This is a genomic window from Bradyrhizobium sp. (assembly GCF_035309285.1).
GTDB lineage: Bacteria > Pseudomonadota > Alphaproteobacteria > Rhizobiales > Xanthobacteraceae > Bradyrhizobium.
In genome coordinates, this window is the sequence record NZ_DATGFH010000044.1 from 56,362 (window position 1) to 103,839 (window position 47,478).

The following is a 47,478-nucleotide window of genomic DNA, read 5'->3' on the forward strand; positions in this document are numbered from 1 at the left end:
CATCGAGCGCAGCGTGGCGATCCCCGGCTATATTTCGGGGAAGTGATCCGACATGTTCGCCAACTTCGATTTCGATGTCATTCGCAGGTCGCTGCCTTATCTGTTTTTCGAAGGCATGCGTTTCACGCTGACGCTCACGGCACTGTCGGCGCTCGGCGGCCTCGTCTTCGGCACGCTGATCGCGCTGATGCGGCTTTCAGGCTACAGGATGCTCGGTCGGATCGCCGGGCTCTATGTCGACTTCATCCGCTCGCTGCCGCTGGTGCTCGTGATCTTCTGGTTCTACTTCCTGGTGCCCTATATCGGACAGTGGCTGACCGGCGCGTCCCAACCGATCAAGGTCGGCGCGTTCGCCTCCTCGCTGGTCACCTTCATCATCTTCGAGGCGGCGTATTTTTCCGAGATCATGCGCGCAGGCATCCAGTCGATCTCGCGGGGCCAGCCCGCCGCGGCGCAGGCACTGGGCCTGACCTACGGCCAGACCATGCGCTACGTCGTGCTGCCGCAGGCGTTCCGCAACATGCTGCCGGTGCTGCTCACCCAGACCATCGTGCTGTTCCAGGACACCTCGCTGGTCTACGTGGTGTCGATCCCCGACTTTCTCGGCGCGGCCAGCATCGTGGCGCAGCGCGACGGACGCCTGGTCGAGATGTATCTGTTCGCGGCGCTGGTCTACTTCGTGATCAGCTCCTGCGCTTCGTTCGCCGTGCGGCAATTGCAGTCGCGCATTGCCATCATACGCTAGCGGGAGTTCCATGATCGAGATCAGCCACGTCAGCAAGTGGTACGGCGCGACCTTCCAGGCGCTGAAGGATTGCACCACCTCCGTTGCCAAGGGCGAGGTCGTGGTGGTGTGCGGCCCGTCAGGCTCGGGGAAATCGACGCTGATCAAATGCGTCAATGCGCTCGAGCCGTTTCAGAAGGGGGACATTTCCATCGAGGGCATCAAGGTCAATGATCCCAAGACCAACTTGCCGAAACTGCGCGCGCGCGTCGGCATGGTGTTCCAGCATTTCGAGCTGTTTCCGCATCTGCGCATCATCGACAACCTCTGCCTCGCGCAGGAAAAGGTGCTCGGCCGCTCGCACGATGCGGCGATGGCCAAGGGCAGCAAGCTCCTGGAACGCGTCGGACTCAAGGAGCATGCCAAAAAATATCCGGCGCAATTGTCCGGCGGACAGCAGCAACGCGTGGCGATTGCGCGCGCGCTCGCGATGGACCCGATTGCCATGCTGTTCGACGAGCCGACGTCCGCGCTTGATCCGGAGATGATCAGTGAGGTGCTGGACGTGATGGTCGATCTCGCGCGTGAGGGCATGACCATGATGGTCGTGACGCACGAGATGGGCTTTGCCAGCAAGGTCGCCAACCGCGTCATCTTCATGGATCAGGGTGAGATCGTGGAGGATGCCAACAAGACCGATTTCTTCGCCAAGCCGCGCAGCGACCGCGCGCAAAAATTCCTGTCCAAGATTTTGCCGCACTAGCTCTGTGGTCATTCCGGGGCCATCGCTTCGCGATGTCCCGGAATGACGACGTTGGGGTTTATCGGCCTCGGCGAATGGCTTATATGGTGCGCCCCTATCGCTTCGCGGCTCGCCGACAAGGAGATGACCTTTGGACTCCATTGCTTACGTCAACGGCTCGTTCGTGCCCCTTTCGGAGGCCAAGGTCTCGATCCTCGATCGCGGCTTTCTGTTCGCCGACGGCATTTACGAGGTTTCCGCCGTGCTTGACGGCAAGCTGGTCGACAACGCCTCGCACCTGGCGCGGCTGGAGCGGTCGGTCGGCGAGATTTCGCTGCCGCTGCCCGAAAACATCGACCGTATCATCGAGATCCAGAAGGAACTGGTTGCGCGCAACAAGCTCGAGAACGGCCTCGTCTATCTCGAGGTCACGCGCGGCGCCGACAAGGGGCGCGACTTCGCTTTCCCGAAGGGTGTGAAGCCGACGCTCATCATGTTCACCTCGGTCAAGGACATCGTGAACGCGGAATCCGCCAGGAAGGGTATTGCCGTCATCACGGTGCCCGATATCCGCTGGACGCGGCGCGACATCAAGAGCGTGGCGCTGCTCGCGCAGGTGCTGGGAAAGCAGGCGGCCGCCGAGGCCGGCGCGGGCGAAGCCTGGATGATCGAGGACGGCAAGGTGACCGAGGGCGGCTCGTCGTCGGCGTTCATCCTGACCCAGGACGACGTCATCGTGACGCGTCAGAACGGCAGCGAGATCCTGCCGGGCTGCACCCGCAAGGCCGTGGTGAAGCTCGCCGAAGAACGCCAGCTCCGGGTCGAGGAGCGGGCGTTCTCGGTGGATGAGGCGCTGAAGGCCAAGGAGGCCTTCATCACTAGCGCGTCGCTGTTCGTGCAGCCGGTGGTGAGCATCGACGGCAAGACGGTGGCCGACGGCAAGCCGGGGCCAATGGCCACGCGCCTTCGCGAAATCTATGTCGATTTCGCGAGAGCGACCGCGACCTGATCAGGCCGCGGTTGCGGCGCTGACCTTCACCGGCGGCACGGAGCGGAAGGAGATCGCAAGCCGGTTCCAGGCATTGATGGTGGCGATCAGCATGGTGAGGTTGACGGTCTCGGATTCCGAGAAATGCGCTCGGACTTCGTTGTAGACGTCGTCCGGTGCATGCGTCTCGGAGATCAGCGTCACCGCCTCGGTCCAGGCCAGCGCGGCGCGCTCGCGGTCGGTGTAGACCGGCGACTCGCGCCAGGCGTTGAGCAGGTAAAGCCGCTGCTCGGTCTCGCCGCGCTTGCGGGCGTCCTGGGTGTGCATGTTGATGCAGAAGGCGCAGCCGTTGATCTGCGAGGCACGGGTCTTGACCAGCTCGATCAGCGACTGCTCCAGTCCGGAGGACTGGATCTGGGCCTCCAGCGCGGTCAGGGCCTTGATGGTGTCGGGCGCGGCCTGGAAGAAGTTCATGCGGGGCTTCATAGTCATTCTCCTCTGTGGTTGGGGTCGAAAGTGATTAGTGGGCGCCGCCAGCCTCAAGATGATCGGGCTTCTTGAGCAGAAGCGTCGCGATCAGGGCAACGATCAGCGCCACGCCGAGCAGATAGAAGGTGTCGCTGAAGGCCAGGATGAAGGCCTGTTTCTGGATGATCTTGCCGATCGCGACATAGGCGCGGTGGGTGGCATCGACGCGGTCGATCACGCCATGGTTCATGAAATAATGGGTGAGCTGGTCGAGCCGGGTGCGGGTCGCCTGTTCGAATATCGTGACCTGCTGCGAGAGCACGTTGGAGTGATACTGCTCGCGCTTGGTGAGCAGCGTCTGCAGCGCCGCAATGCCGATGGCGCCGCCGAGATTGCGCATCATGTTGAACAGTCCCGATGCCGTGCCGGCATTCTCGGCCTCGATACCGGCGGTTGCGACCGCCGACAGTGGCGCAAAGCAAAGCGCCTGGCCGATGGCGCGGACCACGTTGGGCCAAAAGAGCTGATCACTGGCGTAGTCGTTGGTCATGGTGATGTTCATGAAGTTGGAAGCGGCGAACAGCGCAAAGCCGATCCCGATCACGAGGCGCGGGTCGATGCGCTGCATCAGGCGCGGCACGAGCGGGATCAGCACGAGCTGCGGCAGGCCGGTCCAGGCCAGCACCATGCCGATCTGCTCGGAATTGTAGCCCTGGATGCGGGACAGATAGACCGGCAGGATGTAGACCGAACCGTACAACGCGACACCGAGCAGGAAGTTCGCGAGCACGCCGAAGCCGAAATTGCGGCGGAACAGGATGCGCAGGTTGAGCAGCGGCTTCTTCGCGGTCAGCTCGATCGCGACGAACAGCGTGAGCCCGATGGCGGCGATCACCGCCAGGCGCACGATGAAAGGCGAGCCGAACCAGTCGTCCTTGTTGCCTTCCTCGAGCACAGTCTGCAGCGCGGCGAGGCCGATCGCCATGGTGATGATGCCCGGCCAATCGCCATCGCGCAGCAGTCCGAGCTGCATCGGTTTCGCCTCAAGCGAGAAATACAGCATCGCGATCATGAGCGCGCCGGGCACGAGGTTGACGTAGAAAATGTATTCCCAGCCGAAATTCTCGGTGAGATAGCCGCCGATGGTCGGGCCGATCGCGGGAGCAAAGGTGGCGGAGATCGCAAACATTGCAAGCCCGATCGGCTGCTTGGCCTTCGGCAGCAGCGTGATGATCAGCGTGAACGCCATCGGGATCAGCACGCCGCCGGTAAAGCCCTGTACGGCGCGCAGCACGATCATCTGCGGCAGGTCGTGCGCCAGTCCGCAGGCCGCAGAGAACACCAGGAACAGGAAGGCGTTGATGAGGAGATAGATGCGGATCGAGAACACCCTGGCGAGCCAGCCGCTCAGCGGGATCACCACGATCTCCGCGATCAGATAGGAGGTCGAGATCCAGCCGCCGTCATCGAAGCCGGCGCCGATCGCGCCCTGGATGTCGGCAAGCGAGGCATTGACGATCTGGATGTTGAGCACGGCCATGAAGGCGCCGAGCGTGGCGCCGATCACCGCGATCCAGGTCTTGGCCGACACTGTCGGGGCGGCGGGTGCAGTAGCCGGCGCGGGTCGATCGGCGGGAGCAGCCGCAGTTTGATCGAGGGTGGCTTCAAGTGTGGTCATGTCCGTCTCCTCTCGATTTCCCGGAGATCATGCATTGATCAGCCGCTTTCGATAATCGGTCAAAAAGCGAAAGCATTATCCAGCAGAACTTGAAAATGCCTGCTGGACCGACTGCGGCCCCGTGCTGCCGTCCGGGTACCCACCCAGCCCCCTGGTGGGAACCGGGTCGCATCGTTTCGCGTCAGCCCGGCTACTGAGCGGTCCAGCCGCCATCGACAGGGATCGCCGTGCCCGTGATCTGGTCTGCCGCAGACGAACAGAGGAAGGCGACGGTGCCGCCTAGCTGCGCCGGCAAGACGAAATCCAGGGATGGTTGCTTCTCGGCCAAAAGCGCCCTGAGGGCCTCCTTTTGGCTGATGCTTCTCTGCGCGGCGATGTCGTTGATCTGCTTCTCGACCAGGGGCGTTCGCACCCAGCCGGGGCAAATGGCGTTGCAGGTCACGCCGCTGCCGGCGGTCTCCAGACCCACCACTTTTGTCAGGCCCACGAGACCATGCTTGGCCGCGACGTAGGCGGCCTTGTGCGTTGAGGCGACGAGGCCGTGGGTTGAGGCGATGTTGATGATGCGTCCCCACCGCTGCTTCTTCATCTGGGGCACAGCCGTCGCGATGCCGTGAAAGGCAGCCGAGAGATTGATCTCGAGGATTGCATTCCACTTGGCGGCAGGGAATTCATCCACCGGCGCGGTGAACTGGATGCCGGCGTTGTTCACCAGGATGTCGAGCCGCCCGAATGTCTCGACCGTCGTGGTGATCAATCCGCGTACCGCGTCGCCCCTTGACATATCGGTGGCATCATAGACGGCGCGCACGCCACGCTCTCGCTCGATCCCGCTGCGGATCGTTTCGATCTCGCCGGCGTCGCCGAGGCCGTTCAACACCAGATCGGCGCCCAGCCTGGCCAGTTCCTCCGCGATGCCCAGCCCAATACCGCTGGTCGATCCGGTGACGATTGCTACCTTGCCCTTCAACATGGGACATTCCTTTCGAGGTTTGGTTCGCAGTGATTCAGCCGCGAGGCTTGCCGCCGCGCGAGGCGACGCGCTTGTTGGACTTTCGCTCGGCGACAACCGCCGACTTGGTATCGACGGTCGGTTCGGCCGACATGCCCGGACGCAGCAGGCCGATCAGATTCTGGTCGTCGAGCACGATCTTCACCGGCACGCGCTGCACGATCTTGGTGAAGTTGCCGGTCGCGTTGTCGGGGGGCAGCAGCGCGAATTCCAGGCCGCTCGCGGGCGACAGGCTGTCGACATGGCCCTTGAGCCGGGTCGAGTGGAAGCTGTCGACGCGAAGCTCCACCGGCTGGCCGCTGCGGACATGGGTGAGCTGGGTCTCCTTGAAATTGGCGACCACATAGACTTGATCGAGCGGCACCACCGCCATCAGCTGCGTTCCGGCCTGCACGTACTGGCCGACGCGAAGCGTGCGCGCGCCAACCGTGCCGTCGACCGGCGCCGTGATCTGCGTGTAGGACAGGCTCAGCGCCGCCTGCTGCTCGACCGCGCGGGCGTGATCGAGCTGCGCGACAGCTTGCGCACGCTGGGTCGAGAGCACTTCGACCTTCTTGTTGGCCGCGATCAATCCCGCCTTGCCCTGCTGCAGCTGTGCCGTCTGTGAGCGCAAAGCCGCATCGGTTTGCTGGGCGCGTTGAATCGTGCCTGCACCCGACTTCATGAGTTCGTCGTAGCGAGCGCGCTCCTGCTGGGCGAACTTCAGATTGGCTTCGGTCGCGTCGACCTCGGCCGCCTGCTGCTCGATCAGCGGCTCCTGCAATTCGATTTGCGCGTTGAGGTTCTTCACGGCGGCTTCGGAGGCCGCAACGTCGGCCTTGGCCTGGTTCAGCGCGGTCTTGAAGTCGCGGTCGTCGATCCGTGCCAGGAGCTGACCAGCCTTCACCGGCTCGTTGTCGGCGACCAGAACTTCGGCGATGTAACCCGAAACCTTTGGCGCGACGATCGTGGAGTCGGCTTTGACATAGGCGTCGTCGGTCGTTTCCAGGTAGCGGCCGGTAGTGAGATAGTAGTGGCCGAACGCGGCGGCTCCGGCGACACCGAGCGCTGCGAGGAACGCCAGCGCCGCTCGCCGGATCGCCTGGCGCGACGGGGTCAGGTTGATCTTCGATTTCTGGTCAGCAGCATAGGACAGGGTCGGCATGGCGTTCTCCGAAGTTTTAGGTGGCGCCGAAGCTCACTCGGGGCGATGGATGTCATGGGTGACGATGCCGACCTCGGGAGCCGGCGGGTCGAGGCGACGGGGTTTGGTCAGCGTGCGGCGGATGTCATCCAGCCCGCTCTGCCAGTGCGCGCGCATCGCGCTCAGGCCGAACTCGTAGTCCTTCGACTGGCCTTCGTAGATCTTGGACTGATAGATCAGGTGGATGATGTTGTGGGAGCGATAGCGGGCCAGGTCCGCGATGGCACGGATTTCCGGATCCTGCCTTGCGCTTTCCGGCAATCTTTCGATTGTCCGCTGCAACGCCCGACGCATCTTCTGCATCCGCAGGGCGTGATCCGTGACGGCGCGCGTGCGGCTCGAATACTGGATGTCCTTCTGCCGGCTGGACACCTCCATCATGTCGTAGGGAACGCGGCCCCTGGCTGACCAGAGATCAATCTGGAACGTCAGCGTGTCGCGTGGCTCGCCGGACAGCACGCGAGAGAGAGGCGTGTTCGAGACTACGCCGCCATCCCAATAGTGCTCGCCATCGATATCGACCGAAGGGAATCCCGGTGGCAGGGCGCCGGACGCCATGAAGTGCTTTGGTCCCAGCCGGCGTTCGGCGGTGTCAAAATAGGTGAGATTGCCGGTGCGGACGTTGACCGCGCCGACGCTGACCCGCACCTCGCCCGAGTTCAGGCGTTCGAAGTCGACGAGTCGCTCCAGCGTCTTGCTCAATGGCGAGGTATCGTAGAAGCTCGTCGCCGCATCACCCGAAAAAGGCGACCAGAGCGGTGACGGGAAGCGTGGCTTGAAGAAGCCGGGTTGCCCCTGGAACAAGGCCCTCATCGCGGCGAATGCGTTGTGCAGCGAGCGCAGGTCGAATGCGAATGGCAAGGCATCGCCCAGCCCTTCGCCGGCAGGCCATCCCACCGGACAGGCGCAGATGCTTTCCCAGAACTCGCGCAGCCGTTCGACGCGCGCGGCCTCGGGCGAGCCGGCGATGATGGCGGCGTTTAGCGCGCCGATCGAAATGCCGGCCAGCCAGTTCGGCCGGATACCGGCCTCGTGCAGGCCCTCATAGACTCCGGCCTGATAGGCGCCGAGCGCTCCGCCGCCCTGCAGCACCAGCGCGACGACGTCGTACGGCAGCGTCCTGGTTTCCCGCAGCACAGGACTTGTCTGCTCGCGCATCACGTTCAACATTGCCAAAACTCCTTGCATTGCTGCTGATCCGATCAGCCTGCATTCGCTTCGATCAAGATTCCGGATCCGGCCTCGCGTCGTCGTGCGGTCCCGGGGCACAAATAGTCGTGCACCACGGTGCCAAGCCCGAGGGTCAGGTCGGCAACGAGGTGCTTGGCGGACAGCACTTGCAGGACCGGCAGCTCGGCGACCGGCGCCAGCGCATGCGAGTACAGGTCGAGCGCAGCCGGCCCGGTCCATGCGCACTTCACGGTGATGCCTTCGAGGTGGAAGCGTACCAGCTCGCAGATGCGCGCCGTGCCGTCGACATGCGGAATGATCTTGAGCAGGAAATTCGGCGCGGCGAGCTTCCTTGCTTCGGCCGCAGCGTCGAGGGCGCGGTGCTTGTAGCCCATGGTGCCGGTCGCGATGCGAACCGAGCCATAGTTCAGGGTGCCGACCAGCGTGTCGATTTCGACGGCGAGCTTCGGTTGCGCCAGCTTCTTCGGAAAGCCCCACAGCTCGCGCCCGCCTGCAATCGGCGGATGATCATTGAGGAACATCTGATGGGTGAAGCCGCCGGCCTGGCCCTGATACGACACCGGGATGACCTGGCCGCTTTCGGTGTAGTCGCCGAAGCCGGTGGAGTCCGGCATGCGGATGAATTCGTAGTTCACCACCGGTTCGGTCACCTCGAGCGGTGCCGGCACGATCCGGCGCAGCGCGTCGGGATCCGTCCGGTACTGGATAATGAAGTACTCGCGGTTGATGAAGCGGTAGGGACCGGGTGGAAAAGCCGGGTTCGTCAGCGGCATCGCGAACGCGGTCGTTCGCACGGTGTCGTGTTTCATCGTCGTGAGCTCCAAATCGGTTGATGGTCAGCGGGCCGCGCCCTGCGCGAGCAGCGCGGCCCGGGGTCGGTTGACTCAGTTACAGCTCAGAGACGTGTTCTGGATCGGCCGACGCGAGTGCGGCGGCGCGCTCTGCGCGCGGCGGATAGATCCAAACGGTGTTGATCTGCTGCTTGGTGCTCTTCGCCTCCGCGCCTACCAAGTCCAGTTTCCGCTCCCAACCGCGCGTGAAGATCGCGCCCGCCTCTCCGAGGTCGAGACAGGTGGCGTATGCCTCCTGGTGGTATGGCTTGGTCGGCACTCCCAGCAGCTCGGCGGCGGCATTGTTGCCGGCAAACGCGCCCATCCGCGTGGCGTGCTGGCACGACATCAGCGCGTAGTTGCCGAGATCATCGCATGCTGCGCGAGCGGCATCGCCGGTGGCGAAGACGCCGGGGACCGATGCCACGCGCAAGTCGCGATCGACAAGAAGTCGGCCCAAATTGTCGCGCTCTGCGGGGATCTGCGCGGTGAGTGGCGCGGCGCGCATGCCAGCCGCCCAGACCACGGTCTCGGCTTCGATGCGTTCGCCGGAAGTCAACGTGACACCGGATTTGTCGAGGGCTGCGACGCCGGTACCGAGCCGGGTTTCCACACCGAGCTTGCGCATGGCTTCTTCAATGACGGGGCGAGGACCCGCGCCCATGTCGGGAGCAATCGCGCCGTTCCGATCGACGATGATGACGCGCGGTTGGGCATCCTTGCCGAGGATCGTGCGAAGTCGCGCGGGCATCTCGGTTGCCGCCTCGATGCCGGTGAACCCGCCACCGGCGACGACGACCGTATCGCGCCCGTTCACCGCCGGCCGGCCAGGCTGTGCAGATGCCGGTCGAGGGCAATCGCATCATCGAGCTGGTCGACGCTGAAGCCATGTTCGGCGAGGCCCGGAATATTCGGTCGGAACAGTCGGCTGCCGGTGGCCACGACCAATCGATCGTAGGAGAGGCGCTGCTTTGCGCCTGTGGCAGCAACGATTTCGACGACATGCGATTGGACGTCGATCGTCTCGGCTCTGCCTTGCGCGTAGACCACATCGATGGCCTCGAGGACATCCGAGAGAGGTGCCGTCAGCGTTTCAGGCTTCGCTTCGTAGAGGCGCGGACGGACCACCAGTGTGGGCTCGGGCGCGATCAGCGCGATCTCGAGCTCCTCGGGCGAAGCGCCCTGGATGTCGCGGAGGCGGGCGGCGGAAAGTGCAGCATACATGCCGGCAAAGCCGGCGCCGATGATGACAAGTCGCATGTGATTGACTCCTGTGGTTTGATTTTCTCGGACGTGCGCGCGTCACCGCCGCCGCTTCCACGGCAAGCTTCTTGCGATCGGCGATGGCGCGAAGAGGTGAAGCGAAATCGTCAGTGCTTAGGGAGCGGAACAGCTCGGCATTGACGGTGCCCGCGGCCGCCAGCCGTGGCGGAAGAAAATCGGCCGGATGGCGTTCGGGCTCCAGTCGGCGTAGGGAAGCTGAGTGCCATCGTTGGTCATGATGGACATCGCCGGATCGGTCCTTTGGACGGACTGCGGTGGAATTTCCACCTCCTCGCCGGTTGCCGAGGTGAAGCGAACGGCGAGTGAAAGTCCGTACACGAGCGCGGTCGCGATCACTCTACTTCGCGGTCTGATCGCAATTTGGCTGACGAAGTTTTTCCAGATCATCGTTTGTCTCCGTCGGTTGAGGTGTGGGCATGGTGATGATCTAGCGGATCGGAGCTGCAGCTGCGCCAGAGCGATTGCGCTACCTGCAGCGCGATTGCTGCTAACGCACGCGTCTGCGCCAATCGCTCGGCGTCTCGCCGGTCAGCTTTTTGAAGGCGGCAGCGAAGGCCGTTTGAGAGGCGTAGCCAAGCTCCGCCGCGACCGACACGATCGATACATCAGTGTCGCGCAGCATGTTCATGGCCTGCTCGAGCCGGTATTGGCGCAGCCAGGCATGAGGTGAAAGTCCTGTGCTTTCCCTGAAGGCACGGCAGAAATGGAAGCGCGACAAGCCCGCGTCCGAAGCGAGCGCAGCAAGCGAAACGTCCGCATCGCTGTCCGACTGCAGGCGTTCGACGGCGCGACGCAGCGCCGTCGGCGACAGGCCACCGATGGCCGGCTGGAACGTCGTCACCGAGCCGGCATGCGCAGCCAGGAGCCGCGTGGCCAGCAGATCGGTCAGCTGATGTCTGAACAGGGTGTCCAGGGCCGCATTGCCTTCCAGGGCATCCGCCGCACTCATCAGCAGTCGGGATGTAACGGCGTCGGGATGCCCCGTTCGTTCCAGGAGATTGCCTGGTCCGGCGCCATCGGCTTCGCTTGCAACGCGCTCGAGTGTCGTCTGCGGAAGATAGAGCTGGACGACGTTGATAAGTCCGGGAATATCCCATCGCGCGCTTGAGCCAGCCGGAATGATCGTCACCACGCCCGAACGCGCCGTTCCTATCGCAACTGATTTTCCACTGCGCCGCTCCAGCCGCTGAACCCCTGTGGGGTAGGTCATGACGACGTGATCGGTCATGGGCTCGACGATGTCGTGCAGAGCTCCGTGTTTCCAATGGGCGATCGTGCCGCTGGACGGGTCTGAAGCCATGCGTAGCGGCGCTGTCTTGAGGACACGCGCCATTTCCACATCGGCAGGACGCGGCTCGCGGATCGGCAAGTCGTCCGAGTGCGCCTCGGGCGCGGCTGGAGGATTCGCATGTAAAGAATCGCGCAAAATGAGCTTGCTCATGGCGGTATGCTCGCTTTTGGGAGGTCGTGCACTCGCGCCGCCGGGCGTGACTTGCGGGCTGGGCGAAGCCGATGCTTCGTATCTGCCCATCGTTAATGCCGGTAAGCGCCGCGAGATTTCGGTGCACGTTCTAGGCGCGTAGACCTACGGGGTCTTTCCCAATGCGGTGGCGTTTTGCCTGATTCTGCTTCGAGCTCCACGGGGGTGAATCTTGTGAGGGGTGGCCTGCGGACTTTTGGTCAGCATGGCTGAACGATGTGTTTCGCGCGGTCGCATGCCGAGCGTTGAAATCACTGTGAAAATCGCCTTGCCACAAGGCTGTCACAATGGCTGCCCACCTCGCTGCGGACCTAGACCACTGCGCGCCGATCCCGGATAATGGCGGCGATCGCGCAGGCGACGCGATGAGCCGCCCGGTCCAACTCTTCAAGATGAGATCAACCGACATGGCACAGGCGGGCAGCTTCGGACAGAGGGTCGGGCAGTACTTGCACCTCAGAGATGCGCCGACCTCGCTGATCACGCGTTCAATGCGCGGCGTCGATCTCGCGGTCACCGAAACGCAGAATGATAACCCCGTGCAGGGTCTTTCCGGCTCGCTGGCCGACGAGGCCTATCTCGTCAGCCTGAAGCTTCACAATTATCCGGACTGCGAGCTCTGGGAGCACGGCAGGTGTGTCACGAAGGCGGATGTCAGGGCCGGTACGACGTGGCTGTACGACCTCAGGCACGATCCGCGCTATGTCATCGACAAGCCGTTCCATTCTCTCCAGTTTTATCTTCCGCGTTCGGCGCTCGATCGCATCGCCGCAGAAACCAGCGCGCCGCGCGTCAGGGACCTCGATTGTCGATTCGGCTTCGGCCATGACGACGATGTCATGCGTCATATCGGTGCGTCGCTGCTACAAGGGCTGCGTCGGCCGGACGAGCCAAACCAGCTTTTCATTGATCACATGATGCTTGCGTTCAGCGCGCACGTTGCGCAGGCCTATGGTGGACTGCAGCGCGTCACCAAATCGGCTCGCGGCGGTCTTGCCCCCTGGCAGGTGAAGCGAGCCTGTGAAAAGCTCGACTCTGATCTGGGCGGGAGACTCTCGTTGCAACAGATCGCGGCTGAATTCGGCCTCTCGGTCAGCCATTTCTCACGCGCATTTCGAGTCTCCACCGGATTGCCGCCGCATCAGTGGCTGCTCCACCAGCGAGTGAAAGCGGCCAAAGAGTTGATGACCGTGCGCGAGCTGCCGCTGGCCGAAATCGCGATATCCGCCGGGTTCGCCAATCAAAGCCACTTTACAAGGGTGTTCTCCGGCTTCATTGGGGTCAGCCCGGGAGTCTGGCGCCGCGAGGCGCTTGGTGGCCCGGAAGGCGGGGCATGACCCTGGTCGGGGCCAGGCGCCGCGTTGGATCAGCGGCGCTTGGCCAGTGAGATTGTGTAGGCGGCGTGGCGCGCCGCAAAGATCTCGTCCGGAGGATGGCCGATTCCGTCTGCGAGATTCGCCGGATCGAAGATCGATGCATCACACGCGTCGTTCGCCTCAAGACCAGTGATCACGATTGTGCCAAGCCGCACCGCTTCCCGATCGTCCTCATCCGGCCATCGGATCGTGACGTCCAGAGTGCGGTCGCCTGGACGGTCGAGCAGCGCTATCACGCTGAAGCGGATATCGCCTGTAGCGATGCGGGTTTCGAGGTCGTCGTATAGGAAGTCTGCAGACTTCGCGTCGGCCTCATCCTCGGTCGGCGCAACGTCTCCACCGACCGGGACGACCTTGAACTTGATGAACCGCGTCTCGCCTCGCGAGTTCGTCGCGGGAAAGGCGTGTACGGCCCAGTAGGTCGTGCCGGCAAAACCGGCAGGCAGTGGATGCGCGGCGATGTAGCTCTCCCGATGCAGCGTTTCGGGATTGGCGGCGGAGAATGCCCTGACCTTCTCCAGATCCGGCTTTCCGTCGGGTCCCGGAATGCGCGCCTCGAGGAAAGCCAGCATCTGATCGAGCGTCCTCGCAAAGTGCATCGGCGCACTCTGCGTGAGGATGTCCGAGCGGTGGCCAACGTCTCCGAGCCTGAAGCTGAAGCCGCGCAGCGCAAGCCTGTCGGTCTCCGCCACGTCGGGATTGCCGCCGCACCCCACCGAGAAGCGCGCGAGCACGCGTGATGGTCTTGTGAAGCTGCGGGATTTCGTAATCTCCTCCGCCCGATCCGACGGGCGATACGTGCCGCGAACGCATCGGCCCTTCGCGAAGCTTGCGCGTACTTTTGGCGGATCGCCGGCGACCGCTCTCAGAGCGTCGACGATTGAGGCAGGCGTGGCTGCGGCTGGGAACTGGATCGTGGGCGTGGACACCGCAACGGTCTAGCGAAGGCGGTGCACCGTTGACCCAGAGCGATTGACGTCGTTGCAGAGCGATTGCTGCTAACCGGCGCCAATCGCTCGCTGCTTTTGCATGGCGCTTTGGCCTAACCTCCGCTCGGGCGGGCCGGATTGGCGGCGAGCTGCTTCTCCGCCTTACGTTCCGCAACGACGGTGGCCTTGGTGTTGATGGTCGGCTCGGCCGACATGCCGGGGCGGAGCAGGCCCTTCAGGCGCTGGTCGTCAAGCACGATCTTCACGGGAACACGCTGCACGATCTTGGTGAAGTTGCCGGTGGCGTTGTCGGGCGGCAGCAGCGCAAATTCGAGCCCGCTCGCCGGCGACAGGCTGTCGACATGGCCCTTCAGCCGCGTGTGGTGGAAACCATCGACATCGAGCTCGACCGGCTGGCCGTTGCGGACATGGGTGAGCTGCGTCTCCTTGAAGTTGGCGACCACATAGACTTGATCGAGCGGCACCACCGCCATGAGCTGCGTGCCGGCCTGCACATACTGGCCGACCCGGAGCGTCCGCGCGCCGACCGTGCCTTCAACTGGCGCGGTGATTTGCGTATAGGACAGGTTCAACGCCGCCTGCTCTTGCACCGCGCGAGCGTGATCGAGCTGCGCAATCGCCTTGGCGCGCTCGGTCGAGAGCACCTCGAGCTTCTTGTTGGCGGCGATCAACCCTGCCTTGCCCTGCTGCAGTTGCGCGGTCTGGGCGCGCAAGGCCGCGTCGGTCTGCTGGGCGCGCTGCACCGTGCCCGAGCCCGACTTCATCAGCTCGTCGTAGCGGGCGCGCTCTTCCTGAGCGAATGTCAGATTGGCCTCGGTCGCGTCAACTTCCGCGGCCTGCTGCTGGATCAGCGGCTCTTGCAACGCGATCTGGGCATCAAGGTTGCGCACGGCGGCTTCGGAGGCTGCGACGTCGGCCTTGGCCTGGTTCAGCGCGGTCTTGAAATCGCGGTCGTCGATGCGGGCGAGCACCTGACCGGCTTTCACGGGCTCGTTGTCGGAAACCAGCACGTCTGCGATGTAGCCGGAAACCCTGGGCGCGATGATCGTGGAGTCCGCCTTCACGTAAGCGTCGTCGGTGGTTACGAGATATCGGCCCGTGGTCAGATAGTAATGGCCGAAATCGGCGGCACTAGCGACGCCAAGCGCCAAGGCTAATGCCAGCGCTGCCCGCTGGATCGCCCGACGGGATGGGGCGAGGCCAATTTTCGTATTCTTTTCAACGGTATATGCAACGCTCGACATGACATCTTCCTCGCTTCCCGACGCGCCCCGCTGGGAGCGCTGTGTCCTGGCTGGAAGATGCGATATCCCGTGCGCTGTGATAATCCGCTAAAAAATGGAAGCATTATCCAGTTGAAGCGGATAATCGGAGGCGCGCATGGACCGGCTGACAAGCCTGACCGCATTCGTCCGGGTGGTCGATACCGGCGGATTTTCTGCCGCCGGCCGCAAGCTCAACTTGTCCACCACCATGGTGAGCAATCACGTTCAGGCGCTGGAGGAGCGGCTTGGCGCGCGCCTGCTCAACCGCACGACACGCAAAGTCAGCCTGACCGAGGTCGGCAAGGTCTATTACGAGCGCTGCACGCAGATCCTCGCCGATATCGAGCAGGCCGACGACATCGCGGGCGCATTGCAGTCGACGCCGCGCGGGACGCTGCGCATCTACACCAACACCCATCTGGTGCAGTTCCTGTCGCCGGCGGTCACCGAATTCCTGGCCGCCTATCCCGATGTGAAGGTCGATCTCGTCATCGGTGAACGCAATATCGACATGATCGACGAGAATTTCGACGTCGCGATCCGGATGGTCCCGCCGCCGGATTCAAGTCTGATCGTGCGCAGCCTTGCCACCTGGCGACACGTGCTGTGCTGCTCGCACGGTTACATCGAAAAACACGGCAAGCCCGAGCAACTCGCCGATCTCTCGGCACGCAATTGCATCCGCCACAGCAGTTATCCTCATGGCGAAGAATGGCGCTTCATCGACCGCAAGGGCGCTTCGGCGGCGGTGCGGGTCGCCGGGAACCTGACCTCCAACAGCGGCGAAACGCTGCGCCGGGCCACACTCGCGGGCGTCGGCATCTGGCTTGCGGCCGGATTTCTGGTCCGCGACGACCTTGAATCAGGCGAGTTGGTCCGGCTCCTGCCTGAATACCGCCCGGTCGAATTTTCGATGAATGCGGTCTATCCGCACCGTCACCATCTCTCGGCCAAGGTCCGGACCTTCATCGACCTCTTGGCGCGCCATTCCGCGGAGCAGCAGAAGCTGATCAATCCGTATGCGTGAGGGCTTCGCAGCCGTCTGGATCGGCATTCGGCAATGCAATATGGTCGCGGCGCAGATGGCTGCATTCGAGACATGATCGAAGGGCGCCGATGCTGCAGCAGACAGGCAAGAGCGAACAGGCTGTGACGGTGCCGACCAGGATCATCGCGCTCGACCGTGCGCGAAGCTTCATCACGCTGTTGGTGCTGCTGCACCATTCGGTGGTGAACTACACCTATTTCGGCAGTGGTGACAAGGCACGCTGGCTCGGCTTCGACCTGATCGTGCTGTTCAACGACAGTTTCTTCATGGCCTGCATGTTCCTGATCTCGGGCCTGTTCGTGCATCAGAGCCTGATGCGACGAGGAACCGCGGATTACGTTGCCAACCGCGCCTGGCGGCTAGGCGTGCCCTATCTGCTCTCGATCTTCGTCCTGATGCCGCTTGCCTACTATCCAACCTTCCTGCGCTATCATCTGCCCGGCACCACGGATTTCAATTTTTTTCATTTCTTGTGGCGCGTGTTCACCATCGGGCCCTGGCCTTCGGGACCGTCGTGGTTCATCTGGGTGCTTTTGGCCTTCGACATCGTTGCGGCGCTGCTGTGGGCGGCGCTACCGGAAGCGATCAAGGGTCTGGGCAGGTTGATCTACGCGCTGCGCTATCGGCCGGGTTTTGCTTTCCTGGCGTTCCTGACCTTCTCGACCATCGTCTATCTGCCGTCGCGGATCTGGATCGGCGACGCCGCCTGGTTCGAGCCGCGCGGTTATCCCTTGCCAATCCAGACCAGCCGCATCTTTCTCTATTCCGGCTATTTCCTGGTCGGCGTCGGCATCGGCGCCATGGATCTGAGGTCGGGCGTCTTTGCCGAGAATGGCGAGCTCGCGGCGCGCTGGAAGATCTGGCTCGCGGTCGCTCTGATGTTTTACTGCGGGATATTGGCGCTCGTTTACATCAAGCACAATTTCTTGCCGGATCCCAATTCGCAGCCGCCGTGGTTCCGCGCCGCCTATGGGCTGGCTTTCGCGCTGTTCAGCGGCGCGATGGCGTTCGCCGAGCCGGGCTTCTTCCTGCGTTATGCGAAAGCGCCTTTGCGCCTGCTCGATGCCATGCGGCCATCGGCCTACGGCATCTTCCTGATCCACTATATTTTCATTATCTGGCTGCAATATGCGGTCTACGACCCGCCGCTCTCGCCTTTCCTCAAATTCGCGATCGTGTTCACCGGCACGCTCGCCGGAAGCTGGGCGACCGTGATCGGGTTGCGGAAGATTCCCTTTGTCGCGCGGATGATTTGATGGCTGACGATCCAGGGCGGCGGCATCAAGACCGACCAGGCTCACGTGCCTGCGGGCGGCAGGTTCCCTCAGGAAAAATTCTTCGCTAGACTGCCGCGCCATGTATCTTGCCGCCTCCGAAAGCCGGGTACTGGCGCGCATCTTCGGGCTATTGTCCGAAGATCTGGGCGAACACGACGTGCGTGAGGCCGTCGGCCACCATCTGCTCGAATTGTTGCAGGCCGACTATTACGCCTCCTACGTCTGGCAGGATGCGGCCCGGCGGTTCGACCAGGCGGTGTTTCTCAACATGGACCCGAAGAACCTCGCGAACTACGAGCGCTACTATCAGTATCACGATCCCATCACGTTCAAGCTGCAGGCTCGTCGCGAGCCGACCCTGGTCACCCAGGTGATCCCCCAGCGCGATCTGATGCGAACCGAGTTCTTCAACGATTTCCTCGCCCGCGATGGCTTGCGTTGGGGCGTCAACGCCTATTCCTACGTCGGCGACCGCAACATCGGCGATGTCAGGATCTGGCGCGGCCGCCGTCGCGACAATTTCGATGCGCATACGCTCGAGCTGTTGCGATTGATCGAGCCGGCCTTCACCGGGGCGCTACTCAGGGCGCGGGGAGGGGCGGCGGCGCTGAATGAGGCCCGGCAGCCCGCGCCGCTGCTCAAGCTATCGGTGCGGGAACTTGAGATCGCGCGGATGATTGCCGACGATCTCAGCGACAAGGAGATTGCCTACCGGCTCGGCGTCGAGATCTCGACCGTTCGCACCTATCTTGGCCGCATCTTCGACAAGCTCGGCGTCCGCCGCCGCAGCGGCGTCGCGAGCCTGCTCTCAAGACATCGCTAGCTCTCAATGCGCCGACGGCGCCGGCAGGCGCCCGAACAGCTTGTCGAACGCCATGCCGATTGCGAGCAGCTTGCGGTCGCTTCCGGCAGGACCGTCGAGCTCGAGGCCAACGGGCAGCCTGCTCGATGCGCCAAGCGCCACGGGAAACTGGATGCCGGGAACGCCGGCGTTGCTGCCCGGATCGGTGTTCTGGATGAACAGCACGAAATTCGCGAGGCTGCTCGAATCCGAATTTGAGGCGATCGCCACCTTCGGCGTGGTCGGAAACGCAATGGCGTCCAATTTGTTTTTCGCAAAGGTGTCGCGGTAGAGCGCCTGCAGCGCCGGACGTGCCGTTTTGATCGCGGCGTCATAGGCTGGCTTGGCATCCGTGACCGTATTGTTCGGCCCGGGAAGCTTTCTCGGGATGACGAGGCCATCATAGGTGCCCTTCACGTCGGGGCTCGAGATTTGCTTTGCCAACTCCTCGATAGTGACGCCGGTGCCGGTGTGCTTGAGATAGGCGACCATGTCGTCATAGGCCTCATAGAGCGCGACCGGGAATCCGACCTGGCTGTTGAGCTCGCCGAGCTTCGGCATGTCGATATCGACCACAATGACGCCGGCGGCTTTGAGCTTGTCGAGGCTCGCGTGGAAGGCAGCCTCGGTATCGCCATCGAGATTGGCGAGCATGGTCTTCTCGACGCCGATGTGCAGGCGCTTCAGGCTGGCGGGTTCGATCGCGGCGCCGCCGGCAATGACGCGGTCGAGGAGGGCGACGTCGGCCATGGTGGACGCCATGGGCCCCGCAGTATCGCGGGTATGGGAGATCGGCGCGATGCCGCTTTGCGGATAGCGCCCGACAGTCGGACGCAGCGACGCGCAGCCGTTCAGCGCGCAAGGGATGCGTACCGAGCCGCCGGTGTCGGTGCCAAGGCCAGCGGTGACGATGCGCGCGCCGATCGCGGCGGCAGTGCCGGAGGAGGAGCCGCCAGCGATCTTCGTCATGTCATAGGCGTTACGGACGCCGGGCTCGGAGCCGGTCTTGAAGGCTGTGTTGTAACCGGAAATGCCGAAGGCAAGCTCATGCATGTTGGTCTTTCCGATGATGATGGCGCCGGCTTCGCGCAGCTTCGCCGCGACCGGCGCGTCCTTTTTCGGCATGTATCCCTTCAGCGCCGGCGTGCCGGCGGAAGCGGGGAGCCCGGCAACCTCGATATTGTCCTTGATGACGATGGGAACGCCACCGAGCGGCTTGCAGGCGCGTTTCCTCTTGCGGCCGGCGTCGAAGGCGGCGGCGGCCTTCATCGCACCGGCGTCATCCAGGGTAATGAAGGCATTGAGGTCGCTTCTCGCTTTGGCGCGCGCGATCGCCGCTTTGACCAGCGCCGTGCTGGTGATCCTGCCGGCGCAGATATCCGCGGCCGCCTCTCGCGCGGTCAATGTATCGAGGTCGGGGGCCGATGCGGCGCGAGACGTGGTTGAAGCAGTCCAGGCGGCAAGGCCTGCGACGGTGAGCATGAATGCACGATTGCGACGGCGCATGACACTCTCCTGATCCGACGAGGTGAAGGCGGGATGCCGGCCAAATCCTAGCAGCAGGCGAGTTCCATGCCTGTCCTCATTTCTGAGGACGGGCGCCGCGGGGAAGCCGCTACTGCTGGATCTTGATATTGGCGGATTTGGCGACCGCGCCCCAGCGCGCGATGTCGGACTTAAGGATTTGGGCGAACTCGTCGCTCGACGTGCCGACGGCGTCGACGCCGATGGCCTTCAGCCGCGCGGCGACATCGGGCCTCCTGGCGACCTTCATGAATTCGCTCTCCAGCTTTTTCACGACGCCAGCCGGCGTGGCCTTGGGGGCGAACACGCCGGTCCAGATGATGGCATCGACGTCGGCGCCGGCCTCCTTCATGGTCGGCAGATCGGGAAAATCCGCTACTCGCTTCGGTGCCGTGATAGCGAGGGCGCGAACCTTGCCGGCTTTCACCTGCGGCGACACCGGACCGGAATCGGCGATAGTCGTGGTCACCTGGCCGGATATCACAGCCAGCACCATCTCGTTGGCACTCTTGTAGGGGATCGCCAGCATCGGCGCGCCGGTCTTCTGCTTGAACAGCTCGGTGACGAGCTGGAAGGTGGCCGATGCGCTCGAATAGTTCGTCTTGTCAGGATTGGCTTTGGCAAAGGTCACGAAGTCGGCGACCGATTTGATCGACGACGATGCGTTGACGACCATGATCAGTGGAAACGAGGCAAGCTCGGAGATCGCGACGAAGTCGCGGACGGAGTCGTAAGGCAGCTTGGCGTAGACCGCCTGGTTGATCGCCATGCCGGTGGCGCCGATGAGCAGCGTGTAGCCGTCGGGGGTCGCTTTTGCGACATACCCGGTAGCGACAATCGCGCCGGCGCCGGGCCTGTTCTCGACGATCACGGGCTGGCCGAGGTCTTCGGAGAGCTTTTGCCCATAGATGCGCGCGATCACGTCGTTGCCGCCGCCGGCGGCAAAGCCGACGATGAGGTGGATCGGCCGGCTCGGATAGTTGGACGCATTGTCCTCCGCAAGCGCGGGGCTGGCGGTGAACGCAAGCAAGCAGGCGCCGATCAGTCCAACTTGCCGAAACATCGTCATCTCCTAGAGCCTCGTGACGTGAACATGCAGCACGGCGGCCTTGCCGTCGTCGAGCGCGGCAAGGCAGCGGTCGATCGCGGCAGCCAGTTCGTCCGGCTCGCGCACGCATTCGCCGTATGCGCCGAACGCTTTGGCCACGTCGGAAAAATCCCGCCGCTCGCCCTGGCGTCCCGACACCAGCCGCGACTGGAAGTGGTCGGTCTCCGCGGCGATGCCTTTCGGATAGACGCGCTGGGTCGCCGATTTCACCGCTTGCCAGCCGCCATTGTCGATGACGAGGGTGAAGATCGGGATGTCGTATTGCTGCGCCACCGCGTAGACGCTGTCGGGTGAGGAGAAATGAAAGCCGCCGTCGCCGATCACCTGCACGATGCGACGTTTTGGTCGCGCGAGCTTGAGCCCCAACGCCATGCCGCCGGAGAATCCGAGCCCGCCGCCGGCGAGCCCGACATAGCTCTGCGGTTTCGTGCGCTTCAGATGATCCTGCAGAATGGGGCCGTTGCGAATCGCCTCGTTCAGCACGACGTCGTCTTGCGATAGCTTCTCGCTCAAAGTCGCGAACACGAAGGCCGGATTGAGCGCGCCGGAGATGCCCTTGCTGGCGCTCGCGGCCGCGCGTCGCTTCGCGGCCGCTTCCCGCGCCGCGCTCCAGCTTGCGATCCGTGCGGCGACACGCTTCCGATAACCGTCGTCGGCGCGCGCCTCGACCGCGTCGAGCACCTGCTGAAGGATGATCGCGCTGTCGCCCTGGATGCGCATGTCCGTGGCAAATCCCCACATCGGGAAATCCGATTTCAAGGGATCGAGGTCGATCTGGATCCACTTCATCTCGCGCGCCCGCCTGGAATGCGGCACGAACGGCACGTCGGTATCGAGCAACAGGCCGAGATCGGCTTCTTCCAATAGCGGCAGCGGATCGATGCCGGCGTAGCAGGGCGAGTCCTGAGGGATGTTGAAATCGATCGCGCTGAATTCGGCAACGCGGATGCCGCATGCGCGCGCCAGGCGATCGAGTATTGCGACCGCTTGCGGCTTGCGACCGAGATAGCCGGCGCACGCCACAGGGTTCTCCGCGGCCATCAAGGCTTGCGCAATTGCTTCCGCCCGCGCCGGCTCGATGCCGCCTGAGCGCACGCTGCCGTAGCGCGCCGGCGGATAGGCCGGCATCTCGGCCTCGTCCCATTCCTCGGCGAGCGTCTCGCGCGGCAGCATCATGTAGACCGGCCCCGGCGGATCGCTATGGGCAAAGGCGCTGGCGCGCGCCAGCGCCTCCTTCACGACGACGCCGGAGGGGAGCGAATATTCCCATCTCACATAGGGCCGCACGATGCTCGCGATATCGAAGGGGTCCTGCACGAAATGCACATAGGTATCGCGCGAGCCCCTCAATTCGCCATGCAGCGTGTGCGGGGCGCGCCCGGCGAACAGCATCACGGGCAGGCGATAGCGAAACAGGTTCTGGATCGCCATGCAGGCATTGGCCGTGCCGGCGTCGACATGCACCAGCACCGCCTGGCTCCTGCCGGTCGCGAGCGCGTAGCCGCCGGCCATGTGCACCGCGACGACCTCATGCGGGCACAGGATGACTTCCGGGTACTTGCGGCCTTCCTTGTCCCAGCGCGCGATCTCCTCAATGATGGAGACGTGGTCGGTGCCGAGATTGGCGAAGATATAATCGACGCCGAGATCGACGAGACCCTCGAGAAAATAGTGCGCGGCGGAATGGCGGCTCATCGCTTTTCCGCAACGAACCTGTTGCGCAAGGTGCCGATGCCGGTGATCTCGATCTCGACGACATCGCCGGCTTTCAGGTCCGGCGATGCGCCGTCGGTGCCCATCCAGATCACATCGCCCGGCCATAGCGTGAAATATTTCGTCAGCTCGACGATGAAGGGAACGATGCCGAAGATCATCTCGTTGGTGTGGAAGCGGCCGGTTTCCCTGCCGTTGACCTTGATGATGGTCTCGGCCTTGTCGAGATCGACGTCGGTCTCGATCCATGGGCCCATCGGCTTGAAGGTGTCGGCGTTCTTGGCGCGCCACAACCCGCGGTCGGCCTTCTGCCAGGTGCGCTCGGACACGTCGTTGCCGATGGTATAGCCGAGCACGCAGCTCGTCGCGTCCTTCTCGGTGAGATGCTTTGCCTTCTTGCCGATGACGACCACGAGCTCGCCTTCATAGTGAATCTTCTCGGTGGCGTTCGCGGGGATCACCACGTCCTCGTCATGGGCGATCAGCGCGTTCTGCGCGCGATAGCCGATCTCCGGCCGATCAGGCACGTTCGGAACGGTGCCGGCCTTGTCGGCGGCTTCCTTGAGGTGCTTGAGATAATTCAGCCCGACGCAATAGAAGGTGCGCGGTATCACCGGCAGCTCGATCTTGACGTCCTTGAGCGCAAAGCTCTGCGAGGTGCGCTTGTGCGCGCCAAAGGGATCGCCGCTGACGGCCGTGACCTTGTCACCCTCGACAATGCCCCACGAGGTCTGCCCCGCGGCAGTGAATTTCAGCCAACGCATATTTGCCTTTCCCCTATTCCGCCGCGGCGCGCGGCTGTGTCTTCCAGGCGCCGGCCGCCGGGCGCTTCAGCCCCAAATTCTCGCGCAACGTGGTGCCGGCATAATCCTTGTGGAACAGGCCGCGGCGCTGCAATTCCGGCACGATATGGTTGACGAAATCGGCGTAGGAGCCGGGCACGTAAGTCGCGGCGACGACAAAGCCGTCGCAGCCGCGCCCGACGAACATCTCCTCGAGCTTGTCGGCAATCTCCTTCGGTCCGCCGACAATCGCGTCCTGGACCTGGCCGCGGCCGGAGAAGGTGATGAAGTCGCGCGTCGACGGGTTGGTCTTGCCCGAGGTGCGCAGCACGCCATCGCGGATGCCGAGCATGCCCTGCATGCCCTGCAATTCCTCCGTGGTGAGCGGCTCGTCGATGCCCTTGGCGCCGAAATCGAAGTTGAGCCCTTCGGCGAGCAGCGACAGCGCGTCGATCTCAAGCGGCAGCGTCTGGATCAGCGCCATCCTGTCTTCGGCTTCTGCCTTGGTCGCGCCGCAGACCGGCGTCACCAGGTTGCAGAGGAACATCTGATCGGGGTCGCGGCCGGCCTTGGCGGCTTCGTTACGGATCCCGTCATACCCCTGCTTGGCATTGGCGAGGTTGCGCGCCGCCGTGAAGATCACCTCGCCCCATCGCCCGGCAAAGCGCTGGCCGCGGCCGCTGGCGCCGGCCTGGATCACCACGGGATGGCCCTGCGGCGAGCGCGGCACCGTGAACGGCCCGCGCGACTTGAAAAACGAGCCCTTGTGGTCGAGTCGCTTCACCTTGGTCGGATCGGCAAAGCGCCCGCTCTTCTTGTCGATGATCAGCGAGCCATCTTCCCAGGAATCCCAGTGGCCGAGCACGACTTCCATGAACTCGTCGGCGCGGTCGTAGCGCAGATCATGCTCGAGATGCTCGTCCTTGCCCATGTTCTGGGCTTCGCCGTCGTTAACGGAGGTGACCACGTTCCAGGCGGCGCGGCCATTGGTCATGAGGTCAAGCGTGGCAAAGCGGCGGGCGACATCGAACGGCTCGAAATAGGTGGTGGAGCAGGTCGAGGCGAGCCCGAGCTTGCTCGTGACCATGCCCATCGTGGTCAGCACGATGATCGGGTCCATCTTCACGCAGCGAATGCCGTATTCGACGGTGTGGGCGTGGTCGCTGCCGTAGCGGTCGGGCATCGCAAGGCGATCGTCGAAGAACGCCATGTGGAATTTGCCGGCTTCAAGGATCCGCGCAATCTCCTGATAGTAGTCGGCCGACATGGAATCGTCGCGCGATTCCGGATGGCGCCAGGAGCTCGGCAGGTTGGTGCAATTCTGCGCCTGCAGGAAGCCGACCAATGCCATTTGCCGTGTCATGCTGCTCTCCCTGTCACGCAAGATCGAGTTCGCCGGCGACTCTGTACTCGCCTGCCAGCGCGCGCAGTTTCTCCCACGTCGCGTCCTCGATCTCGATACCGTTCTTGCGGCGCTCCTGCTCGCGCAGATATTCGACCTCGCCGGGATAGAACACCCCTCTTGAGCCTTCCGACGGCGGCGTCGATTTCAGATAGCGCGCGAAGTCCGCGACTTCCTTCTTGAAGTCCTTGAGCGGCCGGAACGCGGCAACGTTGAAAACCGCCATGAAGGTGCCGTCATTGTGTCGGCCGGTTGGCTCGACGCCGAAGCCCAAGCCGGTGAGCAGGCCGCACAAGACCTCGACCATCGCGGCCAGCCCGCTGCCCTTGTAGCCTTCGGTGCCGCCGAGCGGCAGCAGCGCGCCGCCCTTGCGGTATTGCGTGGGATCGGTGGTGTGCCGTCCTTCGGCGTCGATGATCCAGCCGCGCGGGATCTCCTCCTTGCGCGCAACCGCAAGCGCAATCTTGCCGGCCGCGACCGCCGAGGTTGCCATGTCGAGATAGAAGGGCGCTTCGAGGTCAGAGGGAACGGCAATCGAGATCGGGTTGGTGCCGAGCCGCGCCTCGCGGCCACCGAAGGGCGCGACATGTTTCGGCGAGCGACCGGAATCGGCGGTGGCGATCCCGATCATGCCCTCACGCATCGCCATCATCGGATAATGCGCCAGGCGTCCGACATGGCTTTGCCGGAACACCGTGCAAGCCGCGACATTGGCGGTCTTTGCCTTGTTGATCGTCAGCTCCATCGCCTTGGCATTGATATAAAAGCCAAAACCCCAATGGCCGTCGATCACAGTCGTGGTCGGCGACTCCTGCACGATGGTCCATTTCGCGCCAGGCACGATATGGCCGGCCTTGACCCGGTCGATATAGGTCGGGATCGCGATGATCCCGTGGGAATCGTGGCCGGCGAGGTTGGCGTTGACGCAGCCAGTCGCGACCGCTTTTGCCTCTTCCTCCGATGCGCCGGCGGCTTTCAGGAGCGCCGCGCCGATGCGCGTGAGACGGTCGGCCTGGACGATCGGCATGGGGTTCCTCTGGGAGCCCGCGTGGAAAGCGGGTCTTGCTTGTTGTCGTGGTGCGCTATCGTCTCAAACGGGTGGCTTCAGAGCAAGGCCAGAATGGTCCTGCCTCCATGCCGTAAGCGCTTGTCAGGGCGCACGGATTCCATCGCGCGGAATGGGTCGCAAAAACTGTCGGGGAAGCAAACTGTCAACCTTGACGCCCCCTTATCGGGACCTTGGCGAAGGGGATTTTGGCCTGACATTTACTTTGAATCGCAGTTTACGGCCGCTTCTAACGTCCATTTAGGCCTCTCGCCCGCATAGATTTCGCGGGAACGGCGCGTATTGCCACCGGGAGCCCACGACTTTGCAGGCCGAACTCGCACGGACGTTAGCTGCGCTCAGCGCAACCAACGAGGCGATTTTGTACTCGAAATCGCCGGAGGAACTGTATCGCAAGGTCTGCGAGGTCGCGTTCTCCAGTGGCGACTTCCTGGCGACCGCCGTTTTCCTGCACGAGGATGGCACCGACTTCCTGCGCCTGGCCGCCGGCTTCGGCGAAGACATCGCACGGCTTTCCAGCATCGATATCTCGGTCGTGGAAGGGACGCCGGAAGGCTCCGGCGTCTGCGGTCTGGCCTTTCGCACGAGCGACGTGATCGTCAGCAACGACTTCCTCAATGATCGGCGCTCGCTGGCCTGGCGTCGTGGTCTCGAGAAGGGCCACGTGGGCGCCGCCGCCGCGGTGCCGCTCGCTTGCGCGGGCCGCAGCGTCGGGGTGCTCCTGGTCACGCGGCGGGAGGCGGGTTCGCTTACCGACGACACCGTCTCAATGCTCAAGCGCATGTCGGCGAACATCTCCTTTGCGCTCGACAACTTCGCACACGAGGCCGCGCGTAAGGAAGGCGAGCGCGCTGTGCGCCGGCTGAACCGGATGTTCGGCGCCATCAGCGCCACCAACGAAGCGATCCTGCGCGCCAAGACCGAGCTCGATCTCTATCAGCGGGTCTGCGACGCCGCCGTGCACAGCGGCAAGTCGTTGGCGACCGTGGTGTTCCTCGCCGAGCCGGACTCGATCTGGCTGAAGCCGGTGGCCGGGACCGGCGAAAGCGTCGATCTGATCACGCGGGCGCGTTTCTCGATCGATGCCGACAACGCCTATGGGACCGGTGTCTGCGGACAGGCGTTCCGCACGCAGAAGCCGTGCATCAACAACGACATCCTCAACTCCGATCAGGGCAAGCCCTGGCGGACGGCCGGCATCGAGACCGGCGTCGTGGCCTGCGTCGCCGTCCCCCTGGTCAAGTCGGGCAAGAGTGTCGGCGTGTTGATGTTCTTTGTCGGAAAGTCGTGGGCGGCGGACAAGGAGATCGTCGCGGTGCTGGCGCGGATTGCGGAAAACGTCTCCTTCGCGCTTGATAATTTCGAACGCGCGGCCGAGAAGGCGAGGGCCGACGAGCAGAAGGAGCGCCTGTCGCGCATGTTTGCGGCGCTCTCGGCCACCAATGAAGCGATCATGCGCGCCAAATCGCGTGCCGAGCTGTTCGACCTGGTGTGCGATTCCGTCTCACGCGGAGCCAAGTTCACGTCCACCACCATCGCGTTAGCGAGGTCCGGCAGCGACGACCTCGAGATCGTGGCGGCCGCCGGTCCCGCGGCGGAAAACAGCCGCCTTGTCAAGCTATCGTCCAACCCTGCGATACCGGAGGGCCGCGGCCTCAGCGGGACCGCCTTCCGCACCCGCCAGGCCTGCGTCAGCAACGACTATTTGAGCGATCCGCGCGGCATCGCATTCCATCCCGTGGTGCGCGCCGATGGTGCAAGATCGGGCGCGGCGTTCCCGCTTGTGGTGCGGGGCGAAATCGTCGGCATCTTCCTGTTTCTTTCCGCCGAGACCGGCACGTTCACGACCGAATTCGTCGAGGTGCTGCAGCGGCTGGCGGACAATGTGTCGTTCGCGCTCGAAAATTTCGCCCGCGCCGACGAAAAGCACAAGGCGGACGAGCGCATCGAATATCTCGCCTCGCACGACAGCCTGACCGATCTGCCGAACCGCGAGATGTTCGGCGGATTGCTCCGGCACTCGATCGAGACGGCGCGCCGCGGCGCGCGGCGCTTGCGCTGCTCTTCATCGATCTCGACCGCTTCAAGGTTATCAACGATTCGCTGGGCCACGATGCCGGCGACGTGCTGCTGGTGCAGGTGGCGGCCCGCCTGCGTGCCCGCCTGCGGGCAAGCGACGTGGTGGCGCGGCTCGGCGGCGACGAGTTCGTGGTCGTCCTCGAGGACGCCAACGAGCGCGACGATGTCGAGCGCATTGCCGCCCATCTGCTCGCCGTGCTCGGCGAGCCGATGATGTTGAGCGGTCACGAGTGCCTGACCACGGCCTCGATCGGCATCGCAATGTATCCCGACCATGGCGAGGACGCGGCAACGTTGACGAAGAATGCCGACATGGCGATGTATCTCGCCAAGGAAGAGGGCAAGAACGGCTTCCGTTTCTTCAATGGGGAGATCAAGGCCCAATCGATCGACCGGCTCAGACTCGAGGCCGAGCTGCGCCGCGCGCTCGATCGCGGTCAGTTCTCGCTGCACTATCAGCCGAAGGTGGACATGGCGAGCCGGCAGATCACCGGGGTCGAGGCGCTGTTGCGCTGGACCCATCCCGAGCTCGGCCTGGTGCCGCCCGCGCAATTCATTCCACTGGCGGAGGAGATCGGGCTGATCGTTCCGATCGGTCGCTGGGTCTTGCGCGAGGCCTGCGCGCAGAACACGGTTTGGCAGCGGCTCGGCCTGCTGCCGGTCTCGATGGCGGTCAACCTGTCGCCGCGGCAATTCGCCGATGAGCATCTTGTGAATGACATCGACCTGGCGCTGGCGGAAAGCGAGATGTCGCCGGTGCTGCTGCAGCTCGAGGTGACCGAAAGCATGGTGATGCGCAACGTCGCACGCGCCGTGCGCGTGCTGGATGCGATCCAGAGCCGCGGCATCCGCTTGGCAATCGACGATTTCGGCACAGGCTATTCGTCGATGTCGCTGATGAAGCAGTTCCCGATCGATACCATCAAGATCGACCGCTCCTTCGTGCGCGACCTGCCGCATGATTCCGAGGACCGGGCCATCGCGCAGGCGATCATCAGCATGGGCAAGGCGCTCGGCATGACACTGGTCGCCGAGGGCGTCGAAACCCTCGACCAGGAGGCGTTCCTGCGCGCGCAGGGCTGCGACGAGATGCAGGGCTATCTGTTCAGCAAGCCGCTTCCGGCAAAGGAGCTGGCGTATCTGCTCAGGGCCTGGCCCGCGCTATCGTCGCCGCCGCTGCAGCCGGAAGCAGAGGACGATGCGGTGGATGTTCTGGTGCAGGCCCGAAGCCGGCTCGGCTGAGCCGCTGCTCCTCTTCGACTACCTCACGCCGTCTTCAGCGGGTGAGCCCTCTGGTGCCAGGCCCAGGCGGTTCGGATGATCGTCGCAAGGTCCGAATGTCGTGGTGAGAATTGCAGCACTACGCGCGCGGCAGTGGGATCGGCGACGAGATAGGCAGGGTCGCCGGCCCGTCGCGGCATGATCACGTGCGGCACCTGGCGGCCCGTTTCGGCCTCGATCGCCGCCAGAATCTCGCGCACCGAAAAGCCGGTGCCGGTGCCGAGGTTGAAGGCGCCACCCTCATGCCCCTGCATCAGGAGTTCCAGTGCCGCGACGTGGGCCATGGCAAGATCGGTGACGTGGACATAGTCGCGGATCGCAGTGCCGTCGGGCGTATCGTAATCGGTCCCGAACACTGCAAAATCCCTGATGTACCCCTGCATCGCCATCATCGCGCGCGGAATGAGGTGGGTCTCGTTGTCGCGCAATTCGCCGATGTCGTCGGTTTCATCCGCACCGCTGGCGTTGAAATAGCGCAGGCAGAACGCGCCTAAGCCGTAGGCGGTTCGATAATCGGCGAGGATCCGCTCGATCATCCATTTCGTCGCGCCATAGGTGTTGATCGGCGCGCATGGATGGCTTTCAGGCAACGCCTTGCTGTCGGCATGGCCGTAGACTGCGCCGGTGGACGAGAATACGAGACGGTGACAGCCTGCTTCGCGCATCGCGCCAAGCAGCGACAGCGTGCCGTTCACGTTGTTGACATAATATTTCTGCGGATCGGCCATGGACTCGCCGACCAGGCTTGCGGCAGCAAAGTGCATGACGGCGGCGATGTCATGCCGGGCGAAGACGCGCCTGAGCGCTGCGCCATCGAGAAGATCGCCGATCACCAGCGGCGCGCGCACGAAATGGCGGTGACCGGTGGAGAGATTGTCGAATACGACCACGTGGTAGCCGGCTGCATCAAGCGCGCGGCAGGCATGCGCGCCGATATAGCCCGCACCGCCCGTGACCAGAATGACGGGACGATCGCTCATGTCACCCTAGCGGCGCGTGCGATCCGTGTCGGACGGCCGGCTCCTGTTGAACAGGAGATAGAGTGCGAGCGGATTGGTGGTGAAATAACGCCAGAACAGCCGGCGCGGTTCGAGCCAGATGCGCCAGGCCCATTCCAGCCCGATCGTTTGCATCCATTGCGGCGCGCGCGCGCGGCTACCCGACAGGAAGTTGAACAACCCGCCCGAGGTCTTGATGATGCCGACGTTGGCAAGCCGCGGCGTGAATTCCTCGACAAACGCCTGCTCATAGGGAACGCCGAGCGCCACCCAGAGATAGTCGGGCGCCAGCGCATTGATCTCGTCGACCTTGGCCCGCAGCGCTTCACCCCTGAGATAGCCGTGGCAGTGCCCGACGATCTTCAAGCTCGGATGGCGCCGGCGCACCCTCGCCACCGCCGCAGCGTTTTCCGCTTCGTCGGCGCCGAACATATAGAATGTCAGCCCGGCGGCCGCCGCCTTGCGCGCGACGACGTCGAACAGGTCGGTGGTCGCGACCCGCTCCGGCAACGGCGTTTTCGACTGAGCCGCGAGACCGTGACCAGCGGCTGGCCGTCGGCATTGATGAGGTCAGCGGCGCGGAACAGCCGTTCCGTCATCGGCTCGGTCGAGCAGCGCGCCAGCACCTCGCCATTGGCCGAGGTCAGATAGAGCGGGCGGCCGACCCGGCGATGTGGGAAAGCCATCTCGATCATGAAGTTCGCAGTCTGCTCGATATCGACCACGGCGAGCCGCAACCCGCCCAGCGTGATCCGCGGGATCGCCGATGTCGCGGCGCGACCAACCGGATTTTGGCGGCGCTCAAGCATATTGCCTGTCTCGCTGCCGGTTGGGGACCGAAGGCGTCAGCTCGTTCAGGATCACGCCGGCGAGCTTGCGCTGCGCAGGTCCGAGCGACGCGATGATGTCTTCCATGGCGTCGTTGATATCGAGGCTCACCGGCAGCACTGCCACGATACCGTCGGCGATCTCGAACAGCTTGCGGTCAGCAGCGTCGCGCGGCAACGCCGGTCCATCGAGAACCACAAGATCATAGCCGCCGGCGGCGCGCGCCTGCGTGACGCTCTTGCGGGTCACTTCGACGGCCTTGGCGTCGCTGCTGCCTCGGATGCCGGGCAGGATGGAAATGCCGTTCGCGGTCTTGACTGCGCGCGACGCCTTGGTGCCGATCGAAAGCCAGCCGAGATGGCTCGGCTCGCTTTGTCCGAGGCGCGCGACCTTGCTGGAGAGCTTGTGCCGCTCGCGGTCTGCGTCGATCATGAGGACGTTTGCGCCGTCGCGCGCGGCGGCCAGCGCGAAATTGAGCGCGGCGACGCAACGATCGATGCATTCGTCGTCACTGACGACAGCAATCACTGGTGCCGTATCGGTGCTTGACCGGCGCTCGACTGCGGCGCGCATGTCGCGCAGCGCATTGAGGAAAGTTGTCAGTGGAAAGCCCGGCCGCAGTGTCGGCCACCCGAACCGCGTGACGTCGGCAGACACCGGGCCGGCGCCAAGGATGCCGCCCAGCGTGCGGATCACGTCGGAATCCTGCAGGCGCGCGATCACCGGCTTGTCCACGACGGTCGGAGCCGGTGCGCCACGCCGCGAAGCATCTGGCACAGGCGAGGACGACCGCTCCTGCGGATCGGCAGGCTGCGGCTTGTCGGTTTCGAAAAGCGGCAGGCGGTCCGCGGCGACCACCCAGCCGACCGCGCCGAGGCCGCCGAGCATCAAGCCGAGCATTGCGATCAGGCTCATGGCGGGCGGGAAGGAGCGGTGCAGCGGCACCGTGGCCTCGCCGATGACGCGGGACGCCGAGGTGTTGAGGCTTTCCTGCTCCTCGGTCTCGCGCGAGCGCTTGAGGAATGCCTGGTAGACGTCGCGGTTCGCCGCGACGTCGCGCTCGAGCTCGCGCAGGCGCACCGACGCCTGGCTGAGCTCGACGCTTTGGCGCTTCTGCTTGTCCAGCGCCTTGGTCATCGAAGCCTCGTATTCGCGGGCACGGATCAGGTCGTTCTTGGCGGACTGCTCGAAGCGGTCCACTTCCTCGTTGATGGTGCGGCGCAGATCGTCGACCTGCTTCTCCATTTGCTTCAGCGAGGGATGCAGCGGTCCGAGCTCGGCGCTCAGCTCAGCATATTTTTTGCGAGCCTCGGCGTATTGCGCGCGCAAGTTCGCGATGGTTGGCGACTGCAGCGCTTCGGGTGTAGCGCCGGCATCGGTTGCGGCATTGCGGCTCTTCTCGATCTGGTCGAAGCGGGCCTGGGCGTCCAGCGTCGCCGCATGGGCGGCCGCCAGCCGCTGGTTGGAGGAAGAGAGCTGCTGGTCGCTGAGCAGCGAGTCCTGGGTGCCGATGAAATTGTTCTGCGCCTTGTAGACCGCGAGCGCATCCTCGGCGTTGCGCAGCCGCTGCTGCAATTCCTTCAGCCGACCCGACAGCTCGCTGGTCGCCCGCCGCGCGGCGGCCGCCTGTGTGCTCTTCGAGTCCGCGAGATAGGCTTCAGCGAGCGCATTGGCGAGCATCGCGGCCTTGGCCGGATCGTGCGACCAGACGTCGATATCGACCACGAAGCTGCGTTCGGTCTTGCGGACGTTGATATGCTTGGTCAGCGCATCCAGGGTCGCGGTGTCGTCCTCCTTTGTCTCGGCGGTCGAACGCAGCTCGAGACCGAGCAGGCCGAGCAGCGACGCAAGGGGTCCCTTTGTCGCGCCGCCGAACTCGGGATCCTTATCGATCTTGGTGTCCTGAATCACCCGCCGCAGCACGCTGTTCGAGGTGATCAGTCGGGCCTGGCTTTCGACCACCATCGACAGGCCGGAAACGTCCTGGGCTCGCGGGATGAGCTCGCGATCGACAAGCTGCAATTCGCGAGGATCGATATAAAGCTCGGCGGTCGCGGTGAAGCGCGGCGTCAGACTCTTGCCAACGACGACGGCAGCACAGGCCGTGATCAGCGCGGACGCGATGATCATCAGCTTGCGCCGCCACAGCAACTCGAACAGCGCAAACAGGTCGAATCCCGAGGCCGCGCGCGTCTCCGCACGAGCGTCCGGCTTTGCCTGATTTATCGGCTGGTCATAGACAAGCATGATCCCCAGCTTCCATTCGAACCGCCGCACGCATCGGCTGAGGGGTTACTCTTCGGGTCACGCGATGCGCCGCCTCCGGCGCAGAACCAACGCAACAGGAATAATTAACCATACTCATTGATGGACTATTCACCGAAATCGCAAACAAAGCGTTTAAGTCGCCGTCCTTTCGCCTGCTGTCGTAGGCCTTTATGTCGCGGCTTTGGGCCTCTGCGCAGCGCGAAGTTAACAACATGCTACCGCCGCAAAACGGGCGCGGTCGAGCCGCTTCCCCGGCGATGGGTTCCACCGATTTCATCGTGGCCGCCAGGCTCATCGTTCAGCACTTCCGCAACATCAAGGCGACATGTTTAATCATGAGCTCACGTCTTCCACGGTGATCGCGCGATTGGCGCGGAAAGGAGATGTCGCGCAGTCCGTCCGACCGGCGTGCATGCGCAGCTACAGGACGCTGGTCCATGATGGGGCTGGCCTGTCCAAAAATGGGATCGGCAGAGCAAGGCACCGTTTGCACGGGCAAGCCGTCGCGCCCATTGATCCGCGGGACTTCAGGAATCCCGTTAGAAAACCACGCGAATTCGGGCCGCGCGGTCGTCGGCGCAAATGGTTCGGTCAGGGCTTCTGTCATGGCGCTACTGAGGCAGCAATATCGATGCCGGGGTGCGAGAAATGCGAGCCGTACCTCATCTGGTGACGTTTGTTGGTTAATTCGGAATGCATTAACCTTTCTTGAGATGGCGCCCGGCTAATGTGAGTCCGGTCCGCTGCGAACCGCGTGACATGTCTTCAGATTTCGTTAACCAGTTGGCGCGTCCGCACCCGGCCATGACCAAGACCCGCGAGGCATCTTCGAGGTAATGAGCCGGCTTCTCGCCATGTCCGAGGCCTCCGCACTGCTCGGCGTGCTTCGCCGGCAGCAGGTCATGGTGGTGCTGCGCGCCGCAACTTTCATCGGCACGCTGCTGCTCGTGTGGATCTCGCTGCGGCCGTTCCAAAGTCTCGCCGAGCTCGATCTGACGGACGCGTCGAGCGGCAACGATACGATGACTTACGCGCTGTTCGGCGGTCTCGCCGTTCTGACCGGCCTGCTGACGATCTCGGAGAACCGCAAGGGGTTCGCGACCCTGCGGTCGCCAGGTTTCCTGATCTTCGGCGGCTGGATCCTCGTGAGCGTCGTGCTGTCGACGGATATTGCTACATCCGTCAAGCGTTTTGCCCTCACCGCTGCCGCGGCGGCGGTGGCATCGATGCTGTTCTTCCTGCCGCGATCGCAATCGGAAATGGTGCGATGGTTCAGCATCGCGGTGCTGGGGCTGCTTGCGATCTGCTATCTGGGACTCGTGTTCGCGCCGAACCTGTCGATCCATCTCGCAACCGACCTGCAGGAGCCGCTCCTTGCCGGCGACTGGCGCGGTGTCTACGGACACAAGAACGTGGCAGCGGCCATGATGGCGATCATGCTGTTTCTTGGCATCTACATCGTGCGGAGCGGCCTCTATCTCGCCGGCTCCGCCACCATGGCGATGGCCGTGATCTTCCTGATCAATGCCAGGGGCAAAAGCGCGCTGGCGCTGTGCGTCGTCGTTCTGGTGCTGAGCTCCGTCACGGCTCTCATCCGGTCCTTCTGGCTTCGCGCGATCGCGCTGCTGTCGCCACTCCTGATCCTCAACATGCTGAGCGTCGGCACGGTGATGAGCGATCACCTCGCGGCGATCGCCAGGATGTTGCCGTTCGATACGAGCTTCACCGGCCGGACCGAAATCTGGGAATTTGCGCTGCAATCGCTGAGGCCGCGGTTGCCGCTCGGTTACGGTTTTGCGGCGTTCTGGGGAACGGGAGCGACCAGGTCGACGGAGGCGGGCATGGAGTGGACCGCAACCGTGGCCCACAGCCATAACGGCTATCTGGACACCGCGCTCGCCATGGGGCTGCCGGGTCTCATGCTCCTGATCGCGGTCCTGGTGATCGCGCCGCTCCGGAATTTTCAGCTTGCGGATCGCGGCGGCAACAACGGTCCGCTGACGATGGCGCTGCTGCGCATCTGGCTGTTCGGAATCTATCTGGCCGGCTTCGAAAGCTTCTATCTCGATCGCGCCGACCCGATCTGGTTCACCTTCCTGACGGCCGTGCTCGGGATGCATTATCTCGCGCGGTTTCGAACAGCGGCGTGATGTTGGCGGCCTTGTAAGGTGTTGGCGCAAGCCCAAGGGCTGCGAGACTGCGGCCGATCGACAGGCAAAGCGGATGCGACGCCGGCAGCCAATGTCCGGTCGCGAGCAGCGCCGTTGCCGCACGAAACGGCGCAATTCCGAGCGAGATGAAATTCTTCAGGAGCAGCAAGGCGGTGCCAAGGCGACCGGAATAGCGCTTCTGATCGATGGTGTAATTGATCACGCCGGTCGTGACGGACCTGCGAAGCACCCATCGCGTCTTCATCCGCTGAGCCGGCACGGTCTCGAACACTTTCGCGTCCTCGTTCCAGTGCGACTTGAAGCCGGCGAGGCGACAGCGCGTGAAGAAGTCCATGTCGCCGCCGCCGAGCAGATCGAACCGGGGATCGAGGGTCGGCTCGCCTAGCGCCTCAAGCACCCGTCTGCGGATAAGGCAATTGCCGGTGCCGTGCAAGGAGGCTGTCTCGCCCGACCGCGTGATGGTCGAATAGAACAGCGGATGCTTTTGCAGGCTCGAGGGCGTCTCGCCTTCAAAGCATCGCACGACGGGTCCGCCGACCAGATCGGCGCCGCTGGATCGCGCCGTCCCGATCATGCCCGCAAGCCAGGTCGGAGAGGCTTCCTCGTCGTCATCGATCATCAGGAAGAATTCCGCCGCAGGAAAACGTTCGCGCGCCGTCCTGAACGCCGTGTTGATCGCGCTGCAATTGCCCTGCTTGCGCTCGATGACCGAGAATCCGGAAAGCGCGTGCGAGGCGAACACCGCGTCGGCGACCCGCTCGCCCGCAAGCTCTTGCACGTCGTTCTCGACCACGACCACGGCAAAATGCTCCGCGCCGGTCTGTGCAGCGAGCGACTCCAGCGTTCTTTTCAGACCCGCCGGCCGCCGGAAAGTCGGGATGCAGACGATGGCCTTGGGGCTTGTCACGTCAGTCATGATCGAACCGGTTTCAATCTCACTCAAAGCCCTGCCAACGCGCCCAGCGTGTGGACGAGCGTCTTTGGCGTCTGCGACGGGAGTAGCGCAATCACCTCCGCCGTCTCCCTTATGGCACGTGTGTAGGCGCGGGCGCGGATGGACTGGCAGGCAAGATAGGTCTTCAGATGCGCCTCGGCCTTTCGCCGCAGCCGAACCAGATCGGCGCTGCCGACTTTGCTTGCGATCATGGCGTCCGTGAACACGCGCTCGACTGCTGCGCGATAGTGGCTGAAAGTGACGGCGCCGCTCATCATCGCGCTGCCACTGTGAACGCGATATTCCAGAATGGTCGTCCGCGGACACCAGACGATCGGACCCAGCCCCGCCAAACGACAGAACAGGTGCCAATCTTCGCAATAGCCAAGCGTCTCGTCAAAACCGCCGGTCCGGCGGAATTGCGCCTGCCGCATCAGCATGACGCCGCCGTTCACGATGAAATTGCCGGCGAGCAGGTCGCGCTGGATTTCGCCACTCGGCTTGCCCCGCCGCGGCAACAGGCTGCGGTATCCGATGCGGCGTCCGTCGGCATCGATCCGCTCATAGTCGCCGTAGACGGCGACGCAGTCGGCCGGCGCGCTCTCAAGAAGCATCTCGGTCGCGCCCGGAACGAGGCGGTCGTCGGCATCGAGGAACATCAGCCAGCTATGCTCGCGTTCCTCGGCGGGGATCAGGCGTTCGATTTCCGCAAAGCCGAGATTGCGCGCGGCCGAGACGCCTCGTCCGCCACCTTGGATCAGCGTGATCCGTTCGTCGCCAATGCGGGCGGCAATGTCGGCAGAGCCGTCCGTCGACCCATCGTCGACGACGATCACCCGTTTGACGTCAGCCTGGCCGAGTGCGCTGGCAATGGCCTCGCCAAGATAGCGGGCCGCGTTTTTCACCGGGATGACGATATTGACCCACATAGCTACCTGCATTGGTCGCTCACGCGCCGAGATGTGCCAGAGCTGAACAGCATGGACACGGGTTGATACACAACAGCAATGTCCGTGCCACAAGCGCGATATCGGCCACGCATTGCTTCAATTTGAATTAACGTAACCGGATGAAACTTGCGGTGTTGCCATTGCCGCTTTGGTATCCCGTAACCAAGTTCGTCGAGGCAGCGCCGATGAAGATCAACAGACGAGAGGTTATCGCAGGCGGTCTGGCCGCGGCGGCTTCCGCCGTGGTCCGTGGCGCGCCGCTGGCTGCGAGCGCAGGCGATCGGCGCAACGGCTATGGCGCGGCCGTGACGCTTGCAGACTTGCAGTCCGATGTCCGTCTGAAAGACGCGGTGACGCGCTATTGCACGCAGATCGTGCCGGTCTACGAACTGAAATGGCCGACGGTTCGGCCCGATGCGCATACTTTTTCTTTCGCGAAGGCCGACGGCTTGCTCGACTTCGCGCGCCAGAATGGGCTTACGATGCGCGGCCACAACCTGGTCTGGTACGCGGACTTGCCCGCGTGGACCAAAGAGATCAAGGACGCGCCGACCGCCGAGCGAACGCTTCGCGATCACATTGCAACCGTCGTCTCCTATTACCGCGGCAAGTTGACCTCGTGGGATGTCGTGAACGAAGCCATCCCGGACTTTCCGAAGCGGCCGACAGAGCGGCGCCCTTCGCTGTGGCAAAACTTGCTGGGCGATAGCTACATTCGCACGGCTTTCCGTGCCGCCGCCGATGCCGATCCCGACGTTCAGCTCGTCCTCAACGACTACGACATCGAATCGGTGGGCGAACGCTTCGCAGCCCGGCGCGCCGCGCTGCGCAACCTGGTTTCCGATCTGCTCGACACCGGCACGCCCATCAACGCTGTCGGCCTGCAGTCCCACCTGCATGGCGAGATCGAGATCGACACCGACGGGCTTGCCAGGTGCGTGGCCGAGTTTCGCTCCTGGGGCCTCGACGTCATCGTCACGGAGCTCGACGTCGATGATCGGTTCCTGCCGGCTTCCGTGACGGAGCGCGACGCAATCGTCGCCAAGCGGGTGAACGACGTGCTGAGCACCATCACATCGCAGGCTCCGCTTCGTTCGATCCTCACCTGGGGCATTTCGGACGGCTATAGCTGGATCAGTCAGATGTTTCCCCGGCCCGACCATCTGCCCAACCGGCCGTTGCCGCTCGATGCCGATTTTCAGCCGAAGCCGTTCATGGACGTCATCACCAAAGTCACCCGCGAGGCCGCCTGAGCGATGCTTCGACATGCATCCCAGTACATGATTGCGAGCGTCGTTGCCGCAGCGTTCGGCTTCATCAGCTCGGCGACGTTCACGCGGCTGCTCTCCCCCGCTGACTACGGCATTTACATCATCGGCGTCGGCATCGCCGGCTTCGTGTCGTCGATCCTCTTTACGTGGCTGCGCTTCTCGGTGATGCGTCTGCAATCGGAGGGAGGCGGGCGCGACCTGCGCGCCACCGCGTTCACCGGCTACGGCATGTCTGTCGCCGCGGCCCCTCTGCTGCTCTTCGTGATACCGTACCTCGCTCATCGCGGCTGGCAGGAGGTCGCTTGTGCGATTGTGCTCGCGCTCGGCATTGGCCTGGTCGAATTGGGTCAGGAGTTCATGCGGGCGCGCTTCGAGGTACGCGAATTCGTCGCCGGCGCCGTGCTGCGGACCATCGTGTCGTTTGCCCTGTGTCTGGCGGCCATCAAATTGGGATGGGGTGGATATGGCCTGCTCACCGGCACCGCGCTCGGCTATTACGTCTCGGCGGCGTTCTCGGCGCGGACCATCTGGCGCACACCTCTCGCCAAGCCTGACTTCAGCGAGCTGCGCCTGTTCGTCCGGCTCGGCTTCGTTTTCACGATCACGGCCTTCGTCTACACGTTCCAGTGCTCGATGGATCGGCTGTTTCTGGCGTGGCATTCGAGCGAGGCCTTCTCCGGTCTCTACGGTGCCTCGGCTGACCTGACGCGCCAGATCATCCAGATGCCCGCCGGCAGCATCGCTGCAGCGGCGTTCCCGATCGCCGTCAACAGCCTGGTGCAGCACGGCACCGCAAGGGCCCGCGAGCAGTTGCAGCGCTTCGGCGCGGTGCTCCTCGCCGTGTCGGTGCCGGCAGCAGTGGGTCTTGCGCTGACCATTCCCTACCTCGCCGCGTTCCTTCTGGGCCCCGCGTTTCGCGACACCGCGGCCCAGATCGTGCCGATGCTCGCGATCGGATGGTTGTTTCAATGCATCACGCAATATTATGTGCATGTCAGCTTCCATCTGGCCAAGAAGCCGGAGTGGTCGCTGCTGCAGGGGCTTGCCAGCGTCGCCATCAATGTCGCGAGCATCTGGCCGCTGACGGATGCGTGGGGTCTGCAGGGGACCGCGGCGTCCTTCATGATCTCGGAAGCCTTCGGCGTCGCGGTCGGCGTCGTGATCACGCGATTTGCCTATCCTCTGCCGTCTCTGCTCGGGCCGCTGGCGCGAACCTTGCTGGCCAGCGGCCTGATGGCGACTGCGGTGCTCGTGCTCAAGCAATGGCTATCGGTGCCGGGTGCGTTGACGTTTGCGATCCTCGCGGTGAGCGGCATGCTGGTCTATGGGCTGGCGGCGATCGCGTTGAACATTTGCGATGTGAGAGGCGTCCTTCGCGCGCTGAGACTTAGAATCCCCGTCGCAGCTCGCGGCTAGGCCGCTTCGTGCTCGAGCGCGGCAGACAGGACACCCCTGATATCCCGGATCGAGGTTCCCGAATAGGACTGGATGCAGAGCGCGACCTGCTCTGTTGAGGCGCCGTGTATCATCGCCTCGATCGACGACTGGTCGAGCCGGCTTTCATCCCAATGCGCCAGCGCCAGGCTGCGCTCGACGATCTGATGTGCGGCCAGATGAGTTGGTGAGGTCGCCACGAAGCGGCCGTACAGCAGATATTCCGAGAATGGACGCTTCCGGCATAGCGCAAGCTCCCAGCTCTTTCCTGTAGCGGACCGGATCGCTTTCGTCATGGCGCGAACCGTCGCCTTGTCCCAGACCAGCACATTGCCGACGAAGTCATCGGCCGGGAACGATGGCTCGGACAAACCGAGCAGGGCATCGCAATTCCGCAGCCAGATCGAATGAAACGGCGCATCGGCGCGGATCGCGTTGCGGTCGACATAGAGCGGTGATTTCTCCGCGCCGGCATATCGGCCGATATCGAACTTGCGGAAAAAGACATTGTCGGAATCGATGATGCACACACGCTCCTCGGGGACTGCAAGAACCCCCGCGATCTTGGCGATCTGCTGCACGTGCCAGCCATGCACGGGGCGGGACAACAGCGAGAGCCAGATGCGCCGGCGGCTCCGCAACAGCGAGGCCGGCACGGCCCAGAGCCAGTTCGGCAGATAGCGCGAGACCGGAATGACGACGCGCTTCTCCGAGCAGAATTTCGCAAACAGCGGAACGTCGTCGTCGTTAACAATGACGTAGTGCCTGGTGTAGCCGGTGAGGCAGGCGTCGATGCTCTCGCAGAGCAGGGCGAAGCGCTCGAGATCCTTGGCATGGCTCGGGGTCAGCAGGGCAACCGAATGCATGGCGAGCGCTCTCATCAGATAGACCGTTCGTTGATATCGATCCGGCGCCCGAAGCAAAAGCTGCAAGCATCGCTCAGATTCCCGTGAACTGAATTAAGGATTAACGGCGTCGCTTGACTGCGCGGTATGCGACTTAACGTTAGCCATACCTTGCGGACATCCGGTTCCCCACGACGATTACGCTGGCAGCGAAACGCGCGGCCTGCCAGATAGGAGCGACATCCATAGCGTGCAGCGTCGGATCGACACCGCATGGAACTGGGACGAACTGTGTAATCAACCTGCGGCGAACACATGATCGAAGCGATCGCAGGACGAGCAGTCTGACGGTGGGTGAACGACATTGGGCAAGTTGGCCATTCTAGAGCTCGGGGAGGTAGGCAGGCCTGCGGCATCGTCCGTCGCTTCGTTCCGCGTCGAGCTTGTCCGTGACTGGGCCAAGGCCGCCACCCGCTGGAGCAACCGGGGCCAAAGCACGGGCTTTCAGCACCGCTACTGGCTCGATGCGTGGTATAGCGCCTTCGATGCGGCCAGGCCGCTCGTCGCCATCATCTCCGATACGATCACCAGGCGCGATGTTGCGCTGGTCCCGCTGATTTGCCGCAAGCATCACGGCATCCGGATCGTCGAATTCGCCGACCTCGGCGTGAGCGACTACAACGCGCCGATCCTGGCCTGTGGCGTGCCGCGCGATTCCGCCGCGATGCGTGCCATCGGCCGGGCCTTGCTGGCGGCGTTGCGCGACTTGCCCGATCGCCCCGATCTGATCCGCCTGAAAAAGATGCCGGTGGAAATTCGTGGGCGTCCAAATCCGCTGCTGGCATCGGGATGGACCGGATCCTCCTCGTTGAACGGAAATCTCGTCGAGATCGGCGATGATTTCGAAAGCTACCGCGCCTCGATCAGGAAGATGCAATTGCCGCGATGCTGGCGCGTGTTCACTCGCCACCCCGGCGCCGGGTTTCGGATCGCCGCCACCGCCGGCGAAGCCTTGCGGCTTCTCGATGTCATGGATGTCCAGCAGCGCGAACGCATGAAGCGGCTCGGGCTCCGGTTTGTGCTCGACGACATCAATCACGCGAAATTCTATCGCGACGTCGTCGGCCGCGGCATCGCGGAGGGCTACGCCGTGGTCTCTGCGCTGACGTGCGGCGACGAGATCGTGGCCACCACCATGGGGATCAGGCACGGTGCCGACTACTCGCTGCTCAGGACCAGCAATGCCGGGGGCCAATGGTCGAGTTGCTCGCCGGGCCTGCTTTGCGTCGAACGAACGATGGCGGTGTTGCACCAGGGGGGCGTGCGCCGCTTCGACTTCAGCATCGGCAACTATGAATACAAGCGGCGTTTTGGCGCAAAACCGCTGCCGTTGACGGATGTCAGCATCGCCCTGTCCTGGCGCGGCGTTCCCTACGCGCTGCGGGACCGCACCGCGCAGCGGCTGCGGCGCTATCCGCGCCTCGCTGCGCGCGTTCGACGGGCAATCGGCACGCGCGTCGCGCACTAAAGCGCGATGAGGACAAATCATCATCGCGCCTTTAGCCCCTTGTTTGTGCATGATCTTGTCGGACCGCTGCATACTTTTCCGGATCATGCGCTAGATCTCCCGCACCACGCCGGGCCTGCCCGGCGTGCACTCCAGCGCTGCACGATCCCATTTCGCCGCGACCGCCGCAGCCTCGTAGGTGCTGTGCAGGAAATCGAGCAGCGCGCGATCGGGATCGCTGGCCGTGCGCACGGCATCGTAGGGCAGGATGAACTCGCCGAGCGCCTCGCTGAAGAAGGCCGCATCGGGACGAACTTTTGTGGCGCGGAATCCCGGCGGCTCCGGATAGGCGTAGGAATAGAACGCGGGATAGTCTATGGCGTCGCTGCCGGGCCAGAAGCCCGCGCTGCTCACCTCGTGCGAATACGCTTCGCAGGCAACCGCATCGGAAAGATGGGGGACGCCGCCGGGGTGGCGCGGCGCGCTGCGTCCGGAAAAGCGCGTCACTGCGAGATCAAAGCTGCCCCAGAAGAAATGCACCGGGCTCGCCTTGCCGAGGAAGCCGGTACGGAATTGCTTGAAGACGCGATCGGCATTGACCAGGATCTGGAAGAAGCGCCGGACCGCGCCGGCATCGTAGGAGGCGTGCTGCGTGTCCTGCGAGAACCTGATCGGGTCGGGCAGCTCGTTCGGCATCTCGTCGATCGCAACTGCAATGCCCTGGTCGGCAAGCTCGGCGACAATGCGCTTGTAGAAGCTTGCGACCGAATGGCCGGCGAGTGCGAATTGTCGCGTCGAGCCCTCGCTGGTCGTGATCCTCAAGACATGATCGATGAAATCGAACTCGATCTCGAAGCTACGCAAGCCATCGGCAATGGGAGAGGTCGAAAGCCCCCGCGCGGTAACGTAGAGCGTCACGTGCCAGGAATGGTTAAGCCAGGGCGAGCGCGTGAGCCTGATCTTGCCGACGATCTGGGTCCAGAGATGAAGCGTGGCGCAGGTATCGCGCCAGGCTGCGAGCGGCAGCTCCGGCCATTGCGCATGCGGGGAAGGGGACATCGTTGGACTCCGGATGCGACCGTCGCGCCGACCTTTTTGGCCTATCACGAATCCCTCACGCCGGCGTCACGAAGCCGTGCACTCCGGGCAGCGCCGCTGGCCGCGCGTCGCGCGGAAAAGGCTCTTGCAGTACCAGCGGCGGGCAAGGGCCTGCAGCGGGTTACGCCATTGCTCGGCGATGAAAAGAAGCTCGACCATCGAAAGTCCTTCACTTTGGCTCCTGGAGATAAGGCGGCATTCGCGCGGGAGAATGCCGCCTTGTTCGCACCAGCCATGCGCCGATGGTGGCGTGCCGTCATCAATGCCTAGCCGTGCAGTTTCTTGGCGGTCTCTGCGATCACGCGGCCTTGATAGCGCGCGCCGGCAAGCTCGTTGGCGCTCGGCAGACGGCTGCCGTCGCCGCCGGTGATGGTGGTCGCGCCGTAGGGCGCGCCGCCGGTCACTTCATCGAGCCTCCCCTGGCCCTGGAAGCCGTAGTTCATGCCGACGATCGTCATGCCGAAATGCAACAGATTGGTGATGATCGAGAACAGCGTGGTCTCCTGGCCGCCATGCTGGGTCGCGGTCGAGGCGAAGGCACCGCCGACCTTGCCGTGCAGTGCGCCCCTGGCCCAGAGCCCGCCGGCCTGGTCGAGGAAGTTCGCCATCTGCGACGACATGCGGCCAAAGCGGGTGCCGGTGCCGACGATGATCGCGTCGTAATTGGCGAGCTCGTCGACCTGGGCGACGGGAGCGGCCTGATCGAGCTTGTAGTGCGCCTTTTTTGCGACTTCGACCGGCACCAGCTCGGGCACGCGCTTGATGTCGACGCTGGCGCCGGCTTCGCGTGCGCCTTCGGCCACCGCACTGGCCATCGCTTCGATATGGCCGTAGGCGGAATAATAGAGGACGAGGACTTTGGGCATGGTGATCTCCTGTGTGGTGGTTTGCTTTGCGAGGCGTTCGAGTGAAGTTCTGTCGTCATTGCCGGGCTTGACCCGGCAATCCATCAATCCCAAGAAGGTTTCTTGCGAACCGGATGGATGGCCGGGTCAAGCCCGGCCATGACGAGAGTGCGTGTTGTAATGGCGGCTCCTTACGCCGCGTCGACGAGCACGAGCTCGGAATCTTCCAACGCCTTGATCATCAGCTTGGCTTCGTCGGAGATCGCTGCGCCGTCGCGCGCATTGACCTCAACGCCATTGACCTCGACGCGGCCGGCCGCCGGAACGAGATAGAGGTTGCGCGCCTTGCCAGGCTCATATTCCGCGCTCTCGCCCGCTTTCAGCGTGGTGGCGAGCACCCGCGCATCGGCGCGGATCGGCAGCGCATCTTCATCATCGGCAAAGCCGGACGCGATGGTGACGAGCTTTCCCGAGCGGTTCGCCTTCGGAAACGGTTTTGAGCCCCAGGTCGGCTGGCCGCCTTGCGTCGTGGGCTGGATCCAGATCTGGAAGATCCTGGTCAGTGTCGGCTCGAGATTGTACTCGGAGTGGCGGATGCCGCTGCCTGCGCTCATCACCTGCACGTCGCCGGCCTCCGTGCGGCCCTGGTTGCCGAGCGAGTCCCGATGCGTGATCGCACCCTCGCGGACATAGGTGATGATTTCCATGTTCGCATGCGGATGCGGCGGGAAGCCGGTGTTGGGCGCGATCTCGTCGTCGTTCCAGACGCGAAGCGCGCCGTGGCTCATGTTCTCGGGGTCGTAGTAGCTCGCGAAGGAGAAGTGATGTTTCGCCTTCAGCCAGCCATGGTCGGCGCCACCGAGCTTGGAGAATGGTTTCAATTCGATCATGGGATGTTTTCCTTTGATCAGATGCGTTGAACTTCGTTGCCCCTTGGATATGTCCTCGGCTGTGATATAGAAATAGAAACTATCGAAATTTATTGTTTCTAAAATTGACACAAGGCGAGGGCCCCCCATGGCAAAGCTTCCGGACTTCGAGGCGCTGGCGATCTTCGCCAAGGTGGTCGAGCTGCGCTCCTTTGCGGCGGCGGCAACCGAACTGACGCTGTCGAAGGCGACCGTCTCCAAGGCAGTCGGCCGGCTCGAGGAGCGGCTCGGCGCGCGGCTGTTCAACCGCACCTCGCGACGGCTCGCGCTGACCGATGCCGGGCAAAAACTTGCCGAACGCGCCGCGCGTCTCCTGGCCGATGGCGAAGCCGCGGAGAACGAAGCGCTGGCGCAATCCTCGGTGCCGCGCGGGCTGGTGCGGCTTGCGGTGCCGATGACCTTCGGCGTCAAGAACGTCGCGCCGCTGCTGCCGGAATTCCTGCAAACCTATCCGGAGGTGTCGATCGACCTGCATCTGAGTGACGCAACCGTCGATCTGATCGGCGAGGGGTTCGATGCGGGGCTTCGCATCGCGCGATTGCCGGATTCCTCGCTGATCGCGCGGCGGCTTTGCGGCATGCCGCGCTACACGGTGGCCGCACCGTCCTATCTCAGGCAATACGGCCGGCCTACCCATCCGATGCAGCTCGCGCAACACCGATGCTTCGGTTACGCCTATCTCTCGACGCCGAACGTCTGGCACTACACCAACGCCGCCGGCGAGCAGGCCGCGGTGCGGCCCGGCGGTCCCTTGCGCGTCAACAACGGCGAAGCAGTGATGCCCGTGCTGCTCGCGGGGCTTGGCATCGCCGACCTGCCGGAGTTCATCGTCGGCGAGGCGATTGCCGCGGGCGAGGTTGAGGTGATCCTGAAAGGATGGAAGCAGCCGGAAGGCGCGGTGCATCTCGTCACACCCCCCGGCGGCCCGCGTCCCGCGCGCGTTGAGGTGCTGGCGGAGTATCTGGCGAGCAAGTTCGCAAAGGGAAAGAGGAAGTGAACAATGTATCTTTCGTAGGGTGGGCAAAGCGAAGCGTGCCCACCATAGCCCGTGGATACTATGAGAGATTATGCCCAACTATCGTCGTGCTCATGTAGAAGGTGGTGTGTTCTTTTTCACGGTCGTGCTCGCTGACCGGTCCAGCAAGCTGCTTATCGAAGAGATGGATCGACTGCGACAGGTCTATCGCACCGTTCAGGAACGGCGTCCCTTCGAGACGATTGCTGTTTGTATTTTGCCCGATCACATCCATGCTCTCTGGGCTCTGCCGGAAAATGACAGAGACTTTGCTAGCCGCTGGAGCCTCATCAAGAGCGGATTTTCCCGTGGGATCGATGCCCAGCCGAGGTCGGATAGTAAAATTGCCAAACGCGAGAAGGGCATCTGGCAACGTCGTTATTGGGAGCATGTAATTCGCGATGATGCCGATCTCGCGCGCCACGTCGACTACATCCATTTTAACCCCGTGAAGCATGGGCATGTTACGCGTGTCGCGGATTGGCCACACAGCAGCTTTCATCGGTTTGTCGAACGCGGTTGGCTGGACATGGATTGGGGCGGAGACCTAAAGGACATAGAGGGGAACTTTGGAGAGTGAATGGTGGGCACGCTTCGCTTTGCCCACCCTACGACTCCGTTTCAATTATCAAACAGCAGAAGGCGTGAGTCCACATTCCCGCGGCACCATGTGCCCGAGTGATGCATCATTCGTGGCCCTCGAAATTGAGAGGGCGCAGGGAATGCCGGGTGCAGGCCGCACCCGCGAGCCTTGCGTGCAAAGAAAAGTGCACTTTGAGCACGCAGGCAACAACAGGGCAGCCAGAACATCCGGCATTCCCCGCGCAATGGTTTTACGGCTTATACGCGATCTCCCCGGAGTGCCGGGCTTGTTAGCCTCCGTCGCCTGCGGGTTCGTCGCCCGCAAACTTGACGCCAGCGTCGGGGCGCCAGGACCACGCGATTTCGCCGTCCGCATCGCACCCAGTTTCGTCTGACCGGCTGCAACACGTCCATCGCATCCCGCTCCACGTTCGTGACGATCGGCCGAAACGCCCCTCTTGCCGGAGCGGGATGGGCGAAACAAATCATGATATTCCGAAAAACGGAAGCA

Annotated in this window: 41 protein-coding genes and 3 pseudogenes (1 of these 44 only partly in view); 16 read left to right on the forward strand and 28 right to left on the reverse strand. The window is 63.5% G+C overall.

All coding sequences use genetic code 11. The features are described 5' to 3' along the window. From VKR55_RS09395 to VKR55_RS09410, 4 genes are all read left to right on the forward strand, one after another. Positions 1-46, forward strand: the final stretch of a protein-coding gene (locus VKR55_RS09395; protein WP_324402142.1) for an amino acid ABC transporter permease. It extends 686 nt beyond the left edge of the window; only the last 46 of its 732 coding nucleotides appear in the window; its start codon lies off the left edge, out of view; the stop codon is at positions 44-46. 6 nt (positions 47-52) lie between these two features. Then, positions 53-745 (forward strand): amino acid ABC transporter permease, encoded by a 693-nt coding sequence (locus VKR55_RS09400; RefSeq protein WP_324402144.1) that lies wholly within the window; start codon positions 53-55, stop codon positions 743-745. A 10-nt stretch (positions 746-755) separates the two neighbouring features. Further along, positions 756-1,487, forward strand: a complete 732-nt coding sequence (locus VKR55_RS09405; RefSeq protein WP_324402146.1) for an amino acid ABC transporter ATP-binding protein — start codon at positions 756-758, stop codon at positions 1,485-1,487. 130 nt (positions 1,488-1,617) lie between these two features. Further along, positions 1,618-2,475, forward strand: coding sequence for a D-amino-acid transaminase (locus VKR55_RS09410; protein ID WP_324402148.1), 858 nt, complete (start codon positions 1,618-1,620; stop codon positions 2,473-2,475). Here the strand turns inward: VKR55_RS09410 and VKR55_RS09415 are convergent, their stop codons facing one another. From VKR55_RS09415 to VKR55_RS09455, 9 genes and pseudogenes are all read right to left on the reverse strand, one after another. Continuing rightward, the gene (locus tag VKR55_RS09415) at positions 2,476-2,940 is read right to left on the reverse strand and encodes a carboxymuconolactone decarboxylase family protein (protein WP_324402150.1); all 465 of its coding nucleotides are present in this window, start codon (positions 2,938-2,940) and stop codon (positions 2,476-2,478) included. Between the two features lie 34 nt (positions 2,941-2,974). Continuing rightward, a complete protein-coding gene (locus VKR55_RS09420; protein ID WP_324402152.1) occupies positions 2,975-4,600 on the reverse strand; it encodes an MDR family MFS transporter in 1,626 nt (541 codons plus the stop codon). A gap of 190 nt (positions 4,601-4,790) precedes the next feature. Beyond that, positions 4,791-5,573, reverse strand: a complete 783-nt coding sequence (locus tag VKR55_RS09425; RefSeq protein WP_324402154.1) for a 3-hydroxybutyrate dehydrogenase — start codon at positions 5,571-5,573, stop codon at positions 4,791-4,793. A 34-nt stretch (positions 5,574-5,607) separates the two neighbouring features. Then, positions 5,608-6,756, reverse strand: coding sequence for an HlyD family secretion protein (locus VKR55_RS09430; protein ID WP_324402155.1), 1,149 nt, complete (start codon positions 6,754-6,756; stop codon positions 5,608-5,610). Positions 6,757-6,789: 33 nt separating this feature from the next. Next, positions 6,790-7,965 carry a patatin-like phospholipase family protein gene (locus tag VKR55_RS09435; RefSeq protein ID WP_324402157.1) on the reverse strand — a complete coding sequence of 392 codons (1,176 nt, stop codon included), beginning with the start codon at positions 7,963-7,965 and terminating at the stop codon, positions 6,790-6,792. A 32-nt stretch (positions 7,966-7,997) separates the two neighbouring features. Continuing rightward, positions 7,998-8,795 carry an acetoacetate decarboxylase gene (locus VKR55_RS09440; protein ID WP_324402159.1) on the reverse strand — a complete coding sequence of 266 codons (798 nt, stop codon included), beginning with the start codon at positions 8,793-8,795 and terminating at the stop codon, positions 7,998-8,000. A 79-nt stretch (positions 8,796-8,874) separates the two neighbouring features. Continuing rightward, positions 8,875-10,076: pseudogene (locus VKR55_RS09445) on the reverse strand (NAD(P)/FAD-dependent oxidoreductase). A 117-nt stretch (positions 10,077-10,193) separates the two neighbouring features. After that, positions 10,194-10,436 carry a hypothetical protein gene (locus tag VKR55_RS09450; protein ID WP_324402161.1) on the reverse strand — a complete coding sequence of 81 codons (243 nt, stop codon included), beginning with the start codon at positions 10,434-10,436 and terminating at the stop codon, positions 10,194-10,196. A 151-nt stretch (positions 10,437-10,587) separates the two neighbouring features. Next, positions 10,588-11,541, reverse strand: a complete 954-nt coding sequence (locus VKR55_RS09455; protein ID WP_324402163.1) for a helix-turn-helix transcriptional regulator — start codon at positions 11,539-11,541, stop codon at positions 10,588-10,590. 446 nt (positions 11,542-11,987) lie between these two features. On the opposite strand from VKR55_RS09455, the gene VKR55_RS09460 reads away from it, so the two are divergent. Next, the gene (locus tag VKR55_RS09460) at positions 11,988-12,917 is read left to right on the forward strand and encodes a helix-turn-helix domain-containing protein (RefSeq protein ID WP_324402224.1); all 930 of its coding nucleotides are present in this window, start codon (positions 11,988-11,990) and stop codon (positions 12,915-12,917) included. A 29-nt stretch (positions 12,918-12,946) separates the two neighbouring features. On the opposite strand, the gene VKR55_RS09465 is transcribed toward VKR55_RS09460, so the two are convergent. Continuing rightward, a complete protein-coding gene (locus VKR55_RS09465) occupies positions 12,947-13,885 on the reverse strand; it encodes a catalase family peroxidase (RefSeq protein ID WP_324402165.1) in 939 nt (312 codons plus the stop codon). 113 nt (positions 13,886-13,998) lie between these two features. Further along, positions 13,999-15,150: an HlyD family secretion protein gene (locus VKR55_RS09470; protein WP_324402167.1), complete on the reverse strand. Its 1,152-nt coding sequence runs from the start codon at positions 15,148-15,150 to the stop codon at positions 13,999-14,001. 136 nt (positions 15,151-15,286) lie between these two features. Between VKR55_RS09470 and VKR55_RS09475 the strand changes: the two genes are divergently transcribed. From VKR55_RS09475 to VKR55_RS09485, 3 genes are all read left to right on the forward strand, one after another. Further along, positions 15,287-16,198 carry a LysR family transcriptional regulator gene (locus tag VKR55_RS09475; protein ID WP_324402169.1) on the forward strand — a complete coding sequence of 304 codons (912 nt, stop codon included), beginning with the start codon at positions 15,287-15,289 and terminating at the stop codon, positions 16,196-16,198. Between the two features lie 89 nt (positions 16,199-16,287). After that, positions 16,288-17,475, forward strand: coding sequence for an acyltransferase (locus tag VKR55_RS09480; RefSeq protein ID WP_324402171.1), 1,188 nt, complete (start codon positions 16,288-16,290; stop codon positions 17,473-17,475). Between the two features lie 100 nt (positions 17,476-17,575). Next, positions 17,576-18,319, forward strand: coding sequence for a helix-turn-helix transcriptional regulator (locus tag VKR55_RS09485; protein WP_324402173.1), 744 nt, complete (start codon positions 17,576-17,578; stop codon positions 18,317-18,319). A gap of 3 nt (positions 18,320-18,322) precedes the next feature. Here VKR55_RS09485 and iaaH read toward each other — a convergent pair whose 3' ends face one another. The 6 genes from iaaH to VKR55_RS09515 all read right to left on the reverse strand — a co-directional run bounded on the left by iaaH (position 18,323) and on the right by VKR55_RS09515 (position 25,893). Next, positions 18,323-19,843, reverse strand: a complete 1,521-nt coding sequence (gene iaaH / locus VKR55_RS09490) for an indoleacetamide hydrolase (RefSeq protein WP_324402175.1) — start codon at positions 19,841-19,843, stop codon at positions 18,323-18,325. Between the two features lie 109 nt (positions 19,844-19,952). Beyond that, the gene (locus tag VKR55_RS09495) at positions 19,953-20,924 is read right to left on the reverse strand and encodes a Bug family tripartite tricarboxylate transporter substrate binding protein (protein ID WP_324402178.1); all 972 of its coding nucleotides are present in this window, start codon (positions 20,922-20,924) and stop codon (positions 19,953-19,955) included. Positions 20,925-20,933: 9 nt separating this feature from the next. Beyond that, entirely contained in the window at positions 20,934-22,664 is a 1,731-nt protein-coding gene (locus VKR55_RS09500; protein WP_324402180.1) for a thiamine pyrophosphate-requiring protein, read from the reverse strand. Further along, positions 22,661-23,446: a fumarylacetoacetate hydrolase family protein gene (locus tag VKR55_RS09505; RefSeq protein ID WP_324402182.1), complete on the reverse strand. Its 786-nt coding sequence runs from the start codon at positions 23,444-23,446 to the stop codon at positions 22,661-22,663. Before VKR55_RS09505 ends, VKR55_RS09500 begins: the two co-directional genes overlap by 4 nt. Before the next feature lie 13 nt (positions 23,447-23,459). Continuing rightward, positions 23,460-24,827, reverse strand: coding sequence for an LLM class flavin-dependent oxidoreductase (locus VKR55_RS09510; protein WP_324402185.1), 1,368 nt, complete (start codon positions 24,825-24,827; stop codon positions 23,460-23,462). 13 nt (positions 24,828-24,840) lie between these two features. Next, a complete protein-coding gene (locus VKR55_RS09515) occupies positions 24,841-25,893 on the reverse strand; it encodes an Ldh family oxidoreductase (protein ID WP_324402187.1) in 1,053 nt (350 codons plus the stop codon). A gap of 400 nt (positions 25,894-26,293) precedes the next feature. Here VKR55_RS09515 and VKR55_RS33035 point away from each other — a divergent pair. Together VKR55_RS33035 and VKR55_RS33040 are read left to right on the forward strand one after the other, a co-directional pair. Continuing rightward, positions 26,294-27,775, forward strand: a pseudogene (locus VKR55_RS33035) (GAF domain-containing protein); the annotation flags it as partial. Positions 27,776-27,999: 224 nt separating this feature from the next. Next, positions 28,000-29,253, forward strand: a complete 1,254-nt coding sequence (locus VKR55_RS33040; RefSeq protein WP_414642327.1) for a putative bifunctional diguanylate cyclase/phosphodiesterase — start codon at positions 28,000-28,002, stop codon at positions 29,251-29,253. 23 nt (positions 29,254-29,276) lie between these two features. Here the strand turns inward: VKR55_RS33040 and galE are convergent, their stop codons facing one another. The 4 genes and pseudogenes from galE to VKR55_RS09540 form a co-directional block, all read right to left on the reverse strand. Beyond that, entirely contained in the window at positions 29,277-30,272 is a 996-nt protein-coding gene (gene galE, locus VKR55_RS09525) for a UDP-glucose 4-epimerase GalE (RefSeq protein ID WP_324402189.1), read from the reverse strand. Between the two features lie 6 nt (positions 30,273-30,278). Next, positions 30,279-31,099: pseudogene (locus VKR55_RS09530) on the reverse strand (WecB/TagA/CpsF family glycosyltransferase). After that, the gene (locus VKR55_RS09535) at positions 31,092-33,365 is read right to left on the reverse strand and encodes an exopolysaccharide transport family protein (RefSeq protein ID WP_324402190.1); all 2,274 of its coding nucleotides are present in this window, start codon (positions 33,363-33,365) and stop codon (positions 31,092-31,094) included. Before VKR55_RS09535 ends, VKR55_RS09530 begins: the two are co-directional and overlap by 8 nt. 319 nt (positions 33,366-33,684) lie before the next feature. After that, positions 33,685-33,993, reverse strand: a complete 309-nt coding sequence (locus tag VKR55_RS09540) for a hypothetical protein (RefSeq protein ID WP_324402193.1) — start codon at positions 33,991-33,993, stop codon at positions 33,685-33,687. A 247-nt stretch (positions 33,994-34,240) separates the two neighbouring features. Between VKR55_RS09540 and VKR55_RS09545 the strand changes: the two genes are divergently transcribed. Beyond that, positions 34,241-35,536: an O-antigen ligase family protein gene (locus VKR55_RS09545; RefSeq protein ID WP_324402195.1), complete on the forward strand. Its 1,296-nt coding sequence runs from the start codon at positions 34,241-34,243 to the stop codon at positions 35,534-35,536. Here VKR55_RS09545 and VKR55_RS09550 read toward each other — a convergent pair. Next, positions 35,475-36,473, reverse strand: a complete 999-nt coding sequence (locus VKR55_RS09550; RefSeq protein ID WP_324402197.1) for a glycosyltransferase family 2 protein — start codon at positions 36,471-36,473, stop codon at positions 35,475-35,477. The two genes, VKR55_RS09545 and VKR55_RS09550, sit on opposite strands and share 62 nt — an antisense overlap. 23 nt (positions 36,474-36,496) lie before the next feature. Further along, positions 36,497-37,432, reverse strand: coding sequence for a glycosyltransferase (locus VKR55_RS09555; RefSeq protein WP_324402199.1), 936 nt, complete (start codon positions 37,430-37,432; stop codon positions 36,497-36,499). Positions 37,433-37,626: 194 nt separating this feature from the next. Here VKR55_RS09555 and VKR55_RS09560 point away from each other — a divergent pair, with 194 nt between their 5' ends. Together VKR55_RS09560 and VKR55_RS09565 are read left to right on the forward strand one after the other, a co-directional pair. Then, entirely contained in the window at positions 37,627-38,694 is a 1,068-nt protein-coding gene (locus VKR55_RS09560) for an endo-1,4-beta-xylanase (protein ID WP_324402201.1), read from the forward strand. A gap of 3 nt (positions 38,695-38,697) precedes the next feature. Next, complete coding sequence (locus VKR55_RS09565) at positions 38,698-40,128, forward strand: lipopolysaccharide biosynthesis protein (RefSeq protein ID WP_324402203.1); 1,431 nt, start codon at positions 38,698-38,700, stop codon at positions 40,126-40,128. Here the strand turns inward: VKR55_RS09565 and VKR55_RS09570 are convergent. After that, on the reverse strand, positions 40,125-41,012 hold the full coding sequence (locus VKR55_RS09570) for a DUF6492 family protein (protein WP_324402205.1): 888 nt from the start codon (positions 41,010-41,012) through the stop codon (positions 40,125-40,127). The genes VKR55_RS09565 and VKR55_RS09570 overlap by 4 nt on opposite strands. A 343-nt stretch (positions 41,013-41,355) precedes the next feature. Here VKR55_RS09570 and VKR55_RS09575 point away from each other — a divergent pair, with 343 nt between their 5' ends. Further along, entirely contained in the window at positions 41,356-42,519 is a 1,164-nt protein-coding gene (locus VKR55_RS09575) for a GNAT family N-acetyltransferase (RefSeq protein WP_324402207.1), read from the forward strand. Between the two features lie 90 nt (positions 42,520-42,609). Here VKR55_RS09575 and VKR55_RS09580 read toward each other — a convergent pair whose 3' ends face one another. The 4 genes from VKR55_RS09580 to VKR55_RS09595 form a co-directional block, all read right to left on the reverse strand. After that, the gene (locus VKR55_RS09580) at positions 42,610-43,557 is read right to left on the reverse strand and encodes a DUF5996 family protein (protein ID WP_324402209.1); all 948 of its coding nucleotides are present in this window, start codon (positions 43,555-43,557) and stop codon (positions 42,610-42,612) included. Positions 43,558-43,623: 66 nt separating this feature from the next. Beyond that, complete coding sequence (locus tag VKR55_RS09585) at positions 43,624-43,755, reverse strand: hypothetical protein (protein ID WP_324402211.1); 132 nt, start codon at positions 43,753-43,755, stop codon at positions 43,624-43,626. A 107-nt stretch (positions 43,756-43,862) separates the two neighbouring features. Further along, a complete protein-coding gene (wrbA, locus tag VKR55_RS09590) occupies positions 43,863-44,462 on the reverse strand; it encodes an NAD(P)H:quinone oxidoreductase (RefSeq protein ID WP_324402213.1) in 600 nt (199 codons plus the stop codon). A gap of 170 nt (positions 44,463-44,632) precedes the next feature. Then, the gene (locus VKR55_RS09595; protein WP_324402215.1) at positions 44,633-45,331 is read right to left on the reverse strand and encodes a pirin family protein; all 699 of its coding nucleotides are present in this window, start codon (positions 45,329-45,331) and stop codon (positions 44,633-44,635) included. A 127-nt stretch (positions 45,332-45,458) separates the two neighbouring features. Here VKR55_RS09595 and VKR55_RS09600 point away from each other — a divergent pair, with 127 nt between their 5' ends. Together VKR55_RS09600 and VKR55_RS09605 are read left to right on the forward strand one after the other, a co-directional pair. Next, the gene (locus VKR55_RS09600) at positions 45,459-46,367 is read left to right on the forward strand and encodes a LysR family transcriptional regulator (protein ID WP_324402217.1); all 909 of its coding nucleotides are present in this window, start codon (positions 45,459-45,461) and stop codon (positions 46,365-46,367) included. A gap of 70 nt (positions 46,368-46,437) precedes the next feature. Next, positions 46,438-46,965 (forward strand): REP-associated tyrosine transposase, encoded by a 528-nt coding sequence (locus VKR55_RS09605; protein ID WP_324402219.1) that lies wholly within the window; start codon positions 46,438-46,440, stop codon positions 46,963-46,965. The last annotated feature ends 513 nt before the right edge of the window (positions 46,966-47,478 follow it).

Excerpts from the sequence above, each read along its gene's own strand:
- VKR55_RS09500 (WP_324402180.1), bottom strand. The coding sequence starts at position 22,664 with ATGAGCCGCCATTCCGCCGCGCACTATTTTCTCGAGGGTCTCGTCGAT.
- galE (WP_324402189.1), bottom strand. The coding sequence starts at position 30,272 with ATGAGCGATCGTCCCGTCATTCTGGTCACGGGCGGTGCGGGCTATATC.
- VKR55_RS09435 (WP_324402157.1), bottom strand. The coding sequence starts at position 7,965 with ATGTTGAACGTGATGCGCGAGCAGACAAGTCCTGTGCTGCGGGAAACC.
- VKR55_RS09545 (WP_324402195.1), top strand. The coding sequence starts at position 34,241 with ATGTCCGAGGCCTCCGCACTGCTCGGCGTGCTTCGCCGGCAGCAGGTC.
- VKR55_RS09425 (WP_324402154.1), bottom strand. The coding sequence starts at position 5,573 with ATGTTGAAGGGCAAGGTAGCAATCGTCACCGGATCGACCAGCGGTATT.
- VKR55_RS09560 (WP_324402201.1), top strand. The coding sequence starts at position 37,627 with ATGAAGATCAACAGACGAGAGGTTATCGCAGGCGGTCTGGCCGCGGCG.
- VKR55_RS09555 (WP_324402199.1), bottom strand. The coding sequence starts at position 37,432 with ATGCAGGTAGCTATGTGGGTCAATATCGTCATCCCGGTGAAAAACGCG.
- VKR55_RS09605 (WP_324402219.1), top strand. The coding sequence starts at position 46,438 with ATGCCCAACTATCGTCGTGCTCATGTAGAAGGTGGTGTGTTCTTTTTC.
- VKR55_RS09580 (WP_324402209.1), bottom strand. The coding sequence starts at position 43,557 with ATGTCCCCTTCCCCGCATGCGCAATGGCCGGAGCTGCCGCTCGCAGCC.
- iaaH (WP_324402175.1), bottom strand. The coding sequence starts at position 19,843 with ATGCGCCGTCGCAATCGTGCATTCATGCTCACCGTCGCAGGCCTTGCC.
- VKR55_RS09600 (WP_324402217.1), top strand. The coding sequence starts at position 45,459 with ATGGCAAAGCTTCCGGACTTCGAGGCGCTGGCGATCTTCGCCAAGGTG.
- VKR55_RS09485 (WP_324402173.1), top strand. The coding sequence starts at position 17,576 with ATGTATCTTGCCGCCTCCGAAAGCCGGGTACTGGCGCGCATCTTCGGG.
- VKR55_RS09440 (WP_324402159.1), bottom strand. The coding sequence starts at position 8,795 with ATGAAACACGACACCGTGCGAACGACCGCGTTCGCGATGCCGCTGACG.
- VKR55_RS09475 (WP_324402169.1), top strand. The coding sequence starts at position 15,287 with ATGGACCGGCTGACAAGCCTGACCGCATTCGTCCGGGTGGTCGATACC.
- VKR55_RS09400 (WP_324402144.1), top strand. The coding sequence starts at position 53 with ATGTTCGCCAACTTCGATTTCGATGTCATTCGCAGGTCGCTGCCTTAT.
- VKR55_RS09480 (WP_324402171.1), top strand. The coding sequence starts at position 16,288 with ATGCTGCAGCAGACAGGCAAGAGCGAACAGGCTGTGACGGTGCCGACC.
- VKR55_RS09470 (WP_324402167.1), bottom strand. The coding sequence starts at position 15,150 with ATGTCGAGCGTTGCATATACCGTTGAAAAGAATACGAAAATTGGCCTC.
- VKR55_RS09405 (WP_324402146.1), top strand. The coding sequence starts at position 756 with ATGATCGAGATCAGCCACGTCAGCAAGTGGTACGGCGCGACCTTCCAG.
- VKR55_RS09510 (WP_324402185.1), bottom strand. The coding sequence starts at position 24,827 with ATGACACGGCAAATGGCATTGGTCGGCTTCCTGCAGGCGCAGAATTGC.
- VKR55_RS09415 (WP_324402150.1), bottom strand. The coding sequence starts at position 2,940 with ATGAAGCCCCGCATGAACTTCTTCCAGGCCGCGCCCGACACCATCAAG.
- VKR55_RS09565 (WP_324402203.1), top strand. The coding sequence starts at position 38,698 with ATGCTTCGACATGCATCCCAGTACATGATTGCGAGCGTCGTTGCCGCA.
- VKR55_RS09455 (WP_324402163.1), bottom strand. The coding sequence starts at position 11,541 with ATGAGCAAGCTCATTTTGCGCGATTCTTTACATGCGAATCCTCCAGCC.
- wrbA (WP_324402213.1), bottom strand. The coding sequence starts at position 44,462 with ATGCCCAAAGTCCTCGTCCTCTATTATTCCGCCTACGGCCATATCGAA.
- VKR55_RS09460 (WP_324402224.1), top strand. The coding sequence starts at position 11,988 with ATGGCACAGGCGGGCAGCTTCGGACAGAGGGTCGGGCAGTACTTGCAC.
- VKR55_RS09540 (WP_324402193.1), bottom strand. The coding sequence starts at position 33,993 with ATGACAGAAGCCCTGACCGAACCATTTGCGCCGACGACCGCGCGGCCC.
- VKR55_RS09595 (WP_324402215.1), bottom strand. The coding sequence starts at position 45,331 with ATGATCGAATTGAAACCATTCTCCAAGCTCGGTGGCGCCGACCATGGC.
- VKR55_RS09505 (WP_324402182.1), bottom strand. The coding sequence starts at position 23,446 with ATGCGTTGGCTGAAATTCACTGCCGCGGGGCAGACCTCGTGGGGCATT.
- VKR55_RS09515 (WP_324402187.1), bottom strand. The coding sequence starts at position 25,893 with ATGCCGATCGTCCAGGCCGACCGTCTCACGCGCATCGGCGCGGCGCTC.
- VKR55_RS09585 (WP_324402211.1), bottom strand. The coding sequence starts at position 43,755 with ATGGTCGAGCTTCTTTTCATCGCCGAGCAATGGCGTAACCCGCTGCAG.
- VKR55_RS09535 (WP_324402190.1), bottom strand. The coding sequence starts at position 33,365 with ATGCTTGTCTATGACCAGCCGATAAATCAGGCAAAGCCGGACGCTCGT.
- VKR55_RS09430 (WP_324402155.1), bottom strand. The coding sequence starts at position 6,756 with ATGCCGACCCTGTCCTATGCTGCTGACCAGAAATCGAAGATCAACCTG.
- VKR55_RS09550 (WP_324402197.1), bottom strand. The coding sequence starts at position 36,473 with ATGACTGACGTGACAAGCCCCAAGGCCATCGTCTGCATCCCGACTTTC.
- VKR55_RS09570 (WP_324402205.1), bottom strand. The coding sequence starts at position 41,012 with ATGCATTCGGTTGCCCTGCTGACCCCGAGCCATGCCAAGGATCTCGAG.
- VKR55_RS09495 (WP_324402178.1), bottom strand. The coding sequence starts at position 20,924 with ATGTTTCGGCAAGTTGGACTGATCGGCGCCTGCTTGCTTGCGTTCACC.
- VKR55_RS09420 (WP_324402152.1), bottom strand. The coding sequence starts at position 4,600 with ATGACCACACTTGAAGCCACCCTCGATCAAACTGCGGCTGCTCCCGCC.